This is a genomic window from Marinobacter sp. DUT-1, from assembly GCF_050379415.1.
In the GTDB taxonomy this organism is placed as follows: Bacteria; Pseudomonadota; Gammaproteobacteria; order Pseudomonadales; family Oleiphilaceae; genus Marinobacter.
In genome coordinates this window covers 1-54,801 of sequence record NZ_JBNRLS010000007.1, presented here as the reverse complement: position 1 = coordinate 54,801, position 54,801 = coordinate 1, and the positions used below count along the sequence as shown (strand labels likewise).

61 protein-coding genes (1 of these 61 only partly in view) are annotated in these 54,801 nt (G+C 59.7%); 20 read left to right on the top strand and 41 right to left on the bottom strand.

Translation table 11 applies throughout. The features are described 5' to 3' along the window. Positions 1–1,028: the 3' portion of a 4-aminobutyrate--2-oxoglutarate transaminase gene (gene gabT / locus ACQUTG_RS17650; protein ID WP_428920637.1), read on the top strand. Its footprint begins 244 nt before the window's first position; the window shows 1,028 of its 1,272 coding nt (coding positions 245–1,272); its start codon lies off the left edge, out of view; the stop codon is at positions 1,026–1,028. A gap of 63 nt (positions 1,029–1,091) precedes the next feature. On the opposite strand, the gene ACQUTG_RS17645 is transcribed toward gabT, so the two are convergent. The 9 genes from ACQUTG_RS17645 to ACQUTG_RS17605 all read right to left on the bottom strand — a co-directional run bounded on the left by ACQUTG_RS17645 (position 1,092) and on the right by ACQUTG_RS17605 (position 8,979). After that, on the bottom strand, positions 1,092–1,865 hold the full coding sequence (locus ACQUTG_RS17645; RefSeq protein ID WP_428920636.1) for a transporter substrate-binding domain-containing protein: 774 nt from the start codon (positions 1,863–1,865) through the stop codon (positions 1,092–1,094). After that, positions 1,846–2,352: a GNAT family N-acetyltransferase gene (locus ACQUTG_RS17640; protein ID WP_428920635.1), complete on the bottom strand. Its 507-nt coding sequence runs from the start codon at positions 2,350–2,352 to the stop codon at positions 1,846–1,848. Before ACQUTG_RS17640 ends, ACQUTG_RS17645 begins: the two co-directional genes overlap by 20 nt. Before the next feature lie 3 nt (positions 2,353–2,355). Next, complete coding sequence (locus ACQUTG_RS17635) at positions 2,356–3,078, bottom strand: amino acid ABC transporter ATP-binding protein (protein WP_372985946.1); 723 nt, start codon at positions 3,076–3,078, stop codon at positions 2,356–2,358. Beyond that, on the bottom strand, positions 3,075–3,728 hold the full coding sequence (locus tag ACQUTG_RS17630; protein WP_372985945.1) for an amino acid ABC transporter permease: 654 nt from the start codon (positions 3,726–3,728) through the stop codon (positions 3,075–3,077). The genes ACQUTG_RS17635 and ACQUTG_RS17630 overlap by 4 nt, the downstream gene beginning before the upstream one ends. A gap of 68 nt (positions 3,729–3,796) precedes the next feature. Further along, positions 3,797–4,975 carry an acetyl-CoA C-acyltransferase gene (locus ACQUTG_RS17625; RefSeq protein ID WP_428920634.1) on the bottom strand — a complete coding sequence of 393 codons (1,179 nt, stop codon included), beginning with the start codon at positions 4,973–4,975 and terminating at the stop codon, positions 3,797–3,799. Then, complete coding sequence (locus ACQUTG_RS17620) at positions 4,972–6,255, bottom strand: ArgE/DapE family deacylase (protein ID WP_428920633.1); 1,284 nt, start codon at positions 6,253–6,255, stop codon at positions 4,972–4,974. Before ACQUTG_RS17620 ends, ACQUTG_RS17625 begins: the two co-directional genes overlap by 4 nt. Continuing rightward, complete coding sequence (locus tag ACQUTG_RS17615; protein WP_428920632.1) at positions 6,255–6,908, bottom strand: 3-oxoacid CoA-transferase subunit B; 654 nt, start codon at positions 6,906–6,908, stop codon at positions 6,255–6,257. Before ACQUTG_RS17615 ends, ACQUTG_RS17620 begins: the two co-directional genes overlap by 1 nt. Beyond that, a complete protein-coding gene (locus ACQUTG_RS17610) occupies positions 6,898–7,599 on the bottom strand; it encodes a CoA transferase subunit A (RefSeq protein WP_428920631.1) in 702 nt (233 codons plus the stop codon). The genes ACQUTG_RS17615 and ACQUTG_RS17610 overlap by 11 nt, the downstream gene beginning before the upstream one ends. A 6-nt stretch (positions 7,600–7,605) precedes the next feature. Next, on the bottom strand, positions 7,606–8,979 hold the full coding sequence (locus ACQUTG_RS17605) for an aspartate aminotransferase family protein (RefSeq protein ID WP_428920630.1): 1,374 nt from the start codon (positions 8,977–8,979) through the stop codon (positions 7,606–7,608). Between the two features lie 104 nt (positions 8,980–9,083). On the opposite strand from ACQUTG_RS17605, the gene ACQUTG_RS17600 reads away from it, so the two are divergent. Next, the gene (locus ACQUTG_RS17600; protein ID WP_428920629.1) at positions 9,084–9,995 is read left to right on the top strand and encodes a LysR family transcriptional regulator; all 912 of its coding nucleotides are present in this window, start codon (positions 9,084–9,086) and stop codon (positions 9,993–9,995) included. A gap of 20 nt (positions 9,996–10,015) precedes the next feature. On the opposite strand, the gene ACQUTG_RS17595 is transcribed toward ACQUTG_RS17600, so the two are convergent. The 3 genes from ACQUTG_RS17595 to ACQUTG_RS17585 form a co-directional block, all read right to left on the bottom strand. Continuing rightward, entirely contained in the window at positions 10,016–10,300 is a 285-nt protein-coding gene (locus ACQUTG_RS17595; RefSeq protein ID WP_428920628.1) for an encapsulin-associated ferritin-like protein, read from the bottom strand. A 112-nt stretch (positions 10,301–10,412) separates the two neighbouring features. Continuing rightward, positions 10,413–10,979 carry a hypothetical protein gene (locus ACQUTG_RS17590; RefSeq protein WP_428920627.1) on the bottom strand — a complete coding sequence of 189 codons (567 nt, stop codon included), beginning with the start codon at positions 10,977–10,979 and terminating at the stop codon, positions 10,413–10,415. A gap of 16 nt (positions 10,980–10,995) precedes the next feature. After that, a complete protein-coding gene (locus ACQUTG_RS17585) occupies positions 10,996–11,565 on the bottom strand; it encodes a YgjV family protein (protein WP_428920626.1) in 570 nt (189 codons plus the stop codon). A 144-nt stretch (positions 11,566–11,709) separates the two neighbouring features. Between ACQUTG_RS17585 and ACQUTG_RS17580 the strand changes: the two genes are divergently transcribed. Next, positions 11,710–12,741, top strand: a complete 1,032-nt coding sequence (locus ACQUTG_RS17580; protein WP_428920625.1) for a histone deacetylase family protein — start codon at positions 11,710–11,712, stop codon at positions 12,739–12,741. A gap of 97 nt (positions 12,742–12,838) precedes the next feature. Then, positions 12,839–13,507, top strand: coding sequence for a transglutaminase-like domain-containing protein (locus ACQUTG_RS17575; protein WP_428920624.1), 669 nt, complete (start codon positions 12,839–12,841; stop codon positions 13,505–13,507). A gap of 106 nt (positions 13,508–13,613) precedes the next feature. Here the strand turns inward: ACQUTG_RS17575 and ahpF are convergent, their stop codons facing one another. Both ahpF and ACQUTG_RS17565 read right to left on the bottom strand, forming a co-directional pair. Beyond that, a complete protein-coding gene (gene ahpF, locus ACQUTG_RS17570) occupies positions 13,614–15,182 on the bottom strand; it encodes an alkyl hydroperoxide reductase subunit F (protein ID WP_428920623.1) in 1,569 nt (522 codons plus the stop codon). A gap of 182 nt (positions 15,183–15,364) precedes the next feature. After that, a complete protein-coding gene (locus ACQUTG_RS17565) occupies positions 15,365–17,269 on the bottom strand; it encodes an ATP-binding protein (RefSeq protein WP_428920622.1) in 1,905 nt (634 codons plus the stop codon). A 142-nt stretch (positions 17,270–17,411) separates the two neighbouring features. Here ACQUTG_RS17565 and ACQUTG_RS17560 point away from each other — a divergent pair, with 142 nt between their 5' ends. Next, the gene (locus ACQUTG_RS17560; protein ID WP_428920621.1) at positions 17,412–18,143 is read left to right on the top strand and encodes a DUF3581 domain-containing protein; all 732 of its coding nucleotides are present in this window, start codon (positions 17,412–17,414) and stop codon (positions 18,141–18,143) included. A gap of 103 nt (positions 18,144–18,246) precedes the next feature. On the opposite strand, the gene ahpC is transcribed toward ACQUTG_RS17560, so the two are convergent. The 7 genes from ahpC to ACQUTG_RS17525 all read right to left on the bottom strand — a co-directional run bounded on the left by ahpC (position 18,247) and on the right by ACQUTG_RS17525 (position 25,597). Continuing rightward, positions 18,247–18,810, bottom strand: a complete 564-nt coding sequence (gene ahpC, locus ACQUTG_RS17555; protein ID WP_217647726.1) for an alkyl hydroperoxide reductase subunit C — start codon at positions 18,808–18,810, stop codon at positions 18,247–18,249. A gap of 193 nt (positions 18,811–19,003) precedes the next feature. After that, positions 19,004–20,221 carry a BCCT family transporter gene (locus tag ACQUTG_RS17550; protein ID WP_428920620.1) on the bottom strand — a complete coding sequence of 406 codons (1,218 nt, stop codon included), beginning with the start codon at positions 20,219–20,221 and terminating at the stop codon, positions 19,004–19,006. A 213-nt stretch (positions 20,222–20,434) separates the two neighbouring features. Then, positions 20,435–22,120: a choline dehydrogenase gene (gene betA, locus ACQUTG_RS17545; RefSeq protein WP_428920619.1), complete on the bottom strand. Its 1,686-nt coding sequence runs from the start codon at positions 22,118–22,120 to the stop codon at positions 20,435–20,437. 27 nt (positions 22,121–22,147) lie between these two features. After that, entirely contained in the window at positions 22,148–23,617 is a 1,470-nt protein-coding gene (gene betB, locus ACQUTG_RS17540) for a betaine-aldehyde dehydrogenase (RefSeq protein ID WP_428920618.1), read from the bottom strand. Between the two features lie 14 nt (positions 23,618–23,631). Continuing rightward, positions 23,632–24,240 (bottom strand): transcriptional regulator BetI, encoded by a 609-nt coding sequence (gene betI, locus ACQUTG_RS17535; protein ID WP_113861699.1) that lies wholly within the window; start codon positions 24,238–24,240, stop codon positions 23,632–23,634. A 143-nt stretch (positions 24,241–24,383) separates the two neighbouring features. Beyond that, positions 24,384–25,109 (bottom strand): anti-sigma factor family protein, encoded by a 726-nt coding sequence (locus ACQUTG_RS17530; protein WP_428920617.1) that lies wholly within the window; start codon positions 25,107–25,109, stop codon positions 24,384–24,386. Continuing rightward, the gene (locus ACQUTG_RS17525) at positions 25,106–25,597 is read right to left on the bottom strand and encodes an RNA polymerase sigma factor (RefSeq protein WP_428920616.1); all 492 of its coding nucleotides are present in this window, start codon (positions 25,595–25,597) and stop codon (positions 25,106–25,108) included. The genes ACQUTG_RS17530 and ACQUTG_RS17525 overlap by 4 nt, the downstream gene beginning before the upstream one ends. A 128-nt stretch (positions 25,598–25,725) precedes the next feature. On the opposite strand from ACQUTG_RS17525, the gene ACQUTG_RS17520 reads away from it, so the two are divergent. Further along, on the top strand, positions 25,726–27,057 hold the full coding sequence (locus ACQUTG_RS17520; RefSeq protein WP_428920615.1) for a S8 family serine peptidase: 1,332 nt from the start codon (positions 25,726–25,728) through the stop codon (positions 27,055–27,057). A gap of 10 nt (positions 27,058–27,067) precedes the next feature. Here ACQUTG_RS17520 and ACQUTG_RS17515 read toward each other — a convergent pair whose 3' ends face one another. From ACQUTG_RS17515 to ACQUTG_RS17495, 5 genes are all read right to left on the bottom strand, one after another. Further along, complete coding sequence (locus tag ACQUTG_RS17515; RefSeq protein WP_428920614.1) at positions 27,068–28,036, bottom strand: hypothetical protein; 969 nt, start codon at positions 28,034–28,036, stop codon at positions 27,068–27,070. Positions 28,037–28,101: 65 nt separating this feature from the next. Beyond that, positions 28,102–28,614: a hypothetical protein gene (locus ACQUTG_RS17510; RefSeq protein WP_428920613.1), complete on the bottom strand. Its 513-nt coding sequence runs from the start codon at positions 28,612–28,614 to the stop codon at positions 28,102–28,104. Between the two features lie 65 nt (positions 28,615–28,679). After that, positions 28,680–30,572: a monovalent cation:proton antiporter-2 (CPA2) family protein gene (locus ACQUTG_RS17505; RefSeq protein WP_428920612.1), complete on the bottom strand. Its 1,893-nt coding sequence runs from the start codon at positions 30,570–30,572 to the stop codon at positions 28,680–28,682. Positions 30,573–30,608: 36 nt separating this feature from the next. Beyond that, entirely contained in the window at positions 30,609–30,821 is a 213-nt protein-coding gene (locus ACQUTG_RS17500) for an acetyltransferase (RefSeq protein ID WP_428920611.1), read from the bottom strand. A 93-nt stretch (positions 30,822–30,914) separates the two neighbouring features. Next, a complete protein-coding gene (locus ACQUTG_RS17495) occupies positions 30,915–31,223 on the bottom strand; it encodes a DUF3175 domain-containing protein (RefSeq protein WP_428920610.1) in 309 nt (102 codons plus the stop codon). A 121-nt stretch (positions 31,224–31,344) separates the two neighbouring features. Between ACQUTG_RS17495 and ACQUTG_RS17490 the strand changes: the two genes are divergently transcribed. The 5 genes from ACQUTG_RS17490 (at position 31,345) to ACQUTG_RS17470 (ending at position 35,476) form a co-directional block, all read left to right on the top strand. Then, positions 31,345–32,028 (top strand): DUF4396 domain-containing protein, encoded by a 684-nt coding sequence (locus tag ACQUTG_RS17490; RefSeq protein WP_428920609.1) that lies wholly within the window; start codon positions 31,345–31,347, stop codon positions 32,026–32,028. An 89-nt stretch (positions 32,029–32,117) separates the two neighbouring features. After that, a complete protein-coding gene (locus ACQUTG_RS17485; RefSeq protein WP_428920608.1) occupies positions 32,118–32,288 on the top strand; it encodes a DUF2897 family protein in 171 nt (56 codons plus the stop codon). 154 nt (positions 32,289–32,442) lie between these two features. Beyond that, positions 32,443–34,134 carry a DUF3592 domain-containing protein gene (locus tag ACQUTG_RS17480; RefSeq protein ID WP_428920607.1) on the top strand — a complete coding sequence of 564 codons (1,692 nt, stop codon included), beginning with the start codon at positions 32,443–32,445 and terminating at the stop codon, positions 34,132–34,134. Between the two features lie 156 nt (positions 34,135–34,290). Further along, entirely contained in the window at positions 34,291–34,668 is a 378-nt protein-coding gene (locus tag ACQUTG_RS17475; RefSeq protein WP_428920606.1) for a DUF4398 domain-containing protein, read from the top strand. A gap of 22 nt (positions 34,669–34,690) precedes the next feature. Continuing rightward, entirely contained in the window at positions 34,691–35,476 is a 786-nt protein-coding gene (locus tag ACQUTG_RS17470) for an OmpA family protein (protein ID WP_428920605.1), read from the top strand. Positions 35,477–35,479: 3 nt separating this feature from the next. On the opposite strand, the gene ACQUTG_RS17465 is transcribed toward ACQUTG_RS17470, so the two are convergent. From ACQUTG_RS17465 to ACQUTG_RS17450, 4 genes are all read right to left on the bottom strand, one after another. Beyond that, the gene (locus ACQUTG_RS17465) at positions 35,480–35,893 is read right to left on the bottom strand and encodes a DUF2784 domain-containing protein (protein WP_428920604.1); all 414 of its coding nucleotides are present in this window, start codon (positions 35,891–35,893) and stop codon (positions 35,480–35,482) included. Then, positions 35,890–37,239 (bottom strand): serine hydrolase domain-containing protein, encoded by a 1,350-nt coding sequence (locus tag ACQUTG_RS17460; RefSeq protein ID WP_428920603.1) that lies wholly within the window; start codon positions 37,237–37,239, stop codon positions 35,890–35,892. Before ACQUTG_RS17460 ends, ACQUTG_RS17465 begins: the two co-directional genes overlap by 4 nt. A gap of 100 nt (positions 37,240–37,339) precedes the next feature. Then, a complete protein-coding gene (locus ACQUTG_RS17455; RefSeq protein ID WP_428920602.1) occupies positions 37,340–38,143 on the bottom strand; it encodes a DODA-type extradiol aromatic ring-opening family dioxygenase in 804 nt (267 codons plus the stop codon). Between the two features lie 69 nt (positions 38,144–38,212). Further along, on the bottom strand, positions 38,213–38,692 hold the full coding sequence (locus ACQUTG_RS17450) for a DoxX family protein (RefSeq protein ID WP_428920601.1): 480 nt from the start codon (positions 38,690–38,692) through the stop codon (positions 38,213–38,215). A 162-nt stretch (positions 38,693–38,854) separates the two neighbouring features. Here ACQUTG_RS17450 and ACQUTG_RS17445 point away from each other — a divergent pair, with 162 nt between their 5' ends. The 5 genes from ACQUTG_RS17445 (at position 38,855) to ACQUTG_RS17425 (ending at position 42,703) form a co-directional block, all read left to right on the top strand. Then, the gene (locus tag ACQUTG_RS17445; protein ID WP_428920600.1) at positions 38,855–39,763 is read left to right on the top strand and encodes a LysR family transcriptional regulator; all 909 of its coding nucleotides are present in this window, start codon (positions 38,855–38,857) and stop codon (positions 39,761–39,763) included. Positions 39,764–39,806: 43 nt separating this feature from the next. Further along, complete coding sequence (locus ACQUTG_RS17440) at positions 39,807–41,039, top strand: RNA polymerase sigma factor (protein WP_428920599.1); 1,233 nt, start codon at positions 39,807–39,809, stop codon at positions 41,037–41,039. 78 nt (positions 41,040–41,117) lie between these two features. Next, a complete protein-coding gene (locus tag ACQUTG_RS17435; protein WP_428920598.1) occupies positions 41,118–41,933 on the top strand; it encodes a YciI family protein in 816 nt (271 codons plus the stop codon). 41 nt (positions 41,934–41,974) lie between these two features. Next, positions 41,975–42,334: a YciI family protein gene (locus ACQUTG_RS17430; protein WP_428920597.1), complete on the top strand. Its 360-nt coding sequence runs from the start codon at positions 41,975–41,977 to the stop codon at positions 42,332–42,334. 15 nt (positions 42,335–42,349) lie between these two features. Continuing rightward, positions 42,350–42,703, top strand: coding sequence for a DUF1428 domain-containing protein (locus tag ACQUTG_RS17425; RefSeq protein ID WP_428920596.1), 354 nt, complete (start codon positions 42,350–42,352; stop codon positions 42,701–42,703). A gap of 19 nt (positions 42,704–42,722) precedes the next feature. On the opposite strand, the gene ACQUTG_RS17420 is transcribed toward ACQUTG_RS17425, so the two are convergent. Beyond that, on the bottom strand, positions 42,723–44,918 hold the full coding sequence (locus ACQUTG_RS17420) for an OsmC domain/YcaO domain-containing protein (RefSeq protein ID WP_428920595.1): 2,196 nt from the start codon (positions 44,916–44,918) through the stop codon (positions 42,723–42,725). Between the two features lie 175 nt (positions 44,919–45,093). On the opposite strand from ACQUTG_RS17420, the gene ACQUTG_RS17415 reads away from it, so the two are divergent. Next, the gene (locus ACQUTG_RS17415; RefSeq protein ID WP_428920594.1) at positions 45,094–45,465 is read left to right on the top strand and encodes a VOC family protein; all 372 of its coding nucleotides are present in this window, start codon (positions 45,094–45,096) and stop codon (positions 45,463–45,465) included. Between the two features lie 30 nt (positions 45,466–45,495). Here the strand turns inward: ACQUTG_RS17415 and ACQUTG_RS17410 are convergent, their stop codons facing one another. Genes ACQUTG_RS17410 through osmF form a run of 4 tightly spaced genes read right to left on the bottom strand, consistent with a single transcriptional unit; the run spans position 45,496 to position 49,322 of the window. Beyond that, a complete protein-coding gene (locus tag ACQUTG_RS17410; protein WP_428920593.1) occupies positions 45,496–46,239 on the bottom strand; it encodes an ABC transporter permease in 744 nt (247 codons plus the stop codon). Further along, positions 46,239–47,186, bottom strand: coding sequence for an ABC transporter ATP-binding protein (locus ACQUTG_RS17405; protein ID WP_428920592.1), 948 nt, complete (start codon positions 47,184–47,186; stop codon positions 46,239–46,241). Before ACQUTG_RS17405 ends, ACQUTG_RS17410 begins: the two co-directional genes overlap by 1 nt. 21 nt (positions 47,187–47,207) lie before the next feature. Next, positions 47,208–48,395 carry an ABC transporter permease gene (locus ACQUTG_RS17400; protein WP_428920591.1) on the bottom strand — a complete coding sequence of 396 codons (1,188 nt, stop codon included), beginning with the start codon at positions 48,393–48,395 and terminating at the stop codon, positions 47,208–47,210. A 3-nt stretch (positions 48,396–48,398) separates the two neighbouring features. Then, on the bottom strand, positions 48,399–49,322 hold the full coding sequence (gene osmF, locus ACQUTG_RS17395) for a glycine betaine ABC transporter substrate-binding protein OsmF (protein WP_428920590.1): 924 nt from the start codon (positions 49,320–49,322) through the stop codon (positions 48,399–48,401). A gap of 198 nt (positions 49,323–49,520) precedes the next feature. Between osmF and ACQUTG_RS17390 the strand changes: the two genes are divergently transcribed. After that, positions 49,521–50,603, top strand: a complete 1,083-nt coding sequence (locus tag ACQUTG_RS17390) for a TauD/TfdA dioxygenase family protein (RefSeq protein ID WP_428920589.1) — start codon at positions 49,521–49,523, stop codon at positions 50,601–50,603. A gap of 86 nt (positions 50,604–50,689) precedes the next feature. Here the strand turns inward: ACQUTG_RS17390 and ACQUTG_RS17385 are convergent, their stop codons facing one another. Together ACQUTG_RS17385 and ACQUTG_RS17380 are read right to left on the bottom strand one after the other, a co-directional pair. Beyond that, entirely contained in the window at positions 50,690–51,079 is a 390-nt protein-coding gene (locus tag ACQUTG_RS17385; protein ID WP_428920588.1) for a septal ring lytic transglycosylase RlpA family protein, read from the bottom strand. A 59-nt stretch (positions 51,080–51,138) separates the two neighbouring features. After that, positions 51,139–51,774 (bottom strand): hypothetical protein, encoded by a 636-nt coding sequence (locus tag ACQUTG_RS17380; protein WP_428920587.1) that lies wholly within the window; start codon positions 51,772–51,774, stop codon positions 51,139–51,141. Positions 51,775–52,282: 508 nt separating this feature from the next. Here ACQUTG_RS17380 and ACQUTG_RS17375 point away from each other — a divergent pair. Beyond that, positions 52,283–52,522, top strand: a complete 240-nt coding sequence (locus tag ACQUTG_RS17375) for a type II toxin-antitoxin system ParD family antitoxin (protein WP_012140687.1) — start codon at positions 52,283–52,285, stop codon at positions 52,520–52,522. Then, entirely contained in the window at positions 52,522–52,818 is a 297-nt protein-coding gene (locus ACQUTG_RS17370; protein WP_428920586.1) for a type II toxin-antitoxin system RelE/ParE family toxin, read from the top strand. The genes ACQUTG_RS17375 and ACQUTG_RS17370 overlap by 1 nt, the downstream gene beginning before the upstream one ends. 98 nt (positions 52,819–52,916) lie before the next feature. Here the strand turns inward: ACQUTG_RS17370 and ACQUTG_RS17365 are convergent, their stop codons facing one another. From ACQUTG_RS17365 to ACQUTG_RS17350, 4 genes are all read right to left on the bottom strand, one after another. Further along, complete coding sequence (locus tag ACQUTG_RS17365; RefSeq protein WP_428920585.1) at positions 52,917–53,360, bottom strand: SRPBCC domain-containing protein; 444 nt, start codon at positions 53,358–53,360, stop codon at positions 52,917–52,919. A gap of 138 nt (positions 53,361–53,498) precedes the next feature. Further along, entirely contained in the window at positions 53,499–53,729 is a 231-nt protein-coding gene (locus tag ACQUTG_RS17360; RefSeq protein ID WP_091640469.1) for a DUF6429 family protein, read from the bottom strand. A 112-nt stretch (positions 53,730–53,841) separates the two neighbouring features. Then, on the bottom strand, positions 53,842–54,321 hold the full coding sequence (locus tag ACQUTG_RS17355) for a hypothetical protein (RefSeq protein ID WP_428920584.1): 480 nt from the start codon (positions 54,319–54,321) through the stop codon (positions 53,842–53,844). A gap of 120 nt (positions 54,322–54,441) precedes the next feature. Then, entirely contained in the window at positions 54,442–54,768 is a 327-nt protein-coding gene (locus ACQUTG_RS17350) for a DUF2834 domain-containing protein (protein WP_428919839.1), read from the bottom strand. Positions 54,769–54,801: the final 33 nt, after the last annotated feature.

The window sequence follows — 54,801 nt, the reverse complement described above, 5'->3', positions numbered from 1 at the left end:
ACGCGCCTTACGTCCAGCTCTGCCAGAAGCTTTGCCAGCTGGCGCCGGTACGTGGCCCCAGGCGCAAGGCCATGCTGGTCAATACCGGCGCCGAGGCACTGGAGAACGCCATCAAGATTGCCCGGGCCGCCACCGGTCGCACCGGAATCGTCACCTTTGATGGCGCCTTCCACGGCCGCACCATGATGACCCTGGCCATGACCGGGAAGGTACTGCCCTACAAGAACGATTTCGGCCCGATGCCCGGCGATGTGTTCCGGGCCCCCTTCCCGAATCCGATCCACGGCGTCAGTGAAGAAGCGTCACTGAAAGCCCTGCGCACCCTGTTCAAGACCGATATCGCTCCACACCGGACCGCAGCCATCGTGATCGAACCGGTCCAGGGTGAAGGCGGCTTCTACATCGCCTCTCCGGCCTACCTGAAGGCATTGCGTGAGCTCTGCGATGAGCACGGCATCCTGCTGGTCGTGGATGAGGTACAGTCCGGTTTCGCCCGCACCGGCAAACTCTTCGCCCTGGAACACAGTGGCATCGAGGCGGATCTGCTCACCACCGCCAAGAGCCTGGCCAACGGTATGCCGCTGTCAGCGGTGGTTGGCAAGGCCGAAGTGATGGACGGCTCCGGCCCCAACTCCCTGGGCGGCACCTACAGTGGCAACCCTCTGTCCTGCGCAGCGGCGCTGGCCGTCATCGAGGTTATTGAGGAAGAAAACATTCTCGAGCGCAGTGCCGCACTCGGGGACAAACTGGCAGACCGGTTTGCCGCCTGGGAAAAGCGCTTTGAACAGGTGGGCCATGCCCGTAACCTGGGCGCGATGGCCGCCTTCGAACTGCTCGACAGCAATGGCAATCCCGATCCGGCCCTCACCGGAGCCGTGTGCGCCAAAGCCCGTGACCATGGCCTGATCCTGCTGTCCTGTGGTTTTTACGGCAACACCATTCGTATTCTCGTACCGATCACGGTCGAAGATTCGGTGCTGGAGGAAGGACTGAATGTGATTGAAGGGGCACTTGAAGCGCTGTGTTAATAAGGTCGGGTCGGGGTAACTCCCCCCGACCCGACGGCGCTTTTCGCTCTCTCAGGCAAAGGGTTACTCGGCAATATTGCGACCGAAGTACTTCTCGCTGATCTGTGCGTACTTGCCATTCGCCTTGATGGCGGTCAGGGCCTGGTTGAGCTTCTCAAGCAAGGCCTCGTTGCCCTTGTTGACCGCAATACCGATGTCATCAACGTAGATCGGATCGCCCAGCGGCTTGACCCCAAGCCCGGCGTTCAGGATGGCATTCTCGCCGATCAGCTGATCGGTGATCACCGCGTCCACGCGACCACCCACGGTGAGATCCCGCAACGCGGTGACGTCGTCGGTATAAGTGGTGATGTTGTCACTGTATTCGCGAGCGGCCTTGGCGAAGCTGCTGGAAACCAGAACGCCGATGGTCTTGCCACGGATATCCTCAACTTCGGTGATTTCGTCGTTATCGGTGCTGACGAAAACCTGAGCCCCGGAGCTGTAGTACGGATCGGTGAAGTTCACCTGTTTCAGGCGCTCCTCGGTGATGGCCATGCTGCCGATAATGGCATCAAAGCGATCCGACTTGAGTGCCGCGATCAGGGTCTGCCAGGGATTGGCGACCGGATTGGGCTGCATACCCATTTCCTCCGCCAGTGCCTGCCCGACTTCCATGTCAAAACCGGCAAGATCGCCGCTTTGACGGAAGCTGAACGGCGGATAAAGACCGGTCATGGCGTAGGTGAAGACCTCTTTATCGGCGGCCTTCGCTGTGTCCACGTGCGTTACGTTGATGGTAGCGGCGATGACCAGCGCACTGGTCACCCCAATCAGGTTACGGATCAGTTTTTTCATTGTGTTCCCCTCTCTTTGAAGAAGATCCGTGCAATGAGATCTTCATGATTTCCACTGGGTGGTCGTTGAGTTTGTAGTTTTCGACTTTTATCCAGCCCATCCGGGCGTAATAAGGGCCCTTATCCTCCGTGATCAGGTAAAGCGCGTCGTGGCCCTGTCGACGCATTTCCGCCTTGGCCCGGTCGATCAGCGCCTTGCCGATCCCCTTGCCTCGATGTTCCGGTGCCACAAAAATTCGCGATAACCAGGGCGAATACTGCGGCCGATCCGACGTGTCATGTGCCACCAGGCAGATGCTGCCGACCAGTTCACCGTCCTCGAGGGCAACGAAGGTGGCCGGTAGCGAACGGGTGTCACAGTGCTCGGCGAGCCGTTTCCGACGGACGGCCTCGTTCACCGAGTCGTCGAGGTGATACCACTGGGCCTGGTGCCAGGCCGCCAACTGATCGATATAACGCGGTTCCAGCGCCTGGATCGCGATACTCATGGCTTACAGAACCCGACTGAGAAACTGTTGCGCTTTTGGGTGCCGGGGATTACTGAAGAAGGTCTCCGGATCCCCCTGCTCTGCAATCTGCCCGTTGTCCAGGAAGACGACGCGGTCGGCGACCTCCCGGGCGAAGCCCATCTCATGGGTCACCACCACCATGGTCATGCCGTCGGCGGCCAGGCTCTTCATGACTTCAAGCACTTCGCCCACGAGTTCGGGATCCAGGGCGGATGTGGGCTCATCGAACAGCATGACCGACGGCTCCATCGCCAGAGCGCGGGCAATAGCCACGCGCTGTTTCTGCCCGCCGGACAGCTTCTCCGGGTAGACGTCGCCCTTGTCGCCAAGGCCGACCTTTTCAAGCAATTCCCGGCCGCGCTTGAGGGCCTCGGCCCGAGGGACCTTCTTGACGTGGACCGGCGCTTCGATGACGTTTTCCAGCACGGTCATGTGCGGGAACAGGTTGAAATGCTGGAACACCATACCGACGTGCTCACGCACCTTGTTCAAGGGTGTGGTGGCCGGGTCCACTTCCTTGCCATCAATGAGGATGCGCCCCTGGTCCTTCATCTCGAGAAAGTTGAGGCAGCGCAGCAGTGTACTCTTGCCCGACCCGCTGGCACCGATCATGACCACCACTTCCTGGGGGGCCACCTCAAGGTCAACACCCTTGAGAACGTGGAGGTCACCGAAGTACTTGTGGAGTTGCTCGACTTTGATCATTTGGCTGTATCCATCCGGTTTTCAACGCGGCTCAGAACGAAGGTGACCATGGCGACCATGGCCAGGTAATACAGGCCTGCGATGGTGTAGAACTCGAGCTGCTTGAAGGTCACGGCAGCGTTATCCATGGACAGGCTGAAGATTTCCGTGATGCCAATGAAAGCCACCAGCGACGAGTCTTTGAGACCGATGATGAACTGGTTACCCAGCGGTGGGATGGCCCGTTTCAGAGCCTGGGGCAGGATCACCCGTCGCATGGCCAGAGCCCGCTTCATCCCCAGGGATTCCGCGGCCTCCATTTGCCCTTTGTCCACCGACTGGATGCAGCCCCGGAAGATTTCGGCGATGTAGGCGCCGCTGTGAATGGCGAGGGCAATGGTGCCGGCCCAGAAAGCCGAGAGCACAACGATGTGGGTTATACCGAAGTACAGCCACATGATCTGAACAATCAGGGGTGTACCGCGGATAATGCCCACATAGCCGTTGTAGATCACGCCCAGCCAGCGGACACCAGTGACCTTCATCAGTGCAAAGATCAGTCCGATGACCAGGGCCAGGACCAGCGAAACCCCGGTCAGGCGAAGGGTCATCCAGGCGGCTTCCATAAAAGCCGGAAAGGTAGATAACAGATTCTCAAAAAACGACGTCATTGTTTAATCCTTGTTGGTCGTTGTCGCAGCACAGTCTTCTTGATCCGGTGGGCACGTGGCAGCGAAAGTCAGCACCGCTCGATAATCATCGCGATCCCCTGGCCGCCACCGATGCAGGCCGCTGCGCATCCGTAACGTTCGCTCCGGTGTTGCAAGGTGCGCGCCAGCGTGCCCGCCAGACGAACGCCTGTCGCCCCCAATGGATGTCCCAGCGCCAGGGCGCCGCCGAAGATGTTTACCCGCTCCGGGTCGATGTCCAGGGAACGGATGGCGTAAAGCGGCACGGCACTGAACGCCTCATTGATTTCCCAGGCGCCGATATCACCGGCGCTCAGGCCGGCTGCCTTGAGTACACGCTCCGCCGCCACCGCCGCGCCGGCGCCCATGCATTCGGGCGTTACGCCGCAGTCGGCAATCGCCACGATTCTGGCCATAGGCGACAGACCGTACCGGCTCAGCGCGGACTCGGACATAAGCAGTGCCGCACCGGCTCCAGAGGTCAGCGGCGAACTGTTGCCGGCCGTCACCTGGCCATCCTCGGAGAATGCGGGTTTGAGTTCGGCGAGGCGCTCGGCGCTGGTGTCCGGTCGGATGTTGGCGTCCTGGCCGACGAGGGCACCGGCCGGATTCCCGAGTGCCAGACGTTCCCCTTCAAACCAGCCGTCCTGCTCGGCCCGGGCCGCCCGTTGATGGGAACGGACCGCGAAGGCGTCCATCTCCTCACGGCTCAGCCTGGTCTCCCGCGCCAGCCGCTCGGCGGTCAGGCCCATATTCATGGCGACCGTCAGATCGAGCTCTTTTTGCTGTTGCAGGGACTCCGGGAGGGTCAACACCCCCTCCTGGAACAGGCTCGGGCCCATCGGGACGCGGGACATATTCTCGTAACCACCGGCCAGGCCGGTTTCGATCGCCCCGGCCTGGATCTCCCGTGCAGTGGAACGCAGCGCGGCAAGGCCAGACCCACATTGCTGGTCAATCTGACGGGACGGACACTGGATGCCCACTCCGGACAACCACTGGGGGTAGCGGCCGCCAAAACTCCATTGATCCTTGACCGGCAATGCGCAGCCCACACTCAAATCCTCGACCTCGGTCGCCGGCACCCCCGAGCGATCCAGTAGTGCATCAATTACCTGGCCCAGCAGGACGTCGCCGCGCTGACCGGACCAGGCATCGACCTCGGGTTTGCGGGGATGGGCACGGGTGAAGGCCGAGCGGGCGAAGTCGGCGATATACGCGTCGTTCATAGCACACTCCTTGCAGATTCGGTATCGGTGGACCAGCGGCTGAGGAACAGGGCATAGGTGGTCAGCACCTGTCGAACTGACTCGATATCGACACACTCATCCACGCCGTGGATGCGCTGGGCAACGGGGCCATAACAGGTGCCGTTGATGCCACCGGAGACATGAAAGGCCCGCAGGTCGGTAGTACAGGTCGAGAGGTAATGGGCCGGAGGCTCCCCCACGAGATCCTCGTGGCACCGTGACAGCAGCCGGATGCCGGGGGTCTCGAGATCCACCAGATGGCCCTCGGAGCGAAAACCATGGAACTCCACGCGTGGCTCCGGAGAGCCATCACCCAGGGCTTGGTGGTGGTCGGCGATCACCTGACGCACCCGGGTCATGATTTCATCGGGCGAGATACCCGGCGGGAAGCCAACCCGGCCTTCCAGAATGGCGTGAGCGGGCACGCTGGAAGCCCAGTTGCCGCCCTCGATTTTGCCAATGCTCAGGTTGAACGGATGGGCTTTGGCCTCGTAGGGCGCGGGACGCGGCAGGCTGTTGATTTCCTCTTCCAGTGCCTTGAACGCTGGCAGGTAGGTCTGAAGCGTCTCGATGGCATTGCGACCGGCCCTGGTGTCCAGCACATGAGCCGGCACCCCATCAATGCGCATGCGGAACCAGAGCACACCCACCTGGCCACTGTAGATCTGGGCACCGAAGGGCTCGGGAATCAGCACAAAATCGCCAGTGTAGCCCTGATGAAGGCAAGCCAATGCGCCATTGCCGGTACACTCTTCCTCGATGACCGTCTGCAACGTCAACGGGAAGTCGATCTCCACGCCGGCCCGGCGCACGGCCTCAACCGCCATCACCATGGCGGCAATACCCGCCTTCATATCGCCGGCACCACGACCATACAGCCAGCCGTCCTTTTCCCAGGGCTCCCAGGGTGACCGGGTCCACATATCGGTCGGCTCAGCCGGCACCACATCCAGGTGGCCATTAAAGATCAGGTGCGGTTTATTGGAGGAGGGATTAAGACGGGAAACGACGTTATAGCGACCTTCACTGGACCACTCGGTGGGGGCGCGATGGGGATGCTCCGCGAAACCGGGAGCATCCAGCGCCACGCGCTCCACCGGCAAATCCAGGCGCTGAAACCAGCTCTCCATGGTTGCCAGCGCGCTCTGCTCGTGACCGAGGACGCTATACCCCCTTACCAGTTCACGGGTAAGCTCCAGGGTGTCGCCCATGAGCTCATCACAACAATCCAGAATGCGTTGTTCGATGGCGGTCAGCATCAGAACCTCCCGAGCCGGCTTTCATCAATGATCAGCTCGGCCTCCGTGGCAGCGCGCAAACTTTCCACATCCATGCCCTCGGCGAGATCAATCACTTCCAGCCCTTTCTCCGTCACTTCCATGACCGCCTTCTCGGTCACGATGAGCGAGACACACCCGGGGGCTGTGAGCGGCAATCTGCATTGTTTGAGAATCTTCGGGTTACCGTGCTTGTCATTGTGTGAACACAGCACCACCAGCTTCTCGACCTTCTGGGCCAGTTCCATCGCGCCGCCGATACCGGGCGAGAATTTGCCCGGGATTTTCCAGTTGGCGAGGTTGCCTTGCTGATCCACCTCGAAAGCGCCCATGAAGGTCACGTCCACGCGGCTGCGCCGGATCATGGCAAAGGACAGGGCACTGTCGAACACACTGGCACCCGGGCGGGTACCGATGTAGGCTCCGCCGGAGTCGATCAGCTCGTAGTCCGGGGCCACACCCTGGCCCAGAGGCTGACAGCCGAGCACGCCGTTCTCGGAGTGCACCAGCACCTCCAGATCCTCGGGCATGTAATGAAACAGCCGCGTCGGCAGGCCGATACCGAGGTTCACAATCTGGCCGGGCAGGATTTCCCTGGCGGCGCGGGCAAGCATTCTTTCCTGATCAGACGGCATGGGCACGTATCCCCTGTTCACTGGTGGCAGGATCGACCCGGACCACATGGTTCACGAAGGCACAGGGCGTATGAATGGCTTCGGGCTTCAGGCCTCCCGGTGACTCCACCCGGAAGGCCTGGGCAATTACCTTGTCCGCGGCCATGGCCATCAGTGGGTTGAAGTTGATCGCCGTGCCCCGGTAAGCGAGGTTGCCGTAGGTATCGGCGACATCGGCATGAATCAGCGCAACGTCCGCAGTGATGGCGGGCTCGATTGCACACCTGCGGCCGTTAAGCTCCAGTTCCCGCCGTTGCTGGGCGATCTCGGTCTCAAGCCCGATGTCGGTCAGGAAACCGAGGTGGCCGGCACCGGCACAGCGGATCTTCTCCGCCAGCAGGCCCTGGGGATACATTTCCACCACCAGCCGACCCTGGTTCATCTCTTCAATCGCCACACGGTTCAGGCCGATGTGCGACGTGATCAGGCGATCCACACGACCCGCGCGGATCAGCCGCCCGATCCCGATATCCGGCTCGTTGGCGTCGTTTTTGATCAGGGTTAATCCTTTCTGGCCCTGGGCCAGCAGTTCGTCCAGCAAGGCGAACGGGGTGCCCGGTGAGCCAAAGCCGCCGACCATGATGGAGGCACCATCAGGAATCATCGCGATGGCATCTTCAACGGACGTGTATTTCTGGTTCAGCAGTGTCATGCAAGATCAGCCTATGGTGCTTTGGGCATTGGGTTCGGCGATTGTGGCGGACAGGGGCGCCACCACTTCGCTTTCAAGACGTTGCAGGGCCCGGTTCAGGCGCTCCAGCAATATCGTGATCTCCTGTTCGGAGATGTTGAGCGGAGGGCTGATCAGAAAATGGTCACCGGCCAGCCCGTCCAGGGTCCGGCGGGGGTAGATCAGGAGTCCCTCTTCCTTGGCCAGGGCGGTCACACTGGCAAACAGGTTGGCCTCCGAAGGAAACGGCGACCGGGTCGCCGGGTCCATGACCAGCTCCACGCCCCAGAGCAGTCCGATACCTCGAACATCGCCCACAAAGTCATAACGGGTTTTCAGGGCCTCAAGGCCTTCGCGCACCTGCTGACCCCGGGCGGCAACGTTATCCAGCAGCTTCTCGTTCCGTATCGCTTCCACGGTAGCCAGACCAGTTGCGCAGGCCAACGGATTGCCGGCATAGGTATGGCCATGCTGGAACCCGCCATTGGCCATCACGGTATCGACAATGTCCTCCCGGCACAGCAGCGCGCCCACCGGGTAATAGCCGGCACCCAGTCCCTTCGCTGTGGTCAGCAGGTCCGGCGCAACGCCCCAGTGCTGGTAGGCAAACCAGGTGCCGGTGCGACCGACGCCAGACAGCACCTCGTCATAAATCAGCAGACAACCAATCTCGTCACACAGCTTGCGGATGCCTTCCAGGTAGGCCTGGTTGACCATGCGGGCACCGGTACTGGCACCACCGACCGGCTCCAGAACCACCGCGATGATGCTTTCGCCACCGGCAGCGTCGATCCGCTCACGGGTTTCCTGCAGCACTTTGCGGATATGGGTATCGTCATCCGTCTCGGTGCGGCGATAGAAATCGGGACCAGGCACCTTGATGGAACCCTGGGTAATGTCAGCGAAGGGTGCCTCCAGGGGCTGATATCCGGTCACGCCGAGGGCGCCAAGGGTACTGCCGTGATAGGACGGACGCAGAGAGACAAAGTGGCGCCGATGGGATTCGCCACGAGCCACAAAATATTGGCGCGCGAGCTTGATCGCGGATTCGACCGACTCCGAACCACTGGACACAAAAAAGACCTTTTCCAGGTCCCGGTTGGTCATGTTGACAAGCTCTTCAGCCAATGCCATGGCCGGCGCATTCTCGAACTGGGTGCGGTAGGTAAAAGCGACCTTGTCCAGCTGCGCCAGCATGGCATCACGAATACCGTCATGGTGATGACCCAGGTTGCAGGAAATGGCACCCGAGCAGCCATCAAGATATTCCTTGCCGTCCGTATCCCAGAGATAGACGCCATGTCCGTGGGAGACCTCAGGCATGGCCGGGCCGGCCTGATAGAAAAGAGGAGAAGATGACATGTTGCGATCCGGTATATTTGTACTGTTGTTGATTTGCAGTCTAGAAAGATACGTAAAAGTATTTCAAGATATGATTTTTTTACCGGATTCGATGACTTTTAATCATGGCTGACGTCAACATCCATTCCCTGAAATCGCTGGCAATCTTCAAGACACTGCTGGAAGCCGGGAGTGCCTCGCAGGCCGCACGAACCCTGGGCATTACCCAATCCGGGGTGAGCCGTTCCCTGGCCCAGCTGGAGGACAACCTGGGGATTCAGTTATTCCTGCGGGAGAAAAACCGACTGGTCGCGACGCCCGAGGCGTATGAGCTTTACGAGGAAATTCTGCGCCTGATGGGGAATATCGAGGAACTGCGGCACAGCGTTCTGGCACTGAAAGAGTTCGGCACCTCTCGCCTGCGCATTGCTGCGATTCCGGGGCTCGCATTCGGATTTGTTCCCCGCTTGATTGGCACCCTGCTGGAAGAGAATCGCGGTTTCAGCATTAGTTTCGACATGATGTCCAGCCACGATGTACTTCGGGAGGTGGAGTCCGGTCATGCAGACATCGGCTTCGTCACGCTGCCGGTGAGCTCAAGACTGCTCAGGATCGAGGAGTGGCTGACCACCCAGGCGCACTGCCTGGTACCCGCAAATCACCCGTTGGCTAACCGGGAAGAAGTCACAATCGAGGACCTGCAGAACCAGTACCTGGTTATCAGCAACCAACCCAACGTGGGCGCGGACCCCCTGCTCCACCTGGCCGCCAGCCACTCGATCTCCATTGCCGGCAAAACCGAGTCGAACATCGGTGCCATTGCCGCAATGGTGGCCAACGGAGTCGGAATCAGTGTGATGAATCCCATCACGGCGACGGATCAGCTCGTGGGCCGCAAGGATGTGGTCATGCGGCCCTTCTCTCCCCGGATCTCGTTCAGTTTCGGAATGGTCTACCGGGAAGACTGGAAGAACGTGCAGGCGCTCGAGTCCATTCGCCGGACAGGTAATGAGCTTCTGAAAACCTACCCGGACTGAAGGCGGCGGTCGAAAACTGACTAGTGCCCGATCGGTCCCTCCTTGAACAGGAACTCGCGCAGGTACTTGTCCATGGTCGGATCCTTCCGGCGGATCCATTCCAGCACCATGGCCGCGTGTTCCTTCTCTTCATCCCGGTTGTGCTCGAGAATTGCTTTCAGCTCGGAATCCTTACAGGAAGATGCACGCTGGTTGTACCAGTCAACGGCTTCAAACTCCTCCATCAGCGAGCTGATTGCCCGATGCATGTCCCGGGTATCGTCAGAAAGCTCTTCAACAGGTTCGTGGTAGCTTTCGTTGGCCATGGTGTGATCCTTTTCTAGGCGGAAATGGGTGGTTTCGCTTGGAAAGCCCTCTCTGACAATAGTCCAGAATAGGACACGGGAAAAGTTCAGGAGGGCACAGGAGGCGGAGGGTTCAGCAGTTGATCGGCGTACTGAATAATCCAGAGGCTTTCCGGAAGGTCAGTTCCGGCAGCACGGTTGGTTCACCATCCAACAGGATGGCGGGTAGCTGGATCCGGTAAACGTCGAGGGCCGGAGGCAGTGGCGTCTCGATCGTGAAATGCCTTGGCAACACTGAAGTATCGGACACGATCCAACGGAATTTTTTCTCGCCGCTACCAGCCAGCTCGGGGCCAACGGTCACCATCGCGGTCTGGGCCGTATTCCAGGTCCGCACCGGGCCGAGGTGCCGGGATTCACCGTTGATTGACACTTGATCAGACTGAAGAGTGACAACATGGCCGTCAGGGATGTCGATTCCGATTAACAGCGCCGGCCGGGCTGTCTCCCGCTCAATGGATACCTGAACGGTGATTTCGCCATACTCGATCACAACCCGGTCCTCGGGGCCCGCACCACAGGGGCCTCCTCTGGTCTCGTACCCGGGATCGACCGGCTCGTAATAGTGCACTGGCGCCATCACACAGCCCGCCAGCAAGCCCACCGTTGCCATTGAAATTACCCGGATAATCATTCCCATCCGTACGCTCCGCCAGTCAGTCGCTCTGTGTCCTGACTATGGCATCGGTTTTCAGATCCGGATACTTTTTCTGCAGCCGGTAGAGGCGGACGATGGTGATGATATTGGTCACCAGAACCATGGCTTCGGCCAGGGTGCCGCCCACTGAGCCGATCACGATGTTGTTAAGCATCCAGGCCAAAGCCGCCAGGCCCAGAACGATTCTGAGCGCGATGCCCCGGAGCATGAACATGCCCACGGTGCCGAGTACCGCCGCCATGAGCGGAAAGACGTCGGTCAGAGATTTCCAGGTAACCCAGGCCACCACCAGATTCACCGCCAGCATCACCGCCATGATCTGCCAGTTGCCCTGATACTTGCGGGCGAGCGTGATGCGGACAATCACCAGCACCGTAAGTGCCGACGCCGTCCAGCTCTCGAAGAAGGCGAACATCAGCGCGAACGCGACGTTGGCGGAGATCAGCAGCACCATCAGCCGGTCGTCGTTCTTGTTGGCGAAGCCGGCAATGCAGAACGCCAGGGCGATCAGGCCACAAAGCTGTCCGAGCCCTTCCGCGAGAGACATATCCGCGATCAGATCAGTCATGGTTCTCCGGTAATCCACAAGGCGTCATAGCGGTAATTCCCTCTCCCTGAAAAGGGCTCCAGCCTGCCACAATTGCCCTATTTGAGCCAAGATCGCCCCTGTGCCAAAGTAATCCGATTCGTTCAGCGAGGAATTTTTGCCGCCATGAAAACCGTGTTCTCACCCCTGCACAGCCGTCGCCATGTCAAAACCGAACTGGACGGCGGCCTGCTGATCGAGCCTCACGAGAAGCCTTCCCGGGCCGAAACTATCCTGGCGCGGGTGAAGGACCAGGCGCTCGGGGAGATCCTGGAGCCGGAAGAGTTCGGGCTTGAGCCGGTCAAGCGGGTGCATACGGCCGATTATGTGAGTTTCCTGGAAACCTGCTGGGACGAGTGGGTGGCGGCCGGCAAGCGCGGCGAGGCCATCCCCACCTTTTGGGTTGGCCGGGGCATGCGCGCCCGGCTGCCAAAGGACATCGACGGTCGCCTCGGCTATTACAGTCTCGGCGCCGATACCTCAATTTCCGACGGCACCTGGGAAGCGGCCCGGGCATCCGCCAATGTCGCTCTCACCGCCCAGAAGCTGGTGGCCGGGGGTGAACGCGCCGCCTTCGCCCTGTGCCGGCCACCGGGTCATCACGCCCATGCCGACGTGTTCGGAGGCTACTGCTTCTTCAATAATGCCGCCATTGTCGCCCAGGCCTTCCGGGACCAGGGCTACGGCAAGGTGGCGGTGCTCGATGTGGACTTCCATCATGGCAACGGCACCCAGGCGATTTTCTATGATCGCAGCGACGTGCTTACCATCAGTCTCCACGGCGACCCGGACCTGGTGTTTCCGCACTTCCTGGGATTCGAGGATGAAACCGGCGAGGGTGATGGCGAAGGCTACAACCTGAACATTGTCTTCCCACCTGACACTCCCTTCAACATCTGGAGCCAGGGTCTGGAGAAGGCCTGCGAGCGCATCCAGGCGTTCGCACCGGATGCCCTGGTGGTGGCGCTGGGGGTGGATACCTTCGAAGAAGACCCGATTTCCTTCTTCAAGCTGACGTCAGGCGATTATCTCAAACTGGGCAAACGCCTGGAGCAGCTGGGGCTACCCACGGTATTCACCATGGAAGGCGGTTACGACGTGGACGCCATCGGCGTGAATGCGGTCAATGTCATGCAGGGCTTTGAAGGGAAGGAATGAGCAAACCGGGCAATGGCTTTGGCGGAAATGGCCATTGCCCGTAGGTTGCTAATCAGCGAGGATCGGGCTTTGATGCCCGAACCCTGGATGAGTCCCTATGGAACGCTACCTTCAGCCCACCGCCTTCTTCGATTACGACAAGCCCGAACTCAAGGCCTGGATCGCCAGGCAGCTTGAGGGTGTTTCCGACGACCCGGTAGAGCAGATCACGGTGCTGTATCTGGCGGTCAGGGACAGCATCAACTACAACCCCTACGTATTCCGTACTGACCCCACCACTTTATCCGCCAGTTACGCCCTGGCCAGCAGAGAGACCTACTGCATTCCCAAGGCCGTCCTGCTCGGCGCCGCCGCCCGCGCCGTCGGCATTCCCAGCCGGCTGGGCCTGGCGGATGTGCGTAACCACCTCTCCAGCCCCAAACTGATCGAATGGCTGCGCTCGGACATTTTCCGGATGCACGGCTTTATCGAGCTCTATCTGAATGGCCAGTGGGTAAAGGCGACCCCGGCGTTCAACAAGCAGCTGTGTGAGCTGATGAAGGTGGAGCCGCTGGAGTTTGATGGTGTGAATGACTCGGTGTTCCAGGAATTCACCGAGGATGGCCAGGCGCACATGGAGTACATCAACGATCACGGGGTGTTTGACGATGTGCCGCACCAGTTCATCGTCGATGGGGTGCGGGCGGCTTATGGGCATCTGTTTCCGGAGGATGGGGAGAGTTTGGGGGTAGACGGAAGCCTGGAGAAGGATATTTCCGGTCGGTGAGTTGAGATGAAAGAGGAGTCAGAAGAAGGCTTTCTTCTGACCCCGGGTTAAGGTCCAAGTCGGGGTCTGATGAACTCGTTCATCTGACCCCCTTTTCACCCCAGCCTCAGTCCTCCACAGAATTCCGGATCAGGAAGTCAAAGGCACTCAGCGCCGCCTTGGACCCCTCACCCATGGAAATCACAATCTGCTTGTAGGGCACGGTGGTGGCATCGCCCGCCGCGAAGACGCCCGGGATGGAGGTCTCGTTGCGGTCGTTGACGATGACCTCACCGTGCTGGCTCAGTTCGATATCACCCTTCAGCCACTCGGTGTTCGGGACCAGGCCGATCTGGACGAACACACCTTCCAACGCCACATGGTGGGACTCACCGGTGTTGCGATCGGTGTAGGTCAGGCCGTTTACCTTGCCGTTCTCACCGGTAATCTCGGTGGTCTGGCCGGAGGTGATGATCTCCACGTTCTTCAGGCTGCGCAGTTTCTTCTGCAGCACGTCATCCGCGCGCATCTCGGCACCAAACTCGATCAGGGTCACGTGGCCGACGATACCGGCCAGGTCGATGGCCGCTTCCACGCCGGAGTTACCACCGCCGATGACTGCCACACGCTTGCCCTTGAACAGCGGGCCGTCACAGTGCGGGCAGTAGGCCACGCCCTTGTTGCGGTACTCTTCCTCACCCGGCACGCCCAGCTGGCGCCAGCGGGCACCGGTGGACAGCACCACGGTACGGGATTTGAGGGTGGCGCCATTGGCCAGACGCACCTCGTGCAGACCACCGGTCCTGGCGGCCGGGATCAGTTTCTCGGCGCGCTGCATGTTCATGATATCCACGTCGTATTCCTTGACGTGCTGCTCCATGGCCGACACCAGTTTCGGGCCTTCGGTGTAAGGCACGGAAATCAGGTTCTCGATGCCCATGGTATCAGCCACCTGGCCACCGAATCGTTCGGCCGCAATGGCAGTGGAGATACCCTTACGAGCAGCGTAGATCGCGGCAGCAGAGCCGGCCGGGCCACCACCGATCACCAGCACCTCGAACGGATCCTTCTGGTTAAGCTTCTCGGCTTCCTTCTCGGCGGAGCTGGTGTCCAGCCGCGCCACGATCTCTTCCAGGGTCATACGGCCCTGGCCCCAGGACTCGCCGTTCATGAACACGCTGGGCACAGCCATCACTTCACGCTGTTCCACCTCGTCCTGGAACAGCGCGCCGTCGATGGAGGTGTGCTTGATGTTCGGATTCAAGACGGCCATCAGGTTCAGGGCCTGGACCACGTCCGGGCAGTTCTGGCAGGACAGGGAGAAGTAGGTCTCAAACTCGAAACTCCCTTCCAGATCCTTGATCTGCTCGATCAGCTCCCGGGATTCCTTGGACGGATGACCTCCCACCTGCAGCAGGGCCAGCACCAGTGAGGTGAACTCATGACCCATGGGGATGCCGGCAAACCGGACACCAATGTCGGTACCCACACGATTGATTGCAAAGGACGGGCGACGCACGTCCGGATCTTCCTCGGTACGCAGGCTGATCTTCGAGGACATCGGCTCGATGTCTTCCAGCAACTCTTTCAGCTCCTGGGATTTCTTGCTGTCATCGTAGGCCGCCACCAGCTCGATCGGCTGCTGCAGTTTTTCCATGTACGCCTGGAGCTGTTGCTTGATATTGGCATCCAACATGTAGGTTTTCCCCTTGATATGTCGTAAAGCTAAGTGTCTGAATTCAAAATGAATCAAAAATTGAAGTTGAGGGTAAGATAAGGATTCGGGAGCTAAGCCTCAAATTAATTGCCCCAAATTGTTTGATAGGGCAGCCCTATAAAGCAGAATTCAGCAATAGCCAGCCACTCCATGGCAGACTGTCAGACGTTGATGAAAGAACGGTGAATGTCGCTGCCGTATCGCCGGATGATGTCCATCTTGGCAGCGTGGAATGCGGCCACGCTTTCCGGCTCCTTCGACCATGCCAACTTGTGACGTGCCAGTTCATCGGAAATCACGTCCATAAACAGCTCCGCCAGCAGCAGACGTGCCGAATCCCGGAAGCGCCCGCGGCCGTCCAAGTAGAGCTGCACGGTTGGTGCCTCGGTATTGATCAGAATCTTGCGTTCCTTCGGGCTGTATACCGCCCGCTCCAGTTCGTTGTGAAGGGCGCGAAAATCATAGCCGATAAACATCGCCTCCCCGTGGTCACGGGATGCGGTCCTGTGCCCATGCCGGGTGTGATGGTTTTTGGGGCGGTGGTGCCGATGGTGGGCGCCATGATCCGCGATCACCACCTCACACCAGGCCCAGTAGTGCTGGCTGCGAACGGTAATCTCCCCCCGGTCTCCGACGGAATCACTGTTGATGGTCCACTCAATGCGATGCTTATCAGTAAGCTGGGACACCGGCAATTCCCTGGGCCTGCTATCCAGCTGAACCGAACCCGGAAAGTGGTAGCTGATGTGCAACACATCATCCGGGGCAAAGCTGGCCGGATTCACCAGCAGAGCGACATGAAACGGGTGCCCGGCCTGTCGGTAATAGAACGGCGTGGTGAAGCGCAGGGCAGGCTCTTCTGGCTCCTGCTCCGATTCCGTTGCAGCGTTGTCCGCGGGTGGCAAGGAAACCTTCAGATCCTGGATCGCAGCCCGGTTCATGCGCTCCAGCAAATGTTCGATCATATGATCGGTCCTGCCAGAAGCGGTCGCATGCTCCAGGTGACGCAGATGCTCCCGCTCCTCCTGCACCGCCGGGCGGAGATGCTTGCTGACGGCCCGACCGAACGCCGCCACAAAGGGATCCTTGAGATTCAGGCCGTCCCGCTCGTCGCTGATGATGGCCAGGCCCTGACCCAGCTTTTCAGCGAGGGCGGGACAATTCACCTCGCCAAACAGGTATTCGGTCCCTACCTGGTTCTCAAACTCGAACAGCTGGCAATCCAGCACCGCGTTTCCGGACAGCACCAGTAGTCCGTTGGTGCGCTCATCACCGTGCAGGGTCAGCTCGGCGTTGAGTGACCGCTTCAGGGTCAGGGTGAAGGGGTACGTCACCTGCTCATAGACGAACCTGAACGGCTGTTGTGGTCCCAGCAGCACCCTGGATTCCGGCTCCAGATAATGGACCGGCGCCACCCGCTCCACTTCCTTGCCGGACTGCCGGTGTACCAGCTCCACCCGCCGACGTCCGAGGATCTCCCGCAGGTAAATGTTGTGGGACAGCGAGTTCAGTACCGAGCGGTACTGGGAGATGTGAACCAGGGGATTGTCGATTACGATAGCCACCCGGGTGCCATTGGCATCAGTGCCGAGTCGCTCGTAATCGGTATCCTTTGCCTCACGATCACCTTCACCGTCGTCGTAGAGATAGCCACCATCCTCACCACGGAACAGGTCGATACGGGTATAGCGGCCCTTGTGGAGTGTTTCCAGCCAGCCATAACCAAGGCCATAGATTGCCTGCTTCAGGCCACGACCAAAGAAGCCACGGCCAGTTGCCTCACCATTCGCAAGAGGGCTGTGGGCCCCGCCATAGGTCAGGCTGGCAAGGGCCTGTTGCCAGGTCATACCCTCGGCCTGGTCGGCAACGACCAGCATGGCGCCGTTCAGGTGCCGCTCGTACTGGATGGTGATACCGCCGGTTACCGCAATACCGTCACGCTCCAGCCGCGAGTAACTGTCATCGCTGTTGGTGACCAGCTCCACCAGTGCCTTTTCCACTGAGGCGAACCGTCGGGAATCAATATCGATTACCCGCTGGTCTACCGGAATTGCTGTGATGCCCATGGCCTGTACCCCCCGGAATTTCCCTGCTTCCAGTCCAAAGTAGGACAAATAGCGCATTTTGCTATTGATGCGCCTCAACTATGATAAAAAGACAGACAGGTAATCTCCCATTGTCAGCCCCGCGACCCGTAAAAGGCGAACCATGTTTCTAGAACGTTTTCACTCCGTCCGGGACGGACGCATCACCATTTCCGCGCTTCAGGCCAGCAAGTTCGCCAAGGAAGTGGCCGGAGACTTCAACCCGATACATGATCCCGACGCACGGCGATTCTGCGTACCAGGGGATCTGCTGTTCGCCGTGGTCCTGTCTCACTTCGGGCTTTCCCGGAACATGACATTCCGGTTCCGCGCCCTGGTTGGTGATGGTGTTGAGCTTCTGTTCCGGGAGAACGGGGACGACAGCATCGAAGTCTGTGACGACAATGGCAAGGTTTATCTGGAAGTCACCCGCAGTGGCGAAATCTCCCGGGACGAGCAGTTTATCGAGGACTTTACCCGGTGTTACGTGGCTGCCTCGGGCAAAAACTTCCCTCACACGCTGAAACCGCTGATGGAATCCAACGGTGTGATGTTCAACCCGGACCGTCCCATGGTGATGTATGAAAGCATGAGCCTGGCCCTCGACACGGTAGATGCGTCCTTTCCCGAACTGGAGCTGAGCAACGCCGACCTGGAAGCCGCCGGCAAACGGGGGAATGTGACCCTGGAATACCTGCTGAAAGCCGATGGCAAACCCGTGGGTGAGGTGACCAAGCGCCTGGTCCTGAGTGGACTGCGTCCCTACTGCCCGGAAGCCATGGCGGAGGTGATCGAGGAATTCTACCGGCTCAAGGCCCGCGGCGCCGATTACGGCAGCGAGATCGCCGGCTCCTGATACCGGTCAGACACAAAAAACCCCGGCCTGCGCCGGGGTTCTTCGGGAACTGGAGGCCCGCAATGCAGACCTCTTTCCATTCAGTTTCACCGTAACGGGAAACTTAGATCTTGCCGACCAGGTCCAGGGACGGAGCCAGGGTCTCTTCGCCTTCTTTCCATTTGGCCGGGCAAACTTCGCCCGGGTTCTTGCGAACGTACTGGGCAGCCTTGATCTTGCGCAGCAGGTCGTCGGCGTCACGGCCGATGCCTTCGGCAGTGATCTCAACGGCCTGGATGATGCCGTCCGGATCGATTACAAAAGTAGCACGGTCAGCCAGGCCCTGGCCTTCACGCATAACACCGAAGTTGTTGGTGATGGTGCCGGTCTGGTCGCCAACCATGTAGTACTGGATCTTGCCGATGGTCTCGGAAGTATCGTGCCACGCCTTGTGGGTGAAGTGAGTGTCGGTGGACACGGAGAACACTTCTACGCCCAGCTTCTGCAGCTCTTCGTACTTGTCTGCTACGTCGCCCAGCTCGGTCGGGCACACGAAAGTGAAGTCGGCCGGGTAGAAGAAAAAGACAGCCCACTTACCTTTTACGTCTGCCTCGCTGATCTCAACAAACTCACCGTTCTTGAAAGCGGTGGCGTTGAACGGCTTGATCTCGCTGTTAATGATGCCCATTTAATATAACTCCTGTTTGGTGCATTTGAGGGTTGAAGAATTTACGGGAGGCAAAGATACGGATTTTTCCGGCTTCGTTAAAATTGATAATTTCCAATGGAGAAATAGGTTCAGCCTATCCTTACGAAGCCAGGACCAACAACCCGCAGCCATTTCCATCCCGGGAAGTAACTGCGGTTGTTGATATGGGGGCTTATCCCGCAAGTTCAATCTTGTGGAAATCCAGAATATTTTCCTTGGGTGACGATTTGATGGCAGCCACCTCGCTCCGTTTCTTCGCCAGGATGTAGGCAAAGCAGGCGAAGTACAGGGCAATTACCAGCGCACCAACCCACTGGATGCGCAGGAAATCCAGCTGGAACAGCATGGTCAGGCCGACCATCGCCACCAGGTTGAAGATCACGTAGTTCACCCGGCCGAGGCGCTGTGCCGTCAGGTTCAGGTTGTCGGTGTACAGGCGGATCAGAGAATCCAGGGAATTCACCACCATCAACACACCGACAGAGATCATGGCGATGTTGGTGAAGGCAGCTATCTGCAGGCCCTCGGCGTGATAGTAGTAGAGCACGCTGAACCACACCCCGATGGCGATGGACGGAACCACCAGCATGGCGATGAGCAACTGCCAGGTGCGGATACCACTGACAAAACGGGCGGTGAACTGGCCGATCATGATGCTCCAGGCGAACCACCAGAACAGGTAGAAGGCGTGGTAGTCGTTAATCGGCAGCACAAACTGGTGAATGTTGCCGAAGTACTCGCCCAGCATGCTGGCAGTACCGAAGAAATCTGCCGGCGAGCCCTTGCCCAGCACGAACGCCCGGAACCACATGCCGACAATCAGGGCAATGAACAGCACACTGGAGCCGATGCTGAGAATGCGGATGTACTTGACCTTGGAACTGGAGTACACCGCCAGCGCGATCGACAGGAACACGATTGCGTAGAACGCGGGCACCACGGATTCGCCGTCACCCAATTGGGGCAGATACCAGGGCAGGTTTACCAGCAGCAGGTAGGCAGTGAACGCGCAAGTGCCGATGATTACGACGTTGTTAACCAGCTTCACCACGGGGATCTCGAAGAATCTCACCCGCGGTTCGATGATGGCGAAGTAGAAACAGGTCAGGAAGTAAAAACCCCAGATCAGAAATGCCCAAAACCCGAACTCGATGGCCAGCGGGTTGGCGAAGCCGTATTCCGGGTTTTCTCCAACGTTGCCGTAGCCGCCAAACTCGGTCAGAGGGAACATGATCAGCCCCACGTCCAGACCGGAGGTGAACAGGATGGCAATAAACGTAAAGGTGCGGACCGGTGTCACGCCGATGCACTGCATGTCCCACCATTTGTACAGGATCAGGGCAATGGCGGCGAAGGTGAATATCAGTCCTGTGGATAACCAGAGTGTCATGCGCTGCACCTCCGGTTGTTTGTCATCATTATAGTGAACAGCATGGGTGTTCCTCCTCTACTTTGTAAGCGCTGCTTCTTTCGAATCGGACACAAACCCAGGACTTGCCTATCTGGCGCCCGAAAACGGCAGAACACCGTCGCGCTGATAGGGAAATCCTGAGGGCTTGCAAAACCCCGGGCGCCTTGCACGCCCGGGCGGGATGACGACGCGCTAAACCAGCGCGCGCTTTGCCTGTCCCGGTCTCTGGCGTGCCTGCCACTGGTCATCCATCACCACAGGCGCATCAGAAGATTGCAGGGGGTCCTTGCCCCGGATAAGATCGGCCGCCCGCTCGGCCACCATGATGGTGGGCGCGTTCAGGTTGCCGTTGGGTATGGTCGGGAAGATGGACGAATCCACCACCCGCAGGTTCTTGAGGCCGCGAACCCGGGTTTCCGGGTCCACCACCGCCAGCTCGTCGGTGCCCATCTTGCAGGAGCAGGACGGGTGATAGGCGCTCTCCACCGCCTGACGAACAAAGGCGTCGATCTGCTCGTCGCTCTGGACCTCTGCGCCGGGCTGGATTTCTGCGCCCCGGTACTCGTCCATGGCCGGCTGGTTGATGATCTCGCGGGTCAGCCGCACGCAATCCCGGAAGCCTTCTCGATCGGCTTCGTGCTCCAGATAGTTGAAGCGGATGCGCGGCGCCTGCTTGGGATCCGCGGACTGCACGTGCACAAAGCCACGGCTCTTCGGCTTGTTATGGCCGATGTGCAGCTGGAAGCCATCACCATCGAAGGCTTCTTTGCCGTCATAGCGCATGGCCGCCGGCAGGAAGTGGTATTGCAGATCCGGCCACTCGACGCCGGCCCTGGAGCGGATAAAGCCACAGGACTCGAAATGGTTGGTGGCACCAAGACCATCCTTGCGCAGGATCCAGCGCACCCCGATCTTGAGCTTGTTCCACCAGTCCAGCTTGCGGTTCAAGGACACCGGCTGGTTGCAGCGGAACTGGAAGTAGAATTCCAGATGATCCTGCAGGTTCTCGCCCACGCCGGGCAGCTCGTGCTGCACCTCGATACCGGCCTGCTCCAGCACCTCGCGTTTGCCGATGCCGGACAGCTGCAACAGGTGCGGAGAACCGATGGAACCGGCGGAGAGAATCACTTCGCGGCTGGCCTGCACCTCATGCACCTTGCCGCCCTGCTCGTAACGCACGCCGGTGGCGGTCCTGCCTTCCAGCAATACCTTGTGTACCAGGGCGTGGGTGACCACGGTCAGGTTATCCCGCTCCATGGCCGGGCGCAGGTAGGCGTTGGCGGTGGACCAGCGACGGCCGTTCTTGACCGTCATGTGCATGGCACCGAAGCCTTCCTGCTGGGCGCCGTTGTAGTCGGCGGTCTCGAGATAACCGGCATCGGAACCCGCCTTGATAAAGGCCTTGTACAGCGGGTTCTGCATGTTGTTGCCGTTATTCACGCCCAGCGGCCCGAAATCGCCCCGGTAGTCATTGCCACCGAAAGCCCAGGTTTCCGCCTTCCTGAAATAGGGCAGGACATTGGCGTACTGCCAGCCGGCAGCGCCTTCGGATTCCCACTCGTCGAAATCCCTGGCGTGGCCACGGACATAGACCATGCCGTTGATGGACGAGGAACCACCCAGCACCTTGCCCCGGGGGCAGTGCATGCGACGGTTGTCCAGGTAAGGCTCCGGCTCGGTCTCGAACTGCCAGGCGTACTTTTTGGTGTTCATGGGAATGGACAGGGCCGTGGGCATCTGGATGAAGATGCTCTTGTCACTGCCACCGGTCTCCAGCAGCAGGACCTTGTTCTGGCCATCCTCGGTGAGACGGTTGGCCAGCACACAACCGGCCGAGCCCGCGCCCACGATGATGTAGTCGTATTGATTTTCTTTCATACGCGTTCTCCTCTGTGGCCTGCGGGATCAGAACGGGGCGTCGAGATCTTCCATCCCCACATACACCGATTTGATCTGGGTGTAGTGAGCGATGGTCTCGCGCCCGTTTTCCCGGCCGATGCCGGAGAGTTTGTAGCCGCCAACCGGCATTTCCGCCGGCGAGGCGCCGTAACTGTTGATCCAGCAGATGCCCGCCTGGATCTGGTGAATGACCCGGTGGGCCCGGCGGATGTCGTTGGTGAAGACGCCAGCGGCCAGGCCGGTGTCGGTGTTGTTGGCGCGGGCAATCACCTCGTCCTCGTCGGAGAAGGTCAGTACCGACATCACCGGTCCGAAGATCTCTTCCTTCACGATGGTCATGTCATCGGTGCAGTCGGTGAAGATGGTGGGCTCAACGAAATAGCCACCTTTGGAATCATCCGGCTCGAAGGCCCGGCCTCCGTGGCTCAGGGTGGCGCCTTCAGAAAGCCCCTTGGCGATGTAATCCAGCACCAGGTCCTGATGCTTTTTGGAGATCAAGGCGCCGAAGTTGGTGTCCGGATTCATCGGGTCACCCGGCTTGATGTTCTTGCGGGTCCGCTCCAGCAGGCGCTCCATGAACTGCGGGTAGATATCCTCGTGCACGAACACCCGGGTACCGTTGGTGCAGATCTCGCCCTGGGTGTAGAAGTTGCCCACCATGGCGGCGGAGATGGCGTTCTCCAGGTCGGCGTCGTCAAAGACAATCAGTGGGGACTTGCCGCCGAGCTCCATAGTGACGTCCTTCAGAGTGGACGATGCCGCTGACATTACCTTTTTGCCGGTGGCAACTTCGCCGGTGAACGACACCTTGGCGATGTCCGGGTGGTGGGTCAGCCACTGGCCGACTTCCGCCGCACCCTGGACCACGTTGAACACGCCAGCCGGCACACCGGCCTCCACAAAGATTTCCGCCAACTTCACGGCCCCCATCGGGGTTTCCTCGGAGGGTTTGAAGATCATGGCGTTGCCGCAGGCCAGCGCCGGAGCCGACTTCCAGCACGCGATCTGGATCGGGTAGTTCCAGGCACCGATGCCGGCGCAGATACCCAGCGGCTCGCGGCGGGTGTAGTAGAAATCGCCACCCAGATCCTGCTGGTTGCCCTCGATGGAGGGCGCCAGGCCGGCGAAGAATTCGATGGCGTCCGCGCCGGTGACCACATCCACGGCCTCCGCTTCCTGCCAGGGCTTGCCGGTATCCCGAACTTCCGCGGCCGCCAGCTCGTCGTTGCGCTCACGCAGTAAGGCCACCGCCTTCAACAGGATGCGGCTGCGCTCGATGGCCGGCATGGCGGACCACTGGGCAAAGCCGGCCCGGGCACTTTCCATGGCCGCCTGCTGGACGGCCTCATCCGCCACTTCCACCTCGTAGATGACCTGGCCGGTGGCCGGGTTGACCACCGGGAAGGTCTCGCCGCTAGTGTTGGCCAGGAAACGGCCGTGCACAAAGTTCTGAACCACAGGTACGTTGTTGGACATAGTGACCGGTAACCTCAATTCGCTGAATTCGTTGCCCCGGCCTTGGCCAGGGTGTCGTGAATAAACTGTTTGGTGAGCCGCTCGCCCGCCTCGAAGCTTTCCATCGGGTCCAGGCTCAGGGCACTTCGCAGCCAGAAACCGTCAATCATCGCAGCGGTCTGGCGCGCGGCCTCCGTGGCCTGCCCCGCCGGCAACACCTGGGCGAAGGAATAGCGCAGGTTGCTGTACAGCCGGGCGTTGTTGATCTGCTGCAGTCGCTTGAGCCCCGGCTCATGCATGGAGCGGGACCAGAAGCTCAGCCAGGTCTTGGCGGCCAGGGCCGAGCGCTGGAATTCGGAAAAGTTGGCTTCCACGATGCAATCAAGCCGCTGCTCCGGGGAGCCATCGGTTTTCGCCATGCGCTCACGCAGTTCCTTGCCCAGCTGCTCGAGCAGGTAACGCAACGCCGCCTCGATCAGGCCCTGCTTGCCCCCGAAGTAATGACTGATGATCCCCGAGGACATTCCCGCCCGCTTGCTGATGCTGACTATGGTGGTGTTCTGCATGCCCAGCTCGGCGATGGACTCCATGGTGGCGTCAATGAGCTGCTGCTTGCGGGTATCTTTCATTCCAACTTTTGGCATGGCGATTCCGCGAATTCCCGATGATTTCCGTGTCGAAAACAGGCTCTGATCTCTACCTGTTTTTTATTAATTGAACGTTCAATTAAAATAAAGGCTACAGAAACGTGACAGGGATTTCAAACCTGCTCAAAAAAGAGCGGCCGTTATTGGCCGCTCCATTGTTTCTCGATCAGGGTTCTTTCCGCATCAGGGCCAATGGCCGGCCCTTCCATGAGTCGATCCAGCGTCTCATCCAGGACACGACCTCCGGTCGCGGTCTGATAGGCCTCCGGAGAGGCGCTAACCTCCACATCGACTTTCGCCACCTGTTGCCAGTCGCCGGCACCGGTGCGGCAGGCAATCTGTTCGGAGGCATGGTCAGCCTTCTGTACCAGGTACTGCCGGCACCAGTCTCCGTCCTGGTTCCGGAAGGTCAGCCTCGGCGTCACGGTGGTATCGTCAATGGCATGGGGCTCACCGCTCGGACGCGCCTCCAGGGCCTGTGCCACCTCCGCCCAGCCGGCTTCTTCGCCGGACTCCGGCAAGGCCAGCCACTGGGCGAGCGCAAACCCGGCAATCACCGCAGCGGCGACGGCTTTGCCGGTATGCTCCCTTACCCTACGCCACCAGGGGAAGGCAATGACATTGTCCGGCTCGCCTCCGGCACCCTCTGATGACTTTTCAGCCAGCAGCCGGGTAACCGATTCGGGCATAGGCCGGTCATCGATCGCGCCATAACGGGCCTGCAGTTCGGCATCGACCGACGCCAGTTCCGCCAGACGATCCGCCAGTGCCGGATCCGCGGCCAGCTGGTCACGCACCGCCTGCATCTCTGCCTCGGGCAGTTCATGGTCCAGGAAAGCAGACAGGGTCTCGTCGGTTATGTTCATGGTCGGGTCCTCATGGTTACAGATGCCAGCGCCTCGCTCAGTGCCGCCCTCGCCCGGGCCAGCCGGCTCATGACCGTACCCTTGCGTACCGACAGAATCTCCGCAACGGCCTGGTAGGAGAAGCCCTGGATGGCCACCAGGGATATGATCTGGCGCTGATCCTCCGGCAAATTTGCCATGGCCGCATCCACCCGGCTCCACTCGATCTCCCGGGCCGTCTGCTGCTCGCCGTCCACAACCTGGCCATCGGACAGCTCCGGCCGTTCCGCTGCCTCCCGGCGAACCTTCCGGGCCCGGCACTCGTCTATCCAGACATTGCGACAGACCCGGAACGCCCACTTGGTAAGATCAGCGTCCCCGGGCATTTCCCGGGCCAGTAACCGTTCCACCGTGTTCTGGAGCAGGTCGTCGGCATCGGGCATGGAGCCGGTAAGCGAGTAGGCAAAGCGTCTGAGCCTGGGCAAAAGTTCGGTAATTTCCTGATGCATAGCGCTCTTTGCTGATACGTGTTACCAGTACAACGAGCCAGAAACCGTTTTATTCCACCAAAGCACGGAATTTTTTTCTGACCCGGTCGTTATATCGAATGAAACACTCCCGAATGCGGACAGACACGATGAAGCACTCCCGAAAGATCCATTGGCTCTCCGCCCTTGCCCTGGCCTCCCTTGCTACCCCGGTTGTGGCGCTGGGTACCGGCGTGCTGGACGGTGCCGCCGGCCCTGTCACCCGGCAGGTGGAGCAAAGCGCAGAACGGCTCGTGGAGCGGAGGATGGCCCGTCACATCGAGGACCGGGTGGAAACCGCAACCAAAACCCTCCGGAACCCGCTTGAAAACCTGCCGTCGAAGCTGCCTGTCCTGACGGAACAAGGCGAGGTAGCATTCAACGATGTTGTCGTCGAAGATGGCTGGCGCGCGGTGGAACGCGAGTGGCTGTTCACCGGCACGGACGAGGAAATCGCCCGACTCGATCAAACCGGCATTACGCTGCTCAAGCGTCAAGAATTGGGGGGACTGGGCGTAAACCTTGTCCGCTTCCGGGTGTCACCGGAACTGGACTCCCGGGAGGCCCTGCGCTCAATTCTGCCGGAGCTTACGGACCGGCTGGACCGGAACCATATCTACAGCCCCCAGACTGACGAACCACCGCCGAAGCCGCAGTCGCGGGCACCCCAGTGGCAGAGCCTGTGCTCTTCCCCGGTTCGGGTCGGTATGGTGGATACCTCGATTGCCACGGACCATCCGGCATTCCGGCAAGCCCGGCTGGTGCAGTCCCGTTTCCTCAAGGTCGACGGCGCGAAAGGCCAGCTTGCCGAGCCCCGTGCCCACGGGACCGCCGTCGCGAGCCTGATGGTGGGCGACTTCAGCGGTGATTCGCCAGCCCGCCTGCCCGGCGCCACCCTGTACAACGCGTCAGTGTTCTTTGACCGGAACCGGAATCTGTCCGGTGCCACTCTGGGACATCTTCTGCAGGGCCTGAACTGGCTGTCGGAGCAGGCTATTTCCGTCGTGAATATCAGCCTGACAGGGCCGGATAACCGGGTGCTGGCGACGGTGACCGGCAACCTGCTGGATCGCGGCATTGTGATGGTGGCCGCGGTGGGCAATCAGGGACCGGCGGCACCTCCACTGTATCCGGCGGCCTATCCGGGAGTCGTCGGTGTTACCGCAGTGGATGACTCGAACGAGCTTTATCGGTGGGCCAATCGTGGCGAGCAGGTGATGTTTGCGGCCCGGGGCGTATCGGTCCCGGTCGCTGCACCGGATGGCGGATTGACGTCAGACAGCGGCACCTCCCTGGCGGCACCGGTGGTCGCGGCGGCCCTCGCCTGCCGGCTTCTCGCGACTTCCCCGGAGCAGGCCATAGAGGCTCTGATCGGAACAGCCCGGGACCTTGGCGAGCCTGGCCGTGACCGGAGTTTCGGCCACGGCCTGCTGGATTACTGATTCTTACGGGTCAGAATCCGGCCCGCAGGGTGACTCCAGCCACGGTCTTGTCATAGTCGGCCGAATCCACGTTCGAGGTGTAGTTTCCGTACGAAATGCTGGGCTCAATACTGACCACCTCGGTCAGACCGATGCGCCAGCCTGCTTCCAGGATTCGCCCCTGATCCGCGCGCTGGCTGGAACTGCGCTCGGTAAGGTCACCTGTGAGCGGATCCGTCAGCAACGGATCGTTGCTGGTGATGGTCACCGCCTCGTATTCCCGATCCTCGAACCGCCAGCCCAGTCGCAACCGGTTGTCCTCGCCTGCCAGCGTGAACTTGTGCACCAGGCTGATGCGGACCCGCACCAGGCGGTTGTCATAGGCATCGGCCTCAGCGTCCTCACGGTCGCCGTCCACCCCGAACAGCAAGTGGCTTCGGGCCTCGTTGAAGAAAAAGAACGTATCCAGGCTGGCGCCCTTGATGTCCGAATCCCGGGCATCGCTGTCCTCGAAGTCCTTGCCCTTATCCTGCAGACTCGCCAGCAGGTAGACATCGTCACCTACCAGACGCCCGAGATAGACACTGGCTCGCTGATAATCCAGGAAAGGATCGGAACCCAGCGTCGCATGGGAAAAATGGTAGCTGGCTCCGACGGTAACCGGATCGAAGTCGTAACTGATATCGGCGGAAGCCAGATGAATGTCCTGGTCAAACCGGTCAAAGGTCTGGTACCGGCGGCCGGACACGGAATAACCGAGCGTGATATTCAGTCGTTCTGCCGGCTTGAGGATGCCCTCCAGACCAGCATCGAACACCCAGGCCTCGTCACTCTCGCCGGAAGACGCATTCAGTTCGTCCACGGTCAGGTTGCTGTCGTGCTCGTAGCCCCCTTCCAGATGCCCGTTCAGTTCAGCCTTTTCCGCGGCCTCGGCCACCAGTAATGGAGACATCAGTCCCACGGCAAGGGACAGTGCGGAGATTCGGTCTATCAAACGCATATCGGCTCCTCTCTGTCAGAAAAAAGCCGGGCCTGAAAATGGCCCGGCCGCGGCTGAGTGAATGCTTACAGAGCGCCGCCGGTGGCGGAGCCCTGCACCGTACCCTTCACGGTGTTGCGAACTTCACTCTTCACGCTATCTGACACTGACGTGCCGATTTGCTGATTGGTTTCAGCCCGGATTTCGGCATTTCGGGCCTCATTCATTCGCTCCTGCGCCTGCTGGCGCTGCTCATCCGCACTGGAGGCAGCGGCTTCGGCCGCTGCGTTTGCAGTACCCCGGACCTTCTGGCCGGTTTCGACGCCCGCGCGTACAGCCTGATTGGCGTTCTGGCGAGCCTCACTGCTGGCCGCCTGACCTTGTTCAGATGCCTCATCGCGAACCGACCGGCCATTGACGCTACCTTCAGCCGAAGCGGATCCGCCGCCTTGGGCCGAAACACCATTCTGGGCACTGGCCTCAGCACTCATGTTGGTCTCGGCCTGCATACTGGCATTGGCGGAACCGGAGCCTTCGGCCGCCAGGGCACCAGTGGAAAGGATGGAACAGATTGCGAGGGTCAGTACGTGCTTTTTCATGGTTACGTCCTCCTGTTTTGCCCGTTTCGGGTTGCTTTCACCAGGAAGACGTGTGGGTAGCGAGTTTATTCCAGTTTTTTTTCAGGGGGTGCCCAGACCGGGACATCTTCACGTTTCGGTTCGTCCCAATCCTTTTGCATGACGCCGCTCAGCGCCTCCTCGAGCTTCATGAACAGCTCACCGTAACGGGGACTGAAACCGATGCCCTCCTCGATTTCCTTCCACGCCTCGAACAGCTCGTCTTCATGAGCCCTCTCATTCTCGAAGAACGCCCAGGTCATCTGCCGGGCCCGAAGCGGGTGAACGCCCATGGCCGTCAGGGTGTGGCCGCCCAATTCCAGTGCTGAATGGTAGGTCTCGCTGACCACGTCATCGGCACCGGCCTGCCGTAAGCGGTAACCGTGGCCGCGATCAAAGGCGCGGGCAAGAACCCAGACACCGGGATGAAACTGCTTGACGTGCTCGACGATCTTGATCGCCCGGTCCCGGTCATCGATGGCCACGATCAGCAGCCTGGCATTGTCGATGCCGGCGGTCTCGAGCAGGTCCGGCCGGCTGGCATCACCGAAGTAGCTTTTCAACCCGATCTGCCGGACGTTCTCTATTTGCTCGATCTCATGATCCAGCACCACCGTGGGAATGTTGTTGGCCCGCAACAGCCGGCAGACAATCTGACCAAAACGACCCACACCGGCGACAATCACGGGTGCCTGTTCCTCGATGTCATCTGCCTCACGCTCCGGATTGGTTGCGGTGCGATACCGGGGCAAAACGACCCGGTCGTAGACGATGAAAAGCAGTGGTGTCAGGAACATGGACAGCGCCACCACCATCGACAACGTCTGCGCCAGATCGGTTGGAATCACGCTGTTCTGGCGACTGTAGGTGAGCAGGACAAAACCGAATTCACCGGCCTGCGCGAGGCCGAGCGTGAATAACCAGCCATTGCTGCCCCGGATCCCGAACGTCATTGCCAGGGCACACAGGATCAGGGCCTTTATCACAATCACCAGGAGCGCCAGACCCAGCACCACCATCCAGGACGCCGCCAGCACACCGAAATCGATGCCGGCGCCGACCGTGATGAAAAAGAGACCCAGCAACAGCCCCTTGAAGGGTTCTATGTTCGCTTCCAGCTCATGACGGAATTCGCTGTTGGCCAGCACCACGCCGGCAAGAAAGGCTCCAAGGGCAGGCGACAGGTTGACCAGGCTCATCAATGCCGCAATGCCGATCACCAGCATCAGCGCCGTGGCCGTGAACACTTCCCGTAACCCGGCCCGCACCACGTATCGGAACAGCGGCCGCCCGAGGTAGAAGCCACCAACGATCACGAACGCGATCGCTCCGACCACCACCAGGGCATGGGCCCAGGCCGGCAGGCCATCCACCAGACTCAGTTGGTCACCGTGGCCGGCCGTGCCTGCTCCTGGCTCTGCCCCCGCCGAGACAGAAAGCAGCGGAATAAGTGCCAATACCGGGATAACGGCGATGTCCTGGAACAGCAATACGGAAAAGGCGCTTCGCCCTCCTTCGGTTTTCGCCAGCCCCTTTTCGCTCAAGGTCTGGAGGACGATCGCCGTAGACGACAACGCAAAAATCAGCCCTACCGCGAGCGCCGTCTGCCACACCAGGCCAAGCCAGGTAGCGACCGCAAAACCAGCGACCGACGTCAGCACGACCTGCAGGCCGCCAAGGCCCACCAACCGAACCCGCATGGCCCACAATGCCTTCGGATCCAGTTCCATGCCCACGAGAAACAGCATCATCACTACGCCGAATTCGGCAAAATGCTGGATCGTTGAAGCTTCCTGGCCGACAAAACCGGTTACAGGTCCTATGACAACCCCGGCCACCAGGTAACCGAGTACGGAACCCAGACCGAGGCGCTTGGCGAGGGGTACTGCAATGACTGCAGCCACCAGGTAGATAAAGGCCTGGACAAAGTAGGCAGTCATTGGGTGAAATCGCTCCGGTGGATTAAGTGCAGTGGTTTATGTTCGGCGCCGGTAATCGGGGTCTGTCCAGCACCTTGGGAGGGGTTCACCCGACGGGAAAACCAGCTCCGATTTCGGGAAGGATTCCGGATCCTGAGCTTCCTCCCCATAGTGAAGGCTGCCTTTGATGGAATCCAGGTGAGGATCGAACAGGGCGGCGCTATCCAGCACTTCAATCAAGTGCCCGGTGGCTTTCTCGGCAACAAACATGGCGGTCTCCTTGTTCCTTGATACCAGGAATCTTTTTTAAACTTAACAGAGAACCGGCGAATCTGCGCAACCAAAAACCGACTGCCGCCCCGGCTAACCTTTTCTCGGCCGACCAAACAGGACCCGCAGTTCCTCCTTCGCCTGCTGCAGCCGATGCCGTTGCTCTTCAGGAAGATGTTTGCCCGCACGGTTGATGTAGAACGTCAGCATCGACATGGCGGAGCGGAAGGGTTCGGATTTCCGCCGTGAACTCTGCTCCGCTGAACGCTTCAGTGACAAGGCTATCTCTTTCGGATCCTCCAGGGTAAAAACACCTTCCTCGAGATCCAGCGAGTCACTGGTTTCGGTCACTTTCTGTGACCATTGGCCTGCAGGCTTACGCCCGTCTTTCTCTGAAGTCATGGTTTGCCTCCTGCGTTCGCTACACCAACCGTTCCGCGCCGGACACGGTTGAAAAACGTTCAACCGGGTTCCAGTCTCTAACCAGTGTTGCAAATTTTCTGGGCGAAGGACTCTCTCGGCTATGACTATTGACCAGATTCAGGCCCTGATCGACAGCTGGACCGGACTCGGTATCTGGCTGGCCCTCGTCGCCGCCAGTGTTGCGTGGGTGGTCTACGATCTGCGCACCAACAACAGCCACATCGCCTCCATGATGCAGTGGGTATGGGGGCTGACAGTGCTCTATTCCGGCCCCATCGGTGTCCTGATCTACCGCTACTCGGGGCGCAAGCAGATAGCCACGGACAGTCTGGCCCGGAAAGGCTTCCGATCGGTAGCCCACTGCTATTCTGGTTGCGGCATTGGTGAGATCCTCGGTGTCATCATCTCCGTCGGTCTGTTTGCCATGGGGAATTTCTGGGCGGCGATCATCACCTTCTCGCTGGCGTACATCTTCGGCTTCGCCATGAATATCGGCCCCATGATGCAAAACGGCATGCCCTTCAAGGAAGCCTTCAAGGGTGCCTTCGTAGCGGAATCCATCTCCATCGTGGTCATGGAATCTGTGGCCATCACCACCGATCTGTATCTTGGCGGCGAGTCCACCATGGGCGACGCCCTGTTCTGGTCATCGCTCTATGTATCCCTGTCACTCGGCCTGTTCGCGGCCTGGCCGGCCAACTTATTGCTGATCAAATATGGTCTGAAGGGCGGCATGGGCGATCCGAGAGACACGGACGCGGCAGCCCACGCCCACTGCCACTGATCCGGCAGGGGCCAGCGCAGCGAATATGATGTGGAAGGAACGCCCGGCCTCGTGCACCATGGAGGTCGGTTTCACCTGAGGGTACGGATATGCCCCTGATTGGATGGATTATCGTTCTGCTAGCACTGGCCCTGATCGTCGGCAGCCTCATGGTGCTGCGCGATTCGGCTCACATGCGCCTTCCACCGGAAAAGCTGGAGAAAATCCGTAAGCGCAAGGCCGAAATGGAGGAAAAAGACAAGGCCGAGGGCGATGATTGAATGACGGTCCGCATCTAACGGAAGAGAAAGGCTGCCAGGTGAACCAGCACCACCCTGGCCAGGCAGACTCACCGCACACTTTTTCCCGGCTTTTGCAGGTATGATTGACGAAACAAGACGAACGTGATCGATCCACCGGGACACGGAACAGACAGTGGCGGCAGCGAACAGAAATAGGAAATCGGGGCTCGGAATCAATCTCTTCGGACTTATCTTCCTGCTGGTCGGCCTTGGAATCCTGATATTCGGCCCCTTGCACACCCTCTATGAACACGCTGTCAGCGCCGACTGGCGACAAGTACCCGCGGCCCTCGAGAGCGCCAACGTACGCAGCAACACCGGTTCCGACTCGACCACCTATTCCGTGGAGGCTGCCTACCGCTACCAATACAGCGGCCGGAACTACTACGGGTCCCGGGTCGGGTACGATCGCGGCAGCGATAACATCAGCGATTACCACCATGAACTGGTCAGCCGGCTGCGTCACGCCAGCAGTCGGGGCGCCCTGAGAGCCTGGGTGAATCCGGATTCGCCTTCGGAAAGCTATCTGGTCCGGGAACTGAGGTGGGAGAAGATGCTGTTCATGACCATCTTCGGCACCGTCTTCGGCGGTGTGGGCCTGTTTGTCATGTTCATGGGGCGGAAAAAAGCGGCTGTGGCTGCCGTGGCGGGCGGCCCCATCCACTCATCCGAAAAGCACGGTTCCTGGCTGTTCGGCTTCATGGCATTCATGTTCCTGGGCATCAGCCTGCCCGGGGTACTGGCGATGCCGGACGAGCTTGGCAAGGACAACTGGCCGATTCTCGCGGTGCTCCTGTTTCCCCTGGCCGGCTTCTGGCTCGCCTACATGGCCTGGAAAAATCTGCGGAACTGGCGCCACTACGGTCCCGCGCCACTGGCGCTGGACCCCTCCCCCGGCCAGATCGGCGGCGATGTCGCCGGCCGGATTACTCTCGCCCGCCGCCTCGGCCAGGCCGACTGGCTGGTGACCCTTCAGTGCCTGCGGGTCCGGATCAGCCGCGGCAAGAACAGCAGCCGCAGCGAGTCCGTCATCTGGCAGGCCGATCAGGTGCCGGAGGTGAACGATGAAGCCACCGGTTCCGTGGTGCGCTTTCGCTTCACCCCGCCAACCGACCTGCCCGAGACTGACAACCTGGGCAATCGCCAGGTCGAATGGCGCCTGCTGCTGACCGGTCCCAAACAGCCCATTCCGCTCCAACGGACCTACGAGTTGCCGGTGGTCCAGGGCACGCAGACGTCCTCCATTTCCCTCAGCCCGGCCCATGTGGAACACCATGAACGCCAGGCGCGCATGAAATCGCTGACCGACGCCGCCGAACAGATCGATGTCCAGATGCTTGGCAACGGTGTGGTGCTGCACAGCCGCCCCGGTCGCAACCTCGCCATGAAGGCCATGGTCCTGATGTTCGGGTTGATCTTCGGCGGGGTGAGCGTGGGGCTGGCTTACGTGGCTGCGGAGGAAGGCATCATGCTCTACTTCATGGCCTTCATGTTCGGCCTGTTCGGTTTCCCCATGTTCCTGAGCGGGCTGTTCATGCTTGGACGAAGCCTGAAAACACGCGTCGAAGGCCCCCGTGTGGAGGCGGTCCGTTACTGGGGCGGCATGGCCCTGTGGAAACGCTCAGGCAACCTGGTGCATGCGGACCAATTGAAGCTGAAGGGCGGGATGAGCATGAACAGCGGCCGGCGCACCACCGAGTACTTCTCACTGGAATTCCGTGACGAAACCGGGGGCAAGGTTATCCGCCTGGCCGAGGGCATCGCCGGCCGGGCTGTGTCAGAAGCTCTGAGGGAAAACCTTATCAAATTGCTCCGGCTCGACTGAGCTCATCTTCAAGCGCCCGGGCCCGAATTCGCTCAATTTTCAATCAAAATCCGCGTTTCCCCTGCCCAGCTGCTATATTTTCCTTGGGATTTCACAAATTTTCACAGTCGTGACCGCCCGCCAACCAAGGAAATGTCTGAACAAGGGAGTTCATGCATGCAGCCACACATCCGTTTCTCACGCACCCTCATCATTCTTGGATTCGCAGCGACCCTGGCGGCCTGCGCGGGTCCCGGACCTCGCCCGGACAGCGATTTACAGCTGGCCACCGGGTCCATTACCCAGGCAGAAGCTGCCGATGCCCGCCAGTTCGAGCCGGTTCTGCTGAACCAGGCCCAGAACAAGGTGGCCGATGCCCGTGAACTGATCGATCGGGAAGAATACAGGGAAGCCGAACGCCTGCTGGAGCAGGCGGCGGTGGACGCACAGTTGGCCGGAGCACGCTCCGAGACCGAAAAAGCCAGGCGCGCCGTGGAGGAGATCAACGCCAATATCGAGAACCTCCGCAGACAGCTGGAAATGGACCAACAGTGAGCCCTGAAAGGAGATCGACACCATGAATCGTACACTGTCCCTGATTACCACAGTCGGGCTTTCGGCGCTGATGTTTGGTTGTGCCAGCGCCCCCGAGCAGAATGCCAAAGTCGACGAAGCCCGCATGGTCTACAACAAGATCGCGGAAGATCCCTACGTTGCCCGCAGTGGCTCCAGCCAGCTCCGCAGCGCGCGCAGCGAACTGGATCGGGCGGAAGCCCTGCTGGAGGATGACGAGGATATCGTGCGGGTCGAACACTCCGCCTACCTCGCCAAGCGCCATGCCGAGATTGCCGAGCAGCAGGGCCTGCGCGCTGAACTGGAGGAGGAAATCAGCTCCGCAGAGAAACGTCGGCAGGACATCATGCTGGAACTGAAATCCAATGAGGCGGCTTCCCTGCGTGCGCAAATGGAGGCGCTCCAGGCCGAGAAAACCGAGCGCGGCATGGTACTGACCCTCGGTGACGTGCTGTTCGACCTCAACGAGGCCGATCTGAAGCCCGCGGGCATGCGCACGGTACAGAGGCTCTCAGACTTCATGCTGCAATATGAAGACCGCCGGGTGCGGGTCGAAGGCTACACCGACAGTACCGGCGCCGAGTCATACAACCAGGATCTGTCCGAACGCCGGGCCATGGCGGTGCGCGATGCGCTGCTGGCCGAGGGAGTTGCGCGAAGCCGGGTGGAAGTGATCGGCTACGGCGAAGCCTATCCCGTGGCGAGCAATGACACCAGTGCCGGGCGACAACAGAACCGACGGGTGGAGATCGTCATTTCCGATGAGAACGGCGTGATCCAGACACGCTGAGGATTATTTCCGGGGGCGTCCGGGCCTGACCAGGATCCAACTGGCCAGGACCACGCCCCCGAACACCGTGTACACGAGAATAAACACCCACTCCGGCGCACTGTAATAGAGTAACGATTGCAGCCAGTGCTGAATGAACGAGCCCTCATACCCGGCCGCGCCGGCTCTCTCCCTCAATTCCATTTCCCATACCGTCAGCGGGCAGAGCACGCCCAGCCACGCCTGCAGCACCACAATGCCGATCACCACCAGATGAGTGACCCGGAACCAGACATTCCGGATCCAGCGCCAGTGCAGCAAGCGGCCCAGGAAAATTGCCACCAGGCCCAAAATAACAAAGGCCACCAGCAGCACATGCAGGACCAGCAGCGAATCCGCCAGCGCCAGGTACAGGGACTCCGGGGCATCACGCATCATTGTGGGGCCTGCGCCGCGTCACGCTGGCCGATCAGATACTCGGCTACAGCCTGGTATGCCGGCAGCGATGTCGGATCGATAGCGGCATTCTTGGCCGTTGGAAAGGAGGCGAGGCGGACAATCACCATGTCCGCGGTCGGATCCACGTAGATGGTCTGCCCGTGCACACCGCGGGCCGCAAATGCGCCATGCTCGTTATGGAGGACCCACCACATACTGCGGTAGCTGCCACCGTCCAGGGTGCGGTAGTCGGCTTTTGCGAATGCACCCCTGTCGCCGCCGGCCCGGATAGTCTCCACCACCTCCGCCGGAAACAGGCGCTGGCCATTGATCTCACCGTCGCCCAGCATCAGCAAGCCGATGCGCCCCAGATCCCGGAGGCCGGCGCTGAGTCCACCGCCGGCAAACGGTGTGCCCTTGCCGTCCACGGTCATATAACCATCCTGCTCGGCGCCCATCCGGCTCCAGATGCGGTCGGACAGCAGCGCTGCCAGGTCCTGTCGGGTTACCCTCGAAATGATCCAGCCAAGGGCATCGGTATTGACCGTCTTGTAGCCGAACACCTCACCGTGGGTTCCGGCCTGTCGGACGGTCTCAAGATACTCGAAGTAGCCATCCGGCCCCTCATACCCCTCAGGCTTGGGCAAAGGACTGGCCGCGGCGGAATAGACCCAGATATCCGCTTTCGGATCAGCATAATCCTCGCTGTAATCAAGCGCGGTGGTCATATCCATTACCTGGCGCACGGTAGCACTGCCAAAAGCGCTCCCGGACAACTCCGGGATGATGGAAGACACCCTGGCCTCTTCATCCAGCTTCCCTTCCGCTACCAGTATTTCCGCCAACAGACCGGTCAACGACTTGGTCATCGACATGGCGGCATGCTTGCCGCGCTCATTCAGACAGCCGGAATAGCGCTCGTAGACCACCCTGCCCCCGTGAAGGATCAGAATGCCGTCGGTGTAATTGGCCGAGAGCGATTGCTCCCAGGTCATCGGCTCGTCTGCGCCCATGGGCACGAAACGCACCGTGTCGATACCCTCATCCCACGCATACGGCAACGGAACCGGAGCTCCAAGGCCGCGACTTACCTGTTTCGTCGGCATGAGTTCGCGGATGTGACAAACGGTCCAACGCAGCTTGGGAAAACCGAAAAAGTCCGATTCCGGCTGTGCGATCAGCTTGTCCGGTGGCGGCGGAAAGCCCATCATCCAGCCCAGTGCGCGCGGGTCGGACCGTTCGGCACTCAGGGGAGCGTCAGCGTAGGCGACCGGACAGGCCACCCACGCGAGAACAGCGAATGTCCCGGCCAGAAGCCACCGGGAAATGGAAACAGATGTTTGCACCGGTTGCCCTCCTTGCACGGATGCCGGGGCCTGGAGTTCCCCGTCCAGATAACCACTATAGTCTCTGGGATCGGTAGACGGAATGCTCCGGAGCCGGCTATTACCTGCCCCAATAAAACATCCCGGATTGCTTTCCGAGGATGGTTGCCTCAAAGCGCGTCCGGGCGGCCTGCCCAGCCAGCCCGTAGCATACGTGCAGTGGTAACAGATGCTCCTCACGGGGGTGGCAGAACCGGGCGTAAGGCGCCTGGTCCCAATGCCTCAAACGGTCAGCGCGTTCGGCTTCACTGATCGTCGTATCGGTACAGGTGTCCTCCAGCCAGACCTCGAAAGCCTCATTCCGCTGCTGGATATCCGGCGTGTTCGGCGTGAAAAATGCCCGCATGTTGTGGAAGGAAAAACCGGACCCGATCACCAGCAGGTTGTCGTAGTCCAGGGCCTGCAAGGCCCGGCCAATAGCCAGATGTGTTTCCGCATCCAGGCTGTTCACCAGTGACAGCTGCACGCATGGAATATCGGCCTCCGGATACATCAGTTTCAGCGGCACGAACAGACCGTGATCGAAGCCGCGATGATCGTCCAGCCTTGCTGGTATCCCGGCGTTACCAAGCGCCGCATGAACCTGTCCGGCGAGCGTCGGTTCTCCGGGACACGGGTACTGAATGTCGTAAGACTCCGGCGGGAAGCCGTAGTAATCGTAGATCAACGACGGATTAGTCCCGGACGTGATGGTGGGTACCGACTCTTCCCAGTGGGCACTGATCACCAGGATGGCCGAGGGCCTGCGCAGCTTGCCTGCCATCTCCGTGAGCCGCTCCACCATCTCACGGTGGCCCGGATCACCCAGCAGCGGCATCGGCCCGCCACCGTGGGAAATGAACAGTACATCGGTACTTTTCTGCATGTTTGTCACTCCCGAACAGGCGCTCCCGGACATTTCAGGGGGCGCCTTCTGTTCTTCAGGTCGATCCGATCAAGCCGCCACAGGCTTGCTGTAGACAGTACCAGTGCCCAGTCGCTGGAGCAGCACATTATCCAGGGCGAATCGTCCACCACCCTGAATGGCCAGGGCCACACTGACCACGAACAGGGTCAGGGCATACTCATAGCCGTTGTTGGACATGAACAAGCCGTTACCGATGTGAACCGCGAAGACCGCCACCAGCATGGCAATGGCGTTGACCAGTGCTGCCGGACGGGTCAGCAAGCCCACAGCCAGCGCGAGACCACCAAAGAATTCGGCACTACCGGCCATCAGCGCCATCAGGTAGCCCGGCTCCAGGCCGATGCTGGCCATCCACTGACCGGTGCCTTCCAGGCCGTAGCCGCCAAACCAGGCAAACAGTTTCTGCGCACCATGGGCCGCCAGGATGAGCCCGACCGGTACCCGCAGGACCAGTGCGGCAAAACCCCCGGTGGAACCGAAAAGCGCCTGTGCAAATTGAGTGTTCATAAGGGTCACCTCGAATCTTTCGCTGTTGATGGGCTCTGAAGCGCCGCTCCAGAAGATGGGAGCACTTTACTATCGCCAGAATGAAAGACTAAGGTGGACAACGTTGTCTTATTATCAACTGTATGTTGATAATGTGCGGTCACAACAAGGCAGGACAAGCCAATGGACCGTATCGACGCCATGCGCGCCTTTGTTACCGTGGTGAATGAAGGCACCTTCACCCGCGCTGCGGAACGACTGGAGATGTCACCACAGCTGGTTAGCAAATACGTTTCCCAGCTTGAACAACACCTGGGCGTACGCCTGCTCAACCGCACCACGCGCAAACTTCATCTGACCGAGGCCGGCACCCGGTACCACCAGCGCGCCGAACAGGTCCTGACCGACATCGATGATCTGGAAAACCAGCTGGGTGACCTGCAGGGCGAAGCCCGCGGCCTGCTTCGCATCAGCGCGCCGGTCTCCTTTGCCATCCGCCACATGGCACCGCTGCTGACCGAGTTCCAGAAGGCCCATCCCGCCGTGGACATCGACCTGCAACTGAACGACCGGAAGGTGGATATTGTCGAGGAAGGGTTCGATATCGCCCTGCGCATCGGCCACCTGAAGAGCTCATCCCTGATCGCCAAACGAATCGCCCCGGTGCGGCTGGTGACCTGTGCCTCGCCGGAATATCTGATAGCTTATGGCACACCGCAGCGGCCGGAAGACCTCCGGGATCACCGCTATCTGCGGTACAGCTATATGGATCAGGACGCCACCGGACAGGTTCACCGGTGGCTGAGGAGCGCGGGGAAACATTCGGAGGGTGACATGGTCAGCAACAATGGCGATGTGCTGGTGGAAGCGGCCATTGCCGGGGCCGGCATCGCGGTCCAGCCCACGTTTATCGCAGGCTCCGCGATCCGGGAGGGCAAACTGAGAGTCATCCTCCCCGATCACGAACCCGAGCCGATGGCGTTATACGCGGTGTACGCGCACCGGCAGCTGCTGGCCAGCAAGGTACGCAGCTTTGTCGACTTTCTCGACGGCTACTTCGGCGAGCCACCCTACTGGGATCGCTTCGAGTGAACTAAAGTGACTGCACTGGTGTGAAACTTCCGGACAGAAACCAATGGCCAACGACCCTCTCGCACTTGGGCAACTCTACCAGCAACAGTCCCGACGGGTGCTCGCAACGCTGATCCGCCTGCTCGGCGATTTTGCGCTGGCCGAGGAGGCCATGCAGGAGGCCTTCACCGCCGCCATCCGCCAATGGCCGGAGGAAGGTACCCCCGACAACCCGACAGCCTGGCTGATTCGCGCGGCCCATCGCAAAGGCATCGACCAGATCCGGCGCAAGCAGACCGCCCGGCAGTATTCCCATCTTCTGGCAAACGATGAGGACGTTGCTCCCGAGCCCGATGAGCAATCCATCGCGGACGACCAGCTCCGGCTGCTGTTCACATGCTGCCATCCCAGCCTTTCCATAGATGCCCGGGTAGCGCTGACACTTCGGGAGATGTGCGGACTGACCACCGAGCAGGTAGCCAGCGCCCTGCTGCAAAAACCGGCCACCCTGGCCCAACGCATCGTGCGCGCCAAGAAAAAAATCCGGGAAGCGGGGATCCCCTACGAGATTCCGGGCGCGAAAGAGCTTCCGCAGCGTTTACCGGATGTACTTCGAGTCGTGTACCTCGTCTTCAATGAAGGCTACTCCCGAAGCGACGGAGAGTCGGTCGTGGACATCAGTCTCGCCAATGAGGCGATCCGACTTGCCGAGGAGCTTGGCGGCATGCTGCCGCAGGGGGAGGTATTTGGATTGCTTGCGCTGATGCGACTGCAGCACTCCCGACGCCACGCTCGCCAGGACGCCAACGGAGAGCTGGTGACCCTCGAAGATCAGGACCGGACCCTTTGGGACCAGCACGACATCCACCAGGGGTTTGAGTGGCTGGAACTCGCCCTTGCCGCTTCCCCTACCGGCCCATATACCCTCCAGGCTTCCATCGCTGCCGTGCATGCCAATGCGCGTCAGGCAGATGCCACCGACTGGGGGCGAGTCGTCCGGCTTTATGATGCTCTTTACCGCCAGCAGCCCTCTCCGATAATCGCACTCAACCGGGCGGTCGCCGTTGCCATGCGTGACACGCCGGCAGATGGACTTCGGCTGCTTGATGTCCTCATCACCGAAAAAGAGATCCTCAATTACCACCTGTTCCATGCCGCGCGGGCCGATCTCTATCGCCGCGCCGGCGACCCGAAAGCCGCAGCAACGGCGTACCAACGCGCCATAAAGCTGACCAGCCAGGGTCCCGAGCAACGTTTCCTTCAACGCAGGTTGGCAGAACTCGGGCCCATTACCTGAAAAAAGTGTTTCCGATGTTGTCGATCTCCGTTGGTGCCGGACGACTCAGTCATAGAACCACCAACGGAGGACTACACCATGAAATATATGTTGATGCGCAAGGCAGATTCGGACACGGAGAACGGAGTACTTCCCTCAGACCACCTGCTCCAGGCCATGGCTGACTACAATGAGCGAATGACCCGGGCCGGGGTGTTTGTCTGTGGCAACGGCGTGCGTCCGAGCCGCGAAGGCTGCCGGATCGAGTTTCACGACGGCGAACCGACCGTAAGCTCCGGTCCTTTCGGCATGACCGGAGAATTGCTGGCTGGGTATAGCGTGCTTGAAGTCGAGTCCCTGGAAGAGGCTATCGACTGGGCCCGACAGTGGCCGAAGGAGGATGCCAACGGCAACGTCACTCTGGAGCTGCGCCGGTATTTTACGCTCGATGACTTCAGACCCGGCCCCGGACTGGAGAAACACGAGGCCTTGGGCCGCCTGCCACGGGAAATGAACATTCATGTTGCGTTTCCCGGAACCTGCCGCGAGGCCATGGAATTCTATTCCGACGTCACAGGCGGCCACCTGGAGGCCATGATTACCTATGGCGAGACACCTGCCGCGGAAGACGTGTCCGCTGACATGCATGATCGGATTGTCCATGCCTCCGTGAACATCAGGGGGAGAAGGCTTATGGGCGCTGATTGTCCGGAATATAGGCCGCCCGAGGGCAATCAGGTTCACCTGGAGTACGACCGCGAGGATCAGGCGGAAAGGGTTTTCCGAGCGCTCTCCGATGGTGGCCAGGTGATCATGCCATTCGAGCAGACCTTCTGGGCCCATCGCTTCGGCATGACCCGTGACCGCTTCGGGCTTCAGTGGATGATCAGCTTCGGGCTCGATCAGTGCACGTAACAACACTCGATCAGTGCACGTAACAACAAAAGGAGCAGACCATGAAATACGTTGCCCTGGTGTATTACCAGGAAAGCATCATCAATGCGATGACCGATCAGGAATGGCATGACCTCAACCAGGAATGCGTGGCCGGCGTGGAGCGGCTGTCAGCACAGGGCAATTTTGTGACCGGCCAGCCCCTGCAACCGGTGGATACCGCAACCACCGTTCGCGTCCGGAATGAGGAGGTGCTGATCACCGATGGACCCTTCGCGGAAACCAAGGAACAACTGGCGGGGTTCTACCTGCTGGAAGCCCGGGATCTGAACGAGGCGATTCAACTGGCAAGCCGGATTCCACCCGCCCGTTTCGGCAGTATCGAAGTGCGACCAGCGCGGGAACTGCCCCCCAAAGACTGAACAAGGAGACTCGCCATGAGCTATATCGATGGATTTGTTGCAGCCGTACCTACCGCCAACAAGGCGGAATACATCCGGCACGCCCGTGATGCTGCAGTCGTCTTCAAGGAACACGGAGTTCAGAAAATGGTGGAATGCTGGGGAGATGATGTGCCTGATGGTGAAACCACCTCATTCCCAATGGCGGTCAAATGCCGCCCGGATGAGACCGTCGTCTTTTCCTGGCTGGTATGGCCCTCCCGTGAGGTACGGGATAAGGCCATGCCCAGAATCATGGAAGACCCCCGCTTACAACCAGATGTGAATCCCATGCCTTTTGACGGCAAACGACTCATCTACGGGGGATTTGAAGTCGTGGTGGACGAATAGCCGGGGCCGGGACACCGCCTCAGCTTCCGGCCACACCCGCTGCGCGCGCCCGGGCCGCGTGCAGCTTCTTGTAGCTGTCGACCAGACGCAGGTGCTTTTCCAGGCCCTCGAGCTGCATGTTGGTCGGGGTCAGGCCGTGGAAGCGCACGGTGCCCTCGACAGAGCCAACCACCGCATCCATGGTCTCGTCGCCGAACATGCGGCGGAAGTTGACGATGTAGTCATCCAGCTCCAGTTCGTCGTCCAGGGTCACTTCCAGCACCGCTTGCATGGCCTGGTAAAACAGGCCACGTTCGACGGTGTTGTCGTTGAACTGCAGGAACATCTCGACAAATTCCAGCGCTTCCTCATGCCAGCCCAGCGCCAGGCAGATCAGCAGCTTCAGCTCGAGGATGGTCAGCTGCCCCCACACGGTGTTCTCGTCAAACTCGACACCGATCAGGGTGATGATGGTCATGTAGTTGTCGAGCTGGCTCGCCTCCAGCCGCTCCGCCAGGTCCGCCAGCTGCTCGTCGCTCAGGGAGTGCAGGTTGAGGATGTCTTCCCGGTAGTCCAGCGCCATGTTGGTGTTGTCCCAGATCAGATCCTCCACCGGATAGACCTCGGAGTAGCCCGGCACCAGGATGCGGCAAGTCGGAGCCCCAAGATCTTCGTGCACAGCCACGTAAACCTCTTTGCCGAGGTCCGCGAGGATACCAAACAGCAGATCGGCCTCTTCTTCATTGGTGCCGGAGAAGTTCCAGTCACTGAACGGGTAGTCGGACTTCGCACTGAAGAAGCGCCAGGACACCACACCGGTGGAATCGATGAAGTGCTCCACGTAGTTGTTGGGCTCGGCGACCGCCAGGCTGTTGAACGTGGGCGGTGGCACATCGTTCAGGCCCTCGAAACTACGGCCCTGCATCAGCTCGGTCAGACTGCGCTCGAGCGCCACGTGGAAGCTCGGATGGGCCCCGAAGGAGGCAAATACGCCGCCGGTTTTCGGGTTCATCAGGGTCACACACATCACCGGGAACCGGCCGCCCAGGGAGGCATCCTTCACCAGCACCGGGAAGCCCTGGGCTTCCAGCGCCTCAATGGCTTCGACAATCTCGGGGTAGCGCTCCAGCACCTGCCGGGGTACATCCGGCAGCGCAATTTCTTGCTCGATGATCTGTTTCTTCACCGCCCGCTCGAAAATCTCGGACAGGCACTGCACCTTGGCCTCGGCGAGGGTGTTACCGGCACTCATGCCGTTGCTCAAGAACAGGTTTTCCACCAGGTTCGAGGGGAAATACACAACCTCACCGTCAGACTGGCGTACATAAGGCAGCGAACAGATGCCGCGATCCACCCGGCCGGAGTTGGTGTCGATCAGATTGGAGCCGCCCAGCTCGCCTTCCGGGTTGTAGATGGCCAGGCAGTGGTCGTCCAGGATGCCTTCCGGCAGCTCGTCCTCCGGTCCCGGCTGGAACCACTTCTCATCCGGATAGTGCACAAACCCGGCGTTGGCAATGTCCTCGCCGAAGAACTGGTCATTGTAGAAAAAGTTGCAGTTCAGCCGCTCGATGAACTCGCCGAGCGCCGAACACAGGGCGCTCTCCTTGGTGGCGCCCTTGCCGTTGGTAAAGCACATGGGTGAGGCTGCGTCGCGGATGTGCAGCGACCACACGTGGGGCACGATATTGCGCCAGGAGGCGATCTCGATCTTCATGCCCAGTTCACGCAGGATGCCGGTCATCCTGGCGATAGTCTGCTCCAGGGGTGCGTCCTTGCCCTCGATGAAGGTGTGGTGCTCGCTGTCCGGCTCCACCATCAGCAGCGCCTGGGCGTCCTCGTCCAGATTCTCCACCGTCTCGATCTCGAAGTTCGGACCGGTCTGTACCACCTTCTTTACGGTGCAGCGGTCGATCGAACGCAGAATCCCCTGCCGGTCTTTCTCGGGCAGATCCTCCGGCAGCTCCACCTGGATCTTGAAGATCTGGTTGTAGCGATTCTCCGGATCCACGATGTTGTTCTGGGATAGCCGGATGTTGTCCGTGGGGATATTGCGCGCCAGGCAATACACCCGGACGAAATAGGCCGCACACAGGGCTGAGGAAGCCAGGAAGTAGTCGAAAGGACTCGGCGCCGAGCCATCGCCCTTGTACCGGATGGGCTGATCGGTAACGACGGAAAAGTCGTCAAACTTGGCTTCAAGGCGAAGGTTTTCGAGAAAATTGACTTTGATTTCCATAGCGGGAACACCAGGCTTGGAGAATTTCGGCGAGCCGTCAGGCTGAAATCGGCTATTATCCAGTTTTTGCAAGGCCCCGTCTCTCCGTAATATTGCGACGGACCGGGACAAAGCAAACTTTCCGCCGCACTCTTCGTAAGTAAAGTGCTGCATCAACCAACTAGGAGATAACACTATGATCGGCTACGTCACCCTCGGTGTCAGTGACATGGAACGGGCAAAGGCCTTCTACAGCGACCTGCTGGGCGATCTGGGCGCCAAGGTGCTGCTGGATATGGGGCGCATCGCCTTTATTGGCAAGAGCATGCGTGAACCGATGCTGGCGGTGTGCATCCCCTTCAATGAAGAGCCCAACCACCCGGGCAACGGCAACATGCTGGCCATTCATCCCGGCCCCAAAGAGGCCGTCGATGCCCACTACAAAAAGGCCATCGAGCTGGGCGCCACCTGTGACGGCGAACCGGGACAGCGGATTCCGGGGCAGTTTTATGGGGCCTACGTGAAAGACCCGGATGGGAACAAGCTGGCGTTTTACCACTTCGGCTGAGCCTGCGGAGAAGCATTCAGCAGGCGCCTGTCAAACCGCCACTTGCGGCGAAAACCGACGGTCCCAGGTTCGTTCCAGCGCCTCGAACAGACTGTCGGTTGCCAGCGCCAACAAGCCAATCAGGATCGCCCCCTGCAGCACATAGGCGGTGTTGCCGTTGACCAGCCCGGCAATGACCGGATCGCCCAGGGTGCGGGCACCGATGGTGGACCCAATGGCTGCGGTGGCGATGTTGATGGTGACGGAGGTGCGGATGCCGGCGAGAATTACCCGGCCCGCCAGGGGCAGTTCGGCCCGCACCAGCACCTGCAGTGGCGACATACCCATTCCCCTGGCCGCCTCCTTCACGGCTGGGCTGATACCTTCCAGGCCCGCCAGGGTGTTGCGCAGAATCGGCAGCAAGCCATAAAGCATAAGCGCCACCAGTATCGGTGCCTCCCCGAAACCGAGGACCGGCACCGCCAGCGCCAGCACCGCGACCGGCGGAAAGGTCTGGCCGATGGACGCCACCTGACTGACCAGTGGCAGGAAATCGCGCCCCGACGGCCGGGTGGCGAAAATGCCGCCGGCCACAGCGAACAGGGTGCCAACCGCCGCGGAGATCAGAACCAGTAGCAAATGGTTCTGCAGGAGAAACAGAAAGCTCTCCCGCTCATAGATCACCTGCTGTTTGTCCGGCTGCACCCAGTGGAACAACGGCTCCAGTAGGGGCATGCCGGCGCTCAATCCACACAGGAGAACAGCCAGCAGGACGGGCGGTAACCAGATACGCATCAGGCGCCTTCCCGAATAATGCGTTCACGGGAAATCACACCGGTCTCCTCCCCCCGGGCATTGAAAACCGGCACTTGATCCGCGTCCTGCCAGAGCATCACCGACAGGGCCAGGCGCAGGCTGTCCTCTTCCTTGAGACCCTCTGCCCCGGGTTCCGGAGGTTTTGGTGCCGGATGTGCCTGCATCAATGCCCTCACCGGACGCAGGCTCATCAGTTTCAGGCCCCGGTCCTGTTTACCCACCAGGTTCTCCACAAACTCGGACGCAGGCCGCCGGAGAATATTCTCCGGGGTGTCGTGCTGGATAATGCGCCCCTGGTCCATCACCGCAATGCGGGTCGCCAGTTTCAGGGCCTCGTCGATGTCGTGGGTGACGAACACGGTGGTTTTGCGTACCTGCTTCTGGATGCGCAACATCTCCAGCTGGAGGTTCTCCCGGGTGATCGCATCCAGCGCGCCGAACGGCTCATCCATCAACAGGATGTTCGGATCTGCCGCCAGCGCCCGGGCCACTCCCACCCGCTGCGCCTGACCGCCGGACAATTGCTGCGGGTATTTATTGGCATGGCTGGCCGGATCGAGATCCAGCAGGGTCATCAGTTCATGGACCCGCGCATCGATCCGCTCCCGGGGCCACTTCAACAACTGCGGCACCATGGCGATGTTGCGGGCCACCGTCCAGTGGGGAAACAGGCCCGTGCCCTGGATCACGTAGCCCATGTTCAGACGCAGCTGCTCCGGGTTCATGGTGGTGATGTCTTCCCCATCCACCAGAATCGCGCCCTCACTGTGGGGCAACAGGCGGTTGATCATCCGCAGCGTGGTGGACTTGCCGCAGCCGGAACTGCCCACCAGCACGCAGACCTCGCCGGTCTCAATGGTCAGGTTGATGTTATCCACCGCGACGGCGTGACCGAAGCGCCGGGTGACATGTTTCAGTTCGATCATCCGGACTAATCCTTTTTCCTGTCAGGCCGTGGCCGGGGTCGGCTTCAGGCTGGCAGCGAGCATGGTGAAAACGGCATCGGCCAGCAAGGCAAGCGCGATGGTGGGCAAGGCCCCGAGCAACACCAGATCCATCGCCGCCTGCCCGAGCCCCTGGAAAATAAAGCTGCCGAAGCCGCCGGCACCGATCAGGGCGGCCACCGCCGTCAGGCCGATGGCCTGGATCGTGGTGATGCGTACCCCTTCGATGATGACCGGCAGCGCCAGCGGTAACTTGAGTTGGAAAAACAGCTGCCGCTCATTCATGCCCATCCCCCGGCCGGCATCGGCCAGGTTTTCGGGCACTTCGGTCAGGGCCACGAAGGTATTGCGAACCATGGGCAGCAGGCTGTAGGCAACCAGGGCCAGCAGTGCCGGCGTCCAACCGATGCCCCGGATGCCGAGTGCCTCCAGGGCCGGAAAGGCCGCCACCAGAGCGCTCAACGGCGCGATCAGCAAACCGAACACCGCCAGGCTGGGGATGGTCTGGAGAAAACTCACGAAACCAAGGATGGGGCGCTGCCAGCCGGGGCTGCGCATCATTTTCAACGCCAGGCCAAAGGCCAGACCCGCACTGATGGCCACCGCCCCGAACGCCAGTGCCAAGTGAGTCCAGAATGCCTGCTCGAACTTGGCGGGCCGCGCGTTGAATTCCCGCACCAGAGACAGGCTCTCGAGGCCGTCACTCTGCAAGAACATCAGCCAGCTGCCGCCAATCACGACCACCAGCAGAAACTGAAGCCCCCGCCGGCTCCCGAGCCGCCCGAGGGTTTCGATCAACATCAGGGAGAGCAGGAACAGCAGGCACCAGAAACCCGCGCCGATGGACGAGCGCGCATAAGGAGAATCTTCCGGCAGGTGACGACTGGCAAGAACATCCAACAGCAAGGGGAGCATCGCGAGCACGAGGCCAACCAGGGCAAGCAGAAGCAGGTAGCGGCCACGGATCTTCAGGAAGGCGAGCAGAATCACCCCGGCCAGGATCGACGTGACGAGCGCCGCGCCGCCCCAGCCCACCGCCGAGACCAGGCCATGGCCGGTACCCGGCACGATGCGGTTGGGCTGGATGGTGCCAAGGTCCAGAAGCCAGACCAGCGCCAGGGCCAGCAGCCCCAGCGCCGAAATCACCCGGTTCGGCACGATGTGACTGGCATCAGGTCCGGTAACCGACAAACCTCAGTCCCGGGCCAGGGAATCCAGGTAGTCACGCGCCACCGTCTGGGCGGGCACACCGTTCACCGCAACCTGGCCGTTCAGACGCTGGAGGGTTTCCAGATCCAGGGATTCGAAGACCGGGTCCAGAGCCTCGCGGATCTCCGGATAGGTTTCCAGGACCTCGGCGCGCACGATGGGCGCCGGCTGGTACACGGGCTGAACGCCGAGGGTATCCTCCATCACCTTCAGATCCAGTGCGTCCAGACCACCATCGGTACCGTAGGTCATCGCCCCGTTGACGTCGTTGTTGTTCAGGGCTGCCGCCCGAAGCGTCGCGGCGGTGTTACCGCCGGAAAGAATCAGCAGCTGGTCGGACGCCAGCTCGAAGCCATACGCCTCCTGGAACGCAGGCAGGGCGCTGGCCGATTCCACAAACTCGGCACTGGCGGCAAACTTGAAGGCACCGCCGTCATTGAGGTAGCGGGCCAGATCCTCAAGGGTCTGCAAATCATTATCCCGCGCCAGATCTCCACGCACACTCATGGCCCAGGTGTTATTGGCTTGCGCCGGTTTCAGCCAGACGATGTTATGCGCTTCCTGGTCGAGGCGGGCAGCCTGCTCGTAGGCCTTGCCCGCGTCTTTCCAGATATCGCGATCGGCCTGGTCATGGAAGAACGCCGCGTTGCCGGTGTATTCCGGGTAAATATCGATTTCGCCCGCCTTGATGGCATTGCGCACGATACTGGTTCCGCCGAGCTGCAGCCGGTTTTCCACCGGGATGCCGGCCTCTTCCAGGGACTGCAGCACCATCTGGCCCAGCACGGAGCCTTCGGTATCGATCTTGGATGACACCACCACCGGGTCGGCGGCCATGGCAGGCCCGGTGATCAGCATGGCGGTCAGTGCGGCGACACGGCGAAAGCGGAAAAAAAGAGACACGGCCATTCCTCTTGGTCGTTTGGCAGAATTTGGAATCTGAAGGCTGGCGCAACATGAGAACACAGGTTGCTGCCACATCCTTTCAGTCTATGGCACGCAGATACGAAGGCAAGGCAGAATTGGTCTTTCAACACCCCAAAGGGGGTTGTGTACAAAATACAGTGCGTTAGGCTGACTATGAATTGACCAGCGAAGGGAGGCAGGATGATGGGCCAGACACCGGAAGACACCACCCGCCGCAAGGCACCGACCATCCCCCCGCTGGACCCTGAGCGGGTTTCCCTCATCGAAGAGACAGGGCTGACGCTCAAACAACTGGAACCCCTTGGCGTCGAGATCTACGGCGCCGATGTTCGCACCGACCTTCCCGAGCCGGTCATCCAGGCACTGGAGGAAGAAATGGCGAACCGGGGGTTCATCGTCTTCAAACACCAGAAAGATCTCTCCCCCGAGGAACTGATCAACGCCAGCAAATGGTGGGGCGCTCGCGAAATCCATTCGACCCACGGTGTCCATCCCGCAACGCCCGGCAGAAACAGGCACATCTTCCGGTGTTCCAACGACAGCCGCCACGGCATCCTTGGTGTTGGCCCCCAGTGGCACAACGACGGCAGCTTCGAAGCCGCATCGTTTTCGCACTCCGCGTATTACATGGCCCGGGCACCGGAGCACGGCGGCGGCACACACTTCGCCCATCAGGGCGCGGCCTTCGATGCGCTTCCGAAAGAAAAGCAGGCGTTCTGGCAACGACTCGTTTCCGTAAACTCGGCGTCCTGCGTGACCCACCCCGTTGTCCACACCCATCCTATTTCCGGACGAAAAAGCGTGTGGCTGCATTTGGGAATGACCGGTGCGGTTCTTGAGAGGCTGCCGGAGTACGGGCTCTCGATTGAAGAACTTCAGAAAATACCGGCAACGGCCGACAATTTGCGTTTGTTGACTCCGGAAGAGATGAAGGAGCTTTTCAACGACTATAACAATCTGCTGAACGAATCCTTCGAAAAGGGTTACGGGATCCGTTACCACTACGACACCGGGGATCTGCTCTTCATTGATAACTGGGCGGTGGCCCACCGGGCATCACCGGAAGCCCACATGCCGGCCGAGCAGCAGGGATTGAGGATCATGGACCGTGTGACGATCAAGGCGAGACAGAACCTGGCACCGCACTTCGGATTGCCCACCTACATCAACATGAACGGGCCTCACCCGTTCAACAAGGATGGTGTCTGGCAAACAGGGGGCGTTGGCTTCCGGTGGAAGGATGATATCCGGATGCAGAACTGAGGCGTGGAGTCGGCGATCGGGTTCGCCACATCTGCGAGCAAGCCCGAACGTTGAAAAATTCGCCACGCAATTGTGGCCGCCGGCGGCTACCTCAGCACTTCAATTTTTACGTCGATCAATCCCGACGATGTGCTCCCGATACGACTGAACGCAGATTTCGAGAGGTCAATGATACGCCCCTTCACAAAGGGCCCACGATCGTTGATGTTTACAACGACATCCTTGCCATTATCAAGGTTTGTGACTCTTACCTTTGAGCCGAACGGTAACTTCTTATGTGCCGCTGTGGGGAGCTCGTGCTTATAAAGCGCGCCACTGGCTGTCTGCCTGTTCTGGAACTTATCCGCGTAGAAAGATGCTTGCCCGGTTTGAGTGAACCCGTCCCAGTTCCCGCCGGCCACGGGCTGGACACTTGAACATCCCGCTATCACGGTGAGGAATGTTATTCCCAGTATATTTCTCAGCGTATTCATCATGATCCAAATCTTTGATTAAGCGAAAAAAGGCGAAAGCGAGGCGGCGTGCTGACCACCTTTCAACGGGCGGCCTCGCCATTACCGCGCCCTATCAACCGAGGCGAAAAGGCAGCGTATGCTGTTAACAATGCACCGAAGAATAGAATCCCGTCTATCGTCACGCCAAGCCGGCCAGCTCCAAAAGCGCCGTAGAAAACACCCGCTGCGCTCAGCACCAAACACCACGCCCTGGATGCTAAACCGCGCAGCACCAGGGTGAACCCGATCACAATTGAAAGCGTCGGGCACGGGACTAGCCCCGTTGGTGCAGAATACAGGTAAGCAACGAGCGCCGCATCATTGAGAAAGTGGGGATAAAGCCAACCAAACACGATCAGAAAAGCGCCGGGAACAGCAAATCGCCTCGGAGAAATGCCCACACTCTCTCCTTGAAGGCGAACCGCGATTCCGAGCAGTACGATACCCATGACGGTAAAGAGCACGCCATTGAACGGGTTGCCATGGATCCATGCGAGGGCGCTCACTGAGAAAAGCGGGATAACGAGCAGCGCCCCAACGAGTCGCTCTTTCAGGCGCAGGCCGGAGGCCAGGCCCACCAAGAGCACTGCGAAATACCCATGCCAGAGAATGGCAAGAAGGCGCCAATCATTTGAGATTGATCTGAGGCCCGCAAGGATTTCTTCGGGAGTCGGCATGGTTGTATAGCCCGCTAGACATTATGACTCCCCACCAGGGGGCTGCCCTCACCTCGTGGGTTAGCCCTCAGCCAGAGCCATAATTTACGTGTTCACATGCGTAAAATCGGGGGGCAGCATCATGAAAAAAATAGCACAGTGTTCATTGGCCTGGATACGCACAAAGACCCCATCGCCGTGGCCTACGCCACAGATTCCCGAACAGAACCGGTTACTTATCTTGGGAGCATCGGTACCCAGCATTACGCCGTCTGCAAGATGGTTCGGCAGTTCGAATCCCGACATTCAGGGTGTCAACTCCAGTTCGTCCATGAGGCCGGCCCCTGCGGCCACTGGCTCTACCGCCTGCTCTCAAGCTGGGACTGCCCTTGCTTCGTGGTAGCACCGTCACTCATTTTGACGGGGGAAGTCATATCAACGCCCGCAATCACGCGCTTGTCGCGTGGATTGCATTGTTATGCCACCTGGACCAAAATATACCAATTATTGGTACTAGCGAGGTGGCATCATGCAAAAGAACACCAGCATCACTTTAGGCCAACATTTTGATGCGTTCATTGCAGAACAGCTCAAAAATGGCCGATACAGCTCAACCAGCGAGGTCGTTCGTGCCGCATTGCGCCTGCTTGAAGAGTCTGAAACCCGCCTGACTACACTTCGTAAATTGCTTAAGGAAGGCGAGGACAGTGGTTTCGAAGACTACTCCTATGACTCGTTTATTCGTGAACTGGACAACGAAGGGCGCTGATGCCAAGTTTCAAGCTTTCCAGGAAGGCCAAAGCTGACCTCAAATCTATTGCCCTATACACGGAGCGTGAATGGGGTCGAGATCAACGAAACCACTATGTTCTCCAGTTCGATCAATGCTTCCACCTTCTGGCTGACAATCCGAACTTGGGGCAAGCTTGCGATGAGATAAGTTCAGGCTACCGACAGTACCCTCAGGGAAGCCACATCATATTTTATCGGTTAGCCACCGAGGGTATTGTTGAAATTATCCGCTTCCTGCACAAACGCATGTTGCCTGAGGGGCATCTGCTTTAGGGCATAACGCCAATATTAAGCGGCCGGTTTGTGGAGCCCATCGGAACAAACCGGTCCGGTGGAGGCCCGCAAGGGCCGGAACGAGCTTGAATGCCTGGTTATACGGAGCCTCTTTCCTGCTCAAGCACGCGCGTGAGCCGATCAAGATTTTGCTCATTTGCTGCGCCAGCCCGTTCTTTGACTGGCTGCGCAGTTTGAGCATCGTCAAACACTTGATTCCAGGTTACGTGCGTTCCACGACCTTCAGCAGTGAGTTCAACTGTGAGCCTGAAATTTGGCGGGCAGTCATGGTGAATGACTATTTTCGAGTTTGGTTCAAGTGCTTCGAACTTGCTCTCGTTCGGATGGTCGGTTCCGTCTGGGGCATGCATGACGAACTTCCAGCGTCCCCCTTCCGTGAACTCATGAATTTCGAAGGTATTTGAAAAGCCCTCCGGTCCCCACCATGCGGCCAGCAATTCAGGCGACGCAAATGCCCCGTAAATTTCTTCGGGGGAGAAAGGCAGAGTTCTGGAGGTACGTAATGTTCTGTCTTCAGTCATGCAGGAACTCCAAGTTGCCTGAGATTCGTGCCGTATAACGCTGATGGTAACCGGCGCCGGAGCGCAGCGTAGGGAACCAAAAGCGGTAAGCTTTTGGCGTCCGGTTAACCGCTTGGTTAAAAGGCCTGCCACCCAAGTTCAAGAGTCCTTGGCGAAAAGTTTCTGGAACAGGCGCTCTGACTCTTTTAGACCGTCCTCTGTGAACAGGACAGACTTAGCCTTACCAACCGGGTTCTCAATGAGACCCTTTTCATGAAGCCTATTCATGGCATCCCAATCAAAGGATTTCCACGCCCGACCGCCATCATGCAAAGTCAGGTATAGCAAAGCCAATACGGCCTCATCGATTTTCTCTTCATCAATCTCCATGGCTCATCCTCTGGTGATGTGCCCTTTTAACGCGGAGCGAAGCGGCGGCCCGTCAGGGACGTCCGCCTTGCGCGATTTGTTAGAGTGGCAATGCCCATGCTCTGCGGGTTAATCATTCTAGGTAGGCCTGAAAGCACTCGTAATAAATTTTATAGTTCTTGTACTGGTACTCGCTCACACCCATCAATCCGCCAAGCGTTGTTTCAAGATTCGCCAGAGAGACGGATTCCACTTCATAGTTGCCAGTACTATTGCACGCCTTGAATGCATCTTGTCTCTTCGGGTTTCCGATGTTCGGAATGTTTAGCTCCTGCATCCACTTTCTGGCATAGCGGCTGTTCTCGTCGAAGCACAACATTCGGCGTGACTTACCGCAGCGCTCTTCAGCGACTCTCATATCAAAATATACAAGCACCAGGCAGATATTTGGATCTTGTGAATTTGAGCACTCCGCTCGGTGCTTGGCGCAAGAAGCTCCCAAATACTCACATGCCTCGCCAGTCAGGGCCTTTAGCTCAGGAGAACTGGCTGTATCGGCAGGTACGGGCCAAGCGAAAAAAAACGAAACGCTGAAGAGTAGAAGTCGCTTCATAATAAGGCCTTCATGACTTTCACTACTCCAGCATCCTCACTTGCCACTCTAACGCGCGGAGCACAGCGGCGGCCCGTCAGGGACGTCCGGCGGCCACCGGCCGCGTACTGATGCGGCTGGTTATATTTTGCTGGCTTGGGCTTCAGGCTCTCGCCCACCACGCAACACCAAATATAGCAGCGGACCTGCAGATACAAACACCGCTGTCAGAACTAAAAACGGGATGACGTAGCCCAACCCTTTGCCGCGGCTTTTGGCGTCCTGGTACATCCAAATACAGGCCAACGCGGCGAGAATGTAGAGATCTATGACAACCTGGGCGGTATCCGGGCTAGACATCAGCTGAACACCGAAGGCCAGAAGCGACTGCTCGGCGCCTGCCATTACCCAGAAGGTAAAGCCCATGAACAGGCAGAGAACGATTAGGGGGATTGTCGATATTCTCATAATCTTCCTTGATTGAGGTTTAAGAAATATAAC

Bases quoted from the DNA above. Each gene is read 5' to 3' on its own strand.
- ACQUTG_RS17645 (WP_428920636.1), bottom strand. From the start codon at position 1,865: ATGAAAAAACTGATCCGTAACCTGATTGGGGTGACCAGTGCGCTGGTC.
- ACQUTG_RS17640 (WP_428920635.1), bottom strand. From the start codon at position 2,352: ATGAGTATCGCGATCCAGGCGCTGGAACCGCGTTATATCGATCAGTTG.
- ACQUTG_RS17635 (WP_372985946.1), bottom strand. From the start codon at position 3,078: ATGATCAAAGTCGAGCAACTCCACAAGTACTTCGGTGACCTCCACGTT.
- ACQUTG_RS17630 (WP_372985945.1), bottom strand. From the start codon at position 3,728: ATGACGTCGTTTTTTGAGAATCTGTTATCTACCTTTCCGGCTTTTATG.
- ACQUTG_RS17625 (WP_428920634.1), bottom strand. From the start codon at position 4,975: ATGAACGACGCGTATATCGCCGACTTCGCCCGCTCGGCCTTCACCCGT.
- ACQUTG_RS17620 (WP_428920633.1), bottom strand. From the start codon at position 6,255: ATGCTGACCGCCATCGAACAACGCATTCTGGATTGTTGTGATGAGCTC.
- ACQUTG_RS17615 (WP_428920632.1), bottom strand. From the start codon at position 6,908: ATGCCGTCTGATCAGGAAAGAATGCTTGCCCGCGCCGCCAGGGAAATC.
- ACQUTG_RS17610 (WP_428920631.1), bottom strand. From the start codon at position 7,599: ATGACACTGCTGAACCAGAAATACACGTCCGTTGAAGATGCCATCGCG.
- ACQUTG_RS17605 (WP_428920630.1), bottom strand. From the start codon at position 8,979: ATGTCATCTTCTCCTCTTTTCTATCAGGCCGGCCCGGCCATGCCTGAG.
- ACQUTG_RS17600 (WP_428920629.1), top strand. From the start codon at position 9,084: ATGGCTGACGTCAACATCCATTCCCTGAAATCGCTGGCAATCTTCAAG.
- ACQUTG_RS17595 (WP_428920628.1), bottom strand. From the start codon at position 10,300: ATGGCCAACGAAAGCTACCACGAACCTGTTGAAGAGCTTTCTGACGAT.
- ACQUTG_RS17590 (WP_428920627.1), bottom strand. From the start codon at position 10,979: ATGGGAATGATTATCCGGGTAATTTCAATGGCAACGGTGGGCTTGCTG.
- ACQUTG_RS17585 (WP_428920626.1), bottom strand. From the start codon at position 11,565: ATGACTGATCTGATCGCGGATATGTCTCTCGCGGAAGGGCTCGGACAG.
- ACQUTG_RS17580 (WP_428920625.1), top strand. From the start codon at position 11,710: ATGAAAACCGTGTTCTCACCCCTGCACAGCCGTCGCCATGTCAAAACC.
- ACQUTG_RS17575 (WP_428920624.1), top strand. From the start codon at position 12,839: ATGGAACGCTACCTTCAGCCCACCGCCTTCTTCGATTACGACAAGCCC.
- ahpF (WP_428920623.1), bottom strand. From the start codon at position 15,182: ATGTTGGATGCCAATATCAAGCAACAGCTCCAGGCGTACATGGAAAAA.
- ACQUTG_RS17565 (WP_428920622.1), bottom strand. From the start codon at position 17,269: ATGGGCATCACAGCAATTCCGGTAGACCAGCGGGTAATCGATATTGAT.
- ACQUTG_RS17560 (WP_428920621.1), top strand. From the start codon at position 17,412: ATGTTTCTAGAACGTTTTCACTCCGTCCGGGACGGACGCATCACCATT.
- ahpC (WP_217647726.1), bottom strand. From the start codon at position 18,810: ATGGGCATCATTAACAGCGAGATCAAGCCGTTCAACGCCACCGCTTTC.
- ACQUTG_RS17550 (WP_428920620.1), bottom strand. From the start codon at position 20,221: ATGACACTCTGGTTATCCACAGGACTGATATTCACCTTCGCCGCCATT.
- betA (WP_428920619.1), bottom strand. From the start codon at position 22,120: ATGAAAGAAAATCAATACGACTACATCATCGTGGGCGCGGGCTCGGCC.
- betB (WP_428920618.1), bottom strand. From the start codon at position 23,617: ATGTCCAACAACGTACCTGTGGTTCAGAACTTTGTGCACGGCCGTTTC.
- betI (WP_113861699.1), bottom strand. From the start codon at position 24,240: ATGCCAAAAGTTGGAATGAAAGATACCCGCAAGCAGCAGCTCATTGAC.
- ACQUTG_RS17530 (WP_428920617.1), bottom strand. From the start codon at position 25,109: ATGAACATAACCGACGAGACCCTGTCTGCTTTCCTGGACCATGAACTG.
- ACQUTG_RS17525 (WP_428920616.1), bottom strand. From the start codon at position 25,597: ATGCATCAGGAAATTACCGAACTTTTGCCCAGGCTCAGACGCTTTGCC.
- ACQUTG_RS17520 (WP_428920615.1), top strand. From the start codon at position 25,726: ATGAAGCACTCCCGAAAGATCCATTGGCTCTCCGCCCTTGCCCTGGCC.
- ACQUTG_RS17515 (WP_428920614.1), bottom strand. From the start codon at position 28,036: ATGCGTTTGATAGACCGAATCTCCGCACTGTCCCTTGCCGTGGGACTG.
- ACQUTG_RS17510 (WP_428920613.1), bottom strand. From the start codon at position 28,614: ATGAAAAAGCACGTACTGACCCTCGCAATCTGTTCCATCCTTTCCACT.
- ACQUTG_RS17505 (WP_428920612.1), bottom strand. From the start codon at position 30,572: ATGACTGCCTACTTTGTCCAGGCCTTTATCTACCTGGTGGCTGCAGTC.
- ACQUTG_RS17500 (WP_428920611.1), bottom strand. From the start codon at position 30,821: ATGTTTGTTGCCGAGAAAGCCACCGGGCACTTGATTGAAGTGCTGGAT.
- ACQUTG_RS17495 (WP_428920610.1), bottom strand. From the start codon at position 31,223: ATGACTTCAGAGAAAGACGGGCGTAAGCCTGCAGGCCAATGGTCACAG.
- ACQUTG_RS17490 (WP_428920609.1), top strand. From the start codon at position 31,345: ATGACTATTGACCAGATTCAGGCCCTGATCGACAGCTGGACCGGACTC.
- ACQUTG_RS17485 (WP_428920608.1), top strand. From the start codon at position 32,118: ATGCCCCTGATTGGATGGATTATCGTTCTGCTAGCACTGGCCCTGATC.
- ACQUTG_RS17475 (WP_428920606.1), top strand. From the start codon at position 34,291: ATGCAGCCACACATCCGTTTCTCACGCACCCTCATCATTCTTGGATTC.
- ACQUTG_RS17470 (WP_428920605.1), top strand. From the start codon at position 34,691: ATGAATCGTACACTGTCCCTGATTACCACAGTCGGGCTTTCGGCGCTG.
- ACQUTG_RS17465 (WP_428920604.1), bottom strand. From the start codon at position 35,893: ATGATGCGTGATGCCCCGGAGTCCCTGTACCTGGCGCTGGCGGATTCG.
- ACQUTG_RS17455 (WP_428920602.1), bottom strand. From the start codon at position 38,143: ATGCAGAAAAGTACCGATGTACTGTTCATTTCCCACGGTGGCGGGCCG.
- ACQUTG_RS17450 (WP_428920601.1), bottom strand. From the start codon at position 38,692: ATGAACACTCAATTTGCACAGGCGCTTTTCGGTTCCACCGGGGGTTTT.
- ACQUTG_RS17445 (WP_428920600.1), top strand. From the start codon at position 38,855: ATGGACCGTATCGACGCCATGCGCGCCTTTGTTACCGTGGTGAATGAA.
- ACQUTG_RS17440 (WP_428920599.1), top strand. From the start codon at position 39,807: ATGGCCAACGACCCTCTCGCACTTGGGCAACTCTACCAGCAACAGTCC.
- ACQUTG_RS17435 (WP_428920598.1), top strand. From the start codon at position 41,118: ATGAAATATATGTTGATGCGCAAGGCAGATTCGGACACGGAGAACGGA.
- ACQUTG_RS17430 (WP_428920597.1), top strand. From the start codon at position 41,975: ATGAAATACGTTGCCCTGGTGTATTACCAGGAAAGCATCATCAATGCG.
- ACQUTG_RS17425 (WP_428920596.1), top strand. From the start codon at position 42,350: ATGAGCTATATCGATGGATTTGTTGCAGCCGTACCTACCGCCAACAAG.
- ACQUTG_RS17420 (WP_428920595.1), bottom strand. From the start codon at position 44,918: ATGGAAATCAAAGTCAATTTTCTCGAAAACCTTCGCCTTGAAGCCAAG.
- ACQUTG_RS17415 (WP_428920594.1), top strand. From the start codon at position 45,094: ATGATCGGCTACGTCACCCTCGGTGTCAGTGACATGGAACGGGCAAAG.
- ACQUTG_RS17410 (WP_428920593.1), bottom strand. From the start codon at position 46,239: ATGCGTATCTGGTTACCGCCCGTCCTGCTGGCTGTTCTCCTGTGTGGA.
- ACQUTG_RS17405 (WP_428920592.1), bottom strand. From the start codon at position 47,186: ATGATCGAACTGAAACATGTCACCCGGCGCTTCGGTCACGCCGTCGCG.
- osmF (WP_428920590.1), bottom strand. From the start codon at position 49,322: ATGGCCGTGTCTCTTTTTTTCCGCTTTCGCCGTGTCGCCGCACTGACC.
- ACQUTG_RS17390 (WP_428920589.1), top strand. From the start codon at position 49,521: ATGATGGGCCAGACACCGGAAGACACCACCCGCCGCAAGGCACCGACC.
- ACQUTG_RS17385 (WP_428920588.1), bottom strand. From the start codon at position 51,079: ATGATGAATACGCTGAGAAATATACTGGGAATAACATTCCTCACCGTG.
- ACQUTG_RS17380 (WP_428920587.1), bottom strand. From the start codon at position 51,774: ATGCCGACTCCCGAAGAAATCCTTGCGGGCCTCAGATCAATCTCAAAT.
- ACQUTG_RS17375 (WP_012140687.1), top strand. From the start codon at position 52,283: ATGCAAAAGAACACCAGCATCACTTTAGGCCAACATTTTGATGCGTTC.
- ACQUTG_RS17370 (WP_428920586.1), top strand. From the start codon at position 52,522: ATGCCAAGTTTCAAGCTTTCCAGGAAGGCCAAAGCTGACCTCAAATCT.
- ACQUTG_RS17365 (WP_428920585.1), bottom strand. From the start codon at position 53,360: ATGACTGAAGACAGAACATTACGTACCTCCAGAACTCTGCCTTTCTCC.
- ACQUTG_RS17360 (WP_091640469.1), bottom strand. From the start codon at position 53,729: ATGGAGATTGATGAAGAGAAAATCGATGAGGCCGTATTGGCTTTGCTA.
- ACQUTG_RS17355 (WP_428920584.1), bottom strand. From the start codon at position 54,321: ATGAAGCGACTTCTACTCTTCAGCGTTTCGTTTTTTTTCGCTTGGCCC.
- ACQUTG_RS17350 (WP_428919839.1), bottom strand. From the start codon at position 54,768: ATGAGAATATCGACAATCCCCCTAATCGTTCTCTGCCTGTTCATGGGC.